Below are 57,671 nucleotides of genomic sequence, written 5' to 3'. Positions count from 1 at the left end.
AAAAGAAGTTTCTAATTTGCCATCAGTGGTTTTTGTAATGCAACCGCAATCCCAAATGGAGGAAATGGGATATAATGATTTAGTTTATGGATGGGATGCAAATCATATGGTACCAACATTTATGCATCCAAATGAAGTTTTAGATGGTGCAGTAGTATCAGGAAGCTTCATGCCATGCTCTTCTAAATGGTCTACTTATGATTTTCAGAATAATCTGACTATAAAGAAGCTTTATAAAGAACATGGAAAATCAATTAATTTTTTAGGGATTATAATGTCAAATTTAAATGTTGCTTTAGAGCAAAAAAAGCGTGCAGCAATATTTGTAGCACAAATGGCTAAATCACTTGGAGCTGATGGGGCAATAGTTGCAGAAGAAGGGTATGGAAATCCAGATGCCGATTTTATAGAATGTATTGTAGCGTTAGAAGATGCTGGAGTTAAAACAGTAGGAATAACTAATGAATGTACAGGTAGAGATGGTCAATCCCAACCATTAGTTACTTTAGATGAAAAAGCTAATGCTATTGTATCCTGTGGAAATGTTTCTGAACTTATAGAACTTCCACCTATGGAAACAGTTATAGGAGAACTTGAATCTTTAGCAAGAGATGGTCTTTCTGGTGGATGGGCAAATGATGAAATTTTAGGACCGTCTGTTAGAGCGGATGGGTCAATAATTATGGAAAATAATGCTATGTTTTGTGGGGACCAAGTATCAGGATGGTCAGTTAAAACAATGAAAGAGTTTTAAGGAGGTGTAAAGTTGTTATGAAGAAGGCAATATTATATTTAAATCAATTCTTTGGACAAATAGGTGGAGAAGATAAAGCGGATTTTCCTCCAGAAATAAGGGAAGGATTAGTTGGACCGGCTACAGAGTTAGATAAAAAGCTTATGAATGCTGAAATTACTCACACAATAATATGTGGAGATAATTTTATGGGATCGAAAAAAGAGGAAGCCTTAGAAAAAATATTAGGATTTTTAGAAAATATAGAATTTGACATATTCTTTGCAGGTCCTGCATTCCAAGCAGGCAGATATGGTGTAGCTTGTGGGGTTATATGTGAAGCCGTAAAAGAAAAGTTTAATGTACCAGTCATAACATCTATGCATGAAGAAAATCCTGGAGTAGATATGTTTAAAAAACATGTTTATATATTTAAAGGTGGAAACAATGCAGGAAGAATGAGAAAAGACATAAAACCAATGGCTAAATTTGGTGATAAGATTCTAGCAGGAGAAAAATTATTGTCAGCAGATGAAGAAGGTTATTTTACAAGAGGTATAAGACATCAAGTTTGGCTTGATTCTTTAGAGCCAGCAGCAAATAGAGTTGTAGATATGATGATTAAAAAGTTAAATAATGAGGAATTTGAAACAGAGTTACCAATCCCTAAACTAGATAGAGTAAAAATTGCAGATGCTATAAAGGACTTAAGTAAAGCTAATATAGCGTGTGTAACATCTGGAGGAATAGTTCCAGTAGATAATCCAGATAGAATACAGTCTGCTTCTGCTACAAGATGGGGAAGATATGATGTATCAGAAATAGATACATTAGAAGGCGGTGTTTATAAGACTATACATGCAGGTTTTGACCCAGCAGCAGCTGATAAAGATCCAAACGTTATAGTACCATTAGATGCTTTAAAAGCTTATGAAAGGGAGGGGAAAATAGGCAAACTTCATAAGTATTTCTATTCAACAGTTGGAACAGGTACAACTGAAGCAGAAGCAGCTAGAATGGCACGAGAAATGGTAGAATGCTTAAAAGAAGATCATGTTGATGGTGTTATATTAACTTCTACATGAGGAACTTGTACTCGTTGCGGAGCAACTATGGTAAAAGAGATAGAAAGGGCAGGAATTACTGTTGTTCAAATGTGTAATTTAATACCCGTTGCAAAAACTGTTGGGGCAAATAGAATGGTACCAACAATTTCTATACCATATCCCCTTGGAGATCCAAAAGATACAAAAGAACAGCAATGGAAATTAAGATATCACAGAGTAGGTGTAGCTATAGATTCCTTAGGAAAGGATATTGAAGATCAAACTGTATTTGACGTTAAAATTTAGGGCTTATCATTTATTATAAAATATAGTGTTAGATCATAGTATATTTTTAATGAGTTTTAAAAAATATGAAGATCTAATACTATATTATAAATAAGGGGCTGTTTTTATGGTGAAAAAAAAGATATATAACAATGAAGTGTTTGTAGTATCTCTATTGGTAGTATTCTTAATAGTTATATGGGGATTGATTTCTCCAACAAATTTTACAAATGTCAGTAATGTAGTATATACTTTTTTATCAGATAAGTTTGGTTGGTTGTATTTAATTTCTATGTTCTTCTTTGTAGTATTTGCTTTAATTTTAGCATTCAGTAAATATGGAAAAATAAAATTAGGTTCAGATGATTCTAAGCCAGAATATAAAACGACTTCATGGTTTGGAATGCTATTTGGATCAGGAATGGGAATAGGATTAGTGTTCTGGGGTGTTGCAGAACCACTATCACATTTCGCAAATCCACCTGGATTAGAGCCAGGAACTACAGAAGCAGCCAACTTTGCAATCAAAACTTCATTTGTTCATTGGGGATTTCATCCTTGGGCAAGTTATAGCATAATTGGATTGGCTCTTGCATATTTCCAATTTAGAAAAAATAAAGCAGGGCTTATAAGTAGTATATTTATACCTCTTATAGGTGAAGAACGAGCTAAAGGTGCTATTGGCAAATTAATAGATGGATTTGCAGTATTTGCCACAGTAGCAGGAGTTGCCACTTCTTTAGGTCTTGGTACTCTTCAAATAAATAGCGGAATGAATTTTTTATTTAATATACCTAAGACTACATTAGTTCAATTAATCATAATAGTAGTTATTACAATAATATTTATTTGGACTGCAGTGAGTGGTATCGAAAAAGGAATAAAATTACTGTCTGATATTAATTTAGGTTTGGCATTCTTGCTTCTTATTTTAATCATACTTATAGGACCTACTTTAAAAATATTTAACTCATTAACTAATGGATTAGGTTTTTATATAGGAGATTTTATTAAGGATAGTTTAAAAATAGAAGCTTTTGGTGATAATGCTTGGATTAATAGTTGGAGAGTATTTTATTGGGCATGGTGGATTGCATGGGCTCCATTTGTTGGCACATTCATAGCTAGAATCTCAAAAGGAAGAACTATTAAAGAATTTGTACTTGGAGTTATGATAGCTCCATCAATTGCTTCATTTATATGGTTTGCATCCTTTGGAACATTAGGAATTAATCTAAAGAATACTTTGACACTAACGGCGCTTAAAGAAATGGCCAAAGTTTCTGATACAGCTCTATTTTTAGTAGTTAAACATTATCCGTTAGCTAGCATTATTTCAATAATAACTATAATTCTTTTATGTACATTTTTTATTACATCAGCAAACTCAGCTACGTTTGTACTTGCTATGTTTACTTCGGAGGGAGATTTAAATCCATCAAATCTAAAGAAGATTTTATGGGGAGTAATACAAGCATTGTTAGCTACAGTTCTTTTAATAAGTGGAGGATTAAAGAGCTTACAGACTATATCTGTGGCAGCGGCATTTCCGTTCATATTTATAATGATTTTTGCATGTGTGTCTTTAATGAAAGCATTAAAAGAGGAAAAAAGTTAGAATATACTTTAGGTATAAATAAACAACAGGAGGAATATTAATGAGTTTATTAGAAGGAAAAAAATTAATAATAATTGGAGATAGGGATGGAATACCAGGCCCAGCTATAGAAAAATGCATAGAAGGAACAGAAGCAGAAGTGGTTTTCTCATCCACAGAATGTTTCGTTTGAACTGCCGCCGGAGCAATGGATTTGGAAAATCAAAAAAGAGTAAAAACATTAACAGAAAAATATGGTGCTGAAAATATATTAGTACTTTTAGGTGCAGCAGAAGGAGAAGCAGCAGGTCTTGCTGCAGAGACTGTTACTAATGGAGATCCAACTTTTGCAGGTCCATTGTCCAATGTCCAGTTAGGACTAAGAGTTTATCATGCTGTAGAGCCAGAATTTAAAGAAGAAGTAGATGAAGAAGTTTATGAAGAAGAAATAGGTATGATGGAAATGGTTTTGGATATAGATGATATTATAGAAGAAATGACAGATATAAGAGAAGAATTTTGTAAATTCACTGATTAGAATATGAGTATACAGGCTGTCGTATTAAAGAATTTAAGCACAATATATTGTTTTACAGTTTAAAGTTAACACAATATATTGTAGAATTTATTCTTAGTGCGACAGCCCCTTATTTTAAATATTTCATTTGAAATTTTTTATCTTAATATACAAATCTCAATTAATTATAATGTTTGTTTTAACTAAACATTAAATCTAAAGTTAACAATATCTCCATCTTGCATTACATATTCTTTACCTTCTAGTCTAAAGAAGCCTTTTTCTTTAGCATGGACTTCAGAACCGCATTCTATAAGTTTATCGTAGGAAATAACTTCTGCTCTTATAAAGCCTTTTTCAATGTCACTATGAATTTTTCCAGCAGCTTTAGGAGCTTTTGTACCTTTAACTATAGTCCAAGCTCTAACTTCAACTTGACCTGCAGTTAAAAAACTTATAAGACCTAATAATTTATAGCTAGATTGAACTAATTTATCAAGACCAGATTCTTTTAATCCATATTCAGAAAGCATTTCATCTTTTTCATCATCTTCCAATGTAGATAACTCTTCTTCAAGTCTTGCACATAAAGTTATTACTTGAGAGCTTTCACTTTCTGCAAACTCTTTAACTTTTTGCACAAATTCATTTTCAGGATTTCCAGACATTAAATCATCTTCAGATACATTAGCTGCATATAAAACTGGTTTTGATGTTAAAAGAAAATAATTTTTAACTAATTGCCCTTCTTCTTCTGTAAGTTCCAAGGTTCTAACAGGTTTACCATCTTCTAAATGGGATACTATTTTTTGCATAAGAGCTTCTTCTGCTTTTGCTTCTTTGTTTCCACTTTTAGCTAATTTACTGTTTTTTTCTATTCTTCTTTGCATTAATTCTATATCAGAGAAAATAAGTTCTAAGCTAATAGTTTCTATATCACGAATAGGATCTACAGAACCATCTACATGGACTATATTAGAATCTTCAAAACATCTTACCACGTGAACAATAGCTTCAACTTCTCTTATATGAGATAAGAATTTATTTCCTAATCCTTCTCCTTTACTTGCACCTTTTACTAATCCAGCAATATCATAAAATTCAATAGCTGTAGGAACCTTTTTTTTAGAATTATACATTTTTTCTAAAACATCTAATCTCTTATCTGGGACACTAACTACTCCAACATTTGGTTCAATTGTGCAAAATGGATAGTTAGCAGATTCAGCTCCTGCTTTTGTTATTGCATTAAATAATGTGCTTTTACCTACATTAGGTAACCCAACTATTCCTAATTTCATATATGTACAGTCCTTTCTTTGTGTATTGACTTTATGTAATTCAAAAAATATAAAAAATTTATAAAAATTAGTTTTATAATTTCCTATTAAATTATACTAAAGGCTAAAGTTTATTTCAACAATAGGGTGATTATATTTAGATATAATGGAAAAAACATTTTATCAAAATATGTCTAAAAATTAATAAAATATTAAATAAGATTTTGTTTTTTTATGACTATAATGCATATAAATAAGTAGGAATACCTTAAAAAAACAAATAAAATTTCAAAAAAATTATTATTCTTCTTTTAAAGCCTTATTCTAGTAATCTTATTAATATTTAAATTAATTTAAAAAATACAGTAAAAATATTTAAATTAATAGAAGGAATTCTAATTAAAATATAGAATATAAAACTTAATAGTGGTTTGAAGTGGGGCAAAGTGGAGCATAAATTAACAATTGGGGTGGAGATATGTTTATAGGGGAGTATAATCATAGCCTAGATACAAAAAATAGAATTATAATTCCAGCCAAGTTTAGAGAAGAATTAGGAAAGAACTTTGTATTGACTAAAGGATTAGATGGATGTCTTTACGTATATCCCAAAAGTCAATGGGAAATTCTTCAGAAAAAATTAGAAACTCTACCTTTAACCAATAAAAACGCTAGAGCTTTTGTAAGATTTTTTTTCTCAGGAGCTCATGAATTAGAATTAGATAAACAAGGAAGAACATTAATACCTCAAAATCTTTTAGAATATGGACAAATCCAAAAAGAAATAGTAAGTATAGGAGTTTCCAATAGAATAGAGATTTGGAGTAAGGGAAAATGGGAAGAATATAATAACTCTAATATAGATTATGATAGTATAGCAGAGCAGATGAGCCAGCTTGGAATATAGAAATAATTATATTTTAGAATATTTAGATTTGGTTTTAATTATAAAATAAGTGTAAATGCATTAAATTAGGAGGATATATATGGAGTTTAAACATGTATCGGTATTATTAGAAGAAACTATAGATTCACTTAATGTAAAAGAAAATGGTATATATGTAGACTGTACCTTAGGTGGCGGGGGTCATTCTAAAGAAATATTAAAAAGATTATCCAATAAAGGTAGATTAATAGGTATAGATCAAGATACTAGTGCTCTTAAGGCCGCTAAAGAAGCATTAAAAGATTATGAAAATGTAACTTATGTACATAATAATTTTTATAATATAGACAGCATTTTAGAAGAATTAAATATAGATAAGGTTGATGGAATAATGATGGATTTAGGTGTATCCTCTTATCAATTAGATGAGGCTTCAAGAGGATTTAGCTATATGAAAGATGCACCTTTAGACATGAGAATGAATAGAGATGAAGATTTTTCAGCTTATGATGTAATAAATGGATATGAAGAAGAAGAGCTCTATAAGATATTAAAAAAATATGGGGAAGAAAAATTTTCTAAAAAAATTGCAAGATTTATAGTGGAAAAAAGAGAAAAAAAGCCTATAGAAACTACAGGAGAATTAGTGGAAATAATAAGGAAGGCCATTCCAGCCAAGTTCCAAAAAGAGGGACATCCAGCTAAAAGAACATTTCAAGCTATAAGAATAGAAGTAAATAAGGAACTTCAAATATTAAATCAGGCTATAGAGGATTCTGTGAATAGATTAAATCAAGATGGAAGATTGAGTATAATAACTTTTCATTCCTTAGAAGATAGGACAGTGAAAGTAAAATTTAAGGAATTAGAAAAACCTTGTACGTGCCCACCAAGTTTTCCTATTTGTATTTGTGGGAAAGAACCAAAGGTAAAAATAATAACAAAAAAACCAATAGATCCTTCAAATGAAGAAAAAGAAATGAACTCAAGAAGTAAAAGTGCAAAACTAAGAGTGTGTGAAAGAATATAAGCATAAAAGCTTAATATAGACTTGATTCTTTTCATAATTTTATATCTAATACTTTAGAAATATAGTTATAAAACAGAAGGAGGCTGAATAAATTGGTAATGTTAGAAGGAAAAAATACATTTAATGGGAATACAGTTTTAAAGCCACAGTATGATCCACAGATAGAAAAAGACAAGAGAAAAAAAGAGCAATACAAAAGAAATAAGAAAGTTAAACAAAAGCTTTTAAAAAAGAAATTTAAAACATTAAGAAGTATTATTATAGCTTTTATAATAGGAGTTGCATTAGTTACTAGATATGGAATGTTATATAGTATGCAAAAAGATTTGAGTAATGTAAAGAATCAGATATCAGAAGTGGAAAAAGATAATGAAAATTTAAAGGTTGAATTAGTTCATTATAATAATTTGAAGAATATAGAAAAAACTGCAGGGGAAAAATTAAAGATGATATCACCTAGTAAGGATTCAGTAATATATGCAGATTTAAGTTATAATAATTTTAAAAAAGAAAATTCTAAAGTACATGTTTCAGAAAAAGATAATGTGTTTTTAGAGCTTTTATCTAATTTAAAGAAATTGCTGTTTTAAACGGAGGTAACATAATTGTCAAAGAGTAAGTACAGAGACAAGGTGATAATTAGAAAGAGAATGGTAGTTATATTTGCTCTTCTAATTTTAGGTTTTATAGCTTTAGTAATAAAGATGGGAACTATAATGATAGGTCAGTCTCCAAAATTAAAAGAATTAGCAGTGAAACAGTGGACAAGTGAAGTGAAAATAGATGCTAAAAGAGGTAGAATATTAGATAGGAATGGTAATGAGCTAGCCGTAAGTGCTAATGTTTATAGAGTTGATTTAGATATGAATGCCTTAAGGCCTACCATAAAAGAAAAAGGACTATCTAATAGTGAGGTGGCATCAAAGCTTGCTAAAGCATTAGATATGGAACAAAAAGAAGTAGAAAAAATATTAACAAAGAAACTTCCTAATGGGTTACCTTTAGGGTCCGCTACTTTAAAAAGAAGAATAGAAAAGGATAAGGCTGACAAGGTAAGAGATTTAGATTTGAGGGGCGTTTTGGTATCAGCAGATACAAAAAGGTATTATCCCAATAATAACTTTTTATCTCATGTGTTAGGACACACAAATTCAGATGGAAAAGGGCTTACAGGAGTAGAATTATACTATAACAATTTATTATCTGGTAAACCAGGGGTGAGAATTGCCGAAACGGATAATAAAAGCAAGGAATTACCTTATACTATTTCAGAATATACTAAACCAGAGAATGGAAAAGATTTAATATTAACTATAGATGAAATGATACAGCATTTCAGTGAAAAAGCAGCAGAACAAGCTTTGAAAGACAATAAAGCAAAGGCTGTAAGTGTAGTAGTTATGGATCCTAAAACAGGAGAAGTATTAGCTATGGCTAATAAACCAGATTATAATCCTAATGATCCTTGGCAAGACGGTAAGAGTTATGAAGAACTTCAAAAGAATTGGAGAAACCGTGCGGTAAATGATACCTTCGAACCAGGATCTGTATTTAAAGTTTTTACTGCAGCAACCGCTCTAGAAGAAAATTTGATAACATCTGATGATAAGTTTACTTGTAATGGAAGCATAACTATAGGCAAAAGAACTATACGCTGCTGGAAAACTACAGGGCATGGCACTCAAAATTTTATAGAAATACTTAAAAATTCTTGTAACGTGGGTTTTGCACAATTAGGTCACAAGATAGGAAAAGAAAAATTAAATTCATATATTGAAAAATTTGGCTTTGGCAAGAAGACTGGAATAGATCTTCCAGGGGAAGCTCCAGGAATAACAAAGAAAACGCAAGATATATCAGATATAGATTTAGCTACTATATCATTTGGTCAAGCTAACACTCTATCTATAGTTCAGTATCTACAGGCATTTAATGCAGTAGCTAATGGAGGAACTCTTGTAAAACCCCATGTGATGAAAGAGATGGGAAGTTTTGATGAAGAAAAAAATAAAGAAATAATAGAGAAGAAAAATGATGTGAAAGGTAAACAAATTTTAAATAAGGATAAAGTAGCTACATTAAGAAGTTATTTAGAAAAAGTAGTATCAGAAGGTGGAGGCAAAAAGGCGTATATAGCAGGTTATCATATAGGTGGTAAGACTGGTACAGCGCAAAAAGCTGGTAAAGGTGGATATATGCCAGGCAAGTATGTAGCTTCTTTTGCAGGAATGGCACCAGCGGACAATCCAAGAATAACTGTGTTTCTTTCTATAGATGAACCAGATCCTTCTAATTATTATGCAGGTCAAATAGCAGCACCGGCAGCTCAAGGGCTATTTAAAGATATATTTAATTATCTGGCATTGAAAAGTGATGCAGATGGTGAAGATATAGCTAAAAGCCTTTTGAAAGATATAACTATTCCTGAAGTTAGAGGTAAGACAAAAGAAGAAGGACAAAAAATGTTAAAGGATTTAAAGTTAGACTGTGAAATACAATCTAAAGGAGACTATATAGTAGATATGAATCCTAAACCAGGTTATACTGTGAAAGAAGGTAGTAAAATCGTTCTTTACACAGGTAATAGTGAAAATTATAATAAAGTAGTAATTGTGCCAAACTTAAAAGGAAATACTGTAGAACAGGCTATGGCTTTATTAAATAGTATAGGATTAAGAGGAGATATAGAAGGTGATGGAATTATTTCTCATCAAAGTATAGAAGCAAATAAAGAAGTTAAAAAGGGAACTATGGTTAACTTAAAAGCAGAACCAATAGGAGATTAATACAACAAAAATTGGCATGCAGTAGTACAGAGTTCTGTGCGCTGCATGCTAATGTTTTGTTAGCTACATATATAATTTACTTAATACACTTTAAAAAGTTTTCATAAGAAACTATAATAGTATAAGAATATGTTATAGCTTCAGGGGGAATTTTTTTGTTTACAAAAATCAATGTGATTTATTGTTATTATATTAAGTAAATATGACTAAGGTAAGGAAGTGTTATAATGGATTTAAATTTAGTATTAAAGTCATTGGAATATTCTTTTATAAAAGAATATGAAAAAGAAGTGAAAAAAATAGAATATGATTCAAGAAAAATTGAATATGGAGATTTATTTGTTTGTATAGAAGGATATGCAACAGATGGTCATAAATATGCAAAAAAAGCATATGATAACGGAGCTAAAGTAATTATTTGTCAAAATAATCTGGATGATTTATCATATTATAAGGATTGTACTATAGTAAAGGTTCCAGATAGTAGAAAGGCTTTAGCTATAATGGCTTCTAATTATTATGGGAACCCATCCAAGAACATAAAGATAATAGGGATTACAGGGACAAACGGAAAGACTACATCAACTTTTATGATGAAGGCTATATTAGAAAAAGCAGGGTATAAGGTAGGTCTTTTAGGTACGATAGCTAATTATATAGGAAATAAAAAAATAGAGTCACATAGAACTACTCCAGAATCCTTAGAATTACAAAAATTATTTAAAGATATGGTAGATGAAAATGTGGATTATTGTGTTATGGAGGTATCTTCACATTCACTGTATTTAGATAGAGTTTATGGAGTAGAATTTGAAGAAGGTATATTTACAAACTTGACACAGGATCATTTAGATTTTCATAAAACTTTTCAAAACTACTTCAATTCTAAAATGATCTTGTTTAAGAATTCTAAAAGATCAGTAATTAATATAGATGATAGTTATGGAGAAAAAGTTTTAGAAGAAACTATAGGAAATAAAATAACCTATGGAGTAGAAAAAAATTGTGATTTAAAAGCTAAAAATTTACATATGCATTCTAGAGGTGTTAAATTTGATACTACGTTTAAAGATGAAAAGGAAACAATAATTTTAAATATACCAGGAAAATATAATGTGTACAATGCATTAGGCAGTATTGGTGCTTGTCTTTTAGAAGGAATTTTCTTGAAAGTTATAAAGGAAGCATTAGAAGATATGCCATCTGTACCTGGTAGATGTGAAATTGTAACTAAAAATCATAATTTGGGCTATGATGTTATAGTGGATTATGCTCATACTCCAGATGGATTAGAAAACATATTAAAAACTGCTAGAGAATTTACAAAGGGAAGATTAATAAGTGTATATGGATGTGGTGGAGATAGAGATAGAACAAAACGACCTATTATGGGAAAAGTAGGTTCAGACTTAAGTGATATAGCTATAGTAACTTCAGATAATCCAAGAACAGAGGAGCCAGCACTTATAATAAAAGATGTATTAGAAGGTATAGAAAAAGATAACTATATAGTAGTTGAAGAAAGACGAGAGGCCATAAAAAAGGCCATGGAAATAGCAAAAGAAAATGATGTTATAGTGGTTGCAGGAAAAGGTCATGAAGATTATCAAATATTGAAGGATAAAACTATACATTTTGATGAGAGAGAAGTAATAGAAGAAATAATAAAACAAAAATATAACTAGTTATTTTTTGTTTTAACAAATAAAGTTATGAATATTTGAATATAAAATAATATATTGTAGAAATTACATTAATAAATTACTCTAGAAAATAGGAGTGTTAGTATGGAAAATATTAAGCTGGAAGAAGTACTAAAAGCAGTTAATGGTGATTTAGTGATAACTGGAGAAAAAGATGAATATAATTCAGTAAGTACAGATACAAGAAAAATAAAAAAAGGTGATATATTTATAGCTCTAAAGGGAGAAAATTTTAACGGTAATAAGTTTGTACAATCAGCTATAGAAAAGGGAGCATCCTTATGTATAGTAAGTGAGATAGACTTTTCAGAAGATAAAATAGGTAAATCTTCTTATATAATAAAGGTGAATAATACTAACAAGGCTCTTTTAGATTTGGCTGAATATTATAAGAGCAAATTAGATATAAAAGTGGTTGCTATTACTGGATCTACAGGAAAGACATCTACAAAGGATTTGGTAGCAGCCGTACTTTCACAAAAATATAAAGTTTTTAAAACAGAAGGAAATTTCAATAATGAAATAGGTCTTCCTCTTATGATCTTTAGCTTAGATAAAAGTTATGATGTAGCTGTACTAGAAATGGGAATGAATCATTTTAATGAAATACACAATATGGCACAAGCAGCTAGACCAGATATAGCTATAATAACTAATATAGGAATATCCCATATAGAAAATTTAGGATGTAGAAAAAATATATTAAAAGCAAAACTAGAAATAACAGATTTTTTTAATGAGGATAATATATTGATAATAAATGGTGACAATGACCTTTTATCAAACTTTGAAAGTGATAAATATAAAGTGCTGAAAATAGGTACAGAGAAGAAGTCTGATTTTAAAGGAATTAATTTAAATTTACAAGAAGAATGTGTACAATTTGATATATCAGAAAAGGAAGAACTTAAATTTAATGGATTTAAAGTAAATGTACCAGGAAAACATAATGTTCTTAATTCACTTACAGCTATAGCTTGTGGAAGAGCTTTAAATATGGATTATAATGACATACAACAAGGTATAACAAATTTAAAAGCCACTTCTATGCGGTTAGATATTATTAAGGGAAATGGATTTACTATAATAAATGATTGCTATAATTCAAGCCCGGATTCTGTTAAAGCGGCTATAGATGTAATGAAAAATATAAAAGGAAAAAGAACTATAGCTTTATTAGGTTCTATGAAAGAACTTGGAGATGAGAGTTATAAAGCTCATAGAGAAGTTGCAGAGTATGCAAAGGAAAAAGAAGTGGATTTATTGTTTTCTATAGGGGAATTTAATGATGCCTTCAAAGATGGGTTCAAAGAAACTAATAAAGATAATTATAAAAGCTTTTTAAATAATAAAGAAGCAGCAAAATACATAAAAAATATAATAAGAGATGGTGATATAATATTAGTTAAAGCATCAAGATCTATGAAATTAGAAGAAGTAGTAGAAGAACTAAGGATAAGACAAGAAAAATAGGAGGTGACTTGCTCAAATAATTTAGAGCAATTATTTATGAATAGAATAGTATATGCAGTGCTTTTGGCCTTTTTGATATCTATATTAGGAGGACCAATATTAATACCTTTATTACACAAATTTAAATTCGGACAAAATATAAGAGAAGAGGGTCCAAAAAGTCATAGAAAAAAAGCAGGTACCCCTACTATGGGAGGAGTAATATTTATATTATCATCTATAATAACAATGGCTTTGACTGTAAAAAGGCCTGGGGATGAAGCTATGATATCTCTATATGCTTTTATAGCCTTTGGAATAATAGGAGCCTTAGATGATGGATTGAAAATTATTCATAAGGATAATTTAGGTTTAAGAGCTTACCAAAAAATGTTATTAATTTTAATTGTATCTGGTATATTTGGCTATTATTCTGCCAATAATCCTAATATAGGTACTTCAATAATATTGCCTTTTACTAGAACAAGTATAAATTTAGGAGTATTTTATATACCATGCATAGTAATATATTTTGCAGCCACCACTAATGCTGTTAATCTAACTGATGGATTAGATGGATTAGCCACTTCTGTTACATTACTTGTTATGACATTTTTTGCTTTGATAAGTTTTGGAATGGGACATTATACATTAGCTATATTTTGTGCAGTAGTAGCAGGAGCTCTTTTAGGATTTTTAAGATACAATGCATTCCCAGCTCAAGTATTTATGGGAGATACAGGATCATTGGCATTAGGAGGAGCAGTGGCTGCAGTAGCTATGATACTAAAATTAGAAATTTTAGTAGTAATAGTGGGGGGGATATATGTATTAGAAACTTTATCAGTTATAATACAGGTTATTTCCTTTAAACTTACAGGAAAAAGGGTATTTAAAATGAGCCCTATACATCATCATTTTGAATTAAGTGGATGGCATGAAACTAAAGTAGTATCTGTTTTTTCAATAGTTACAGTAATATTATGTTTAGTGGCCTTTTTGGCAGTATAATCAGTGCAGGTTAATATAGTAGCTATAGATATGAATTTATTTTACTTTTGAACCTATAAGCAATCTAATAGGAGGAATTATTGGAATATGAAAAAAACTAAAACTAAATTAGGCACTATAGATTTTACTCTTTTTGTTACTATAACTTTATTGGTATCTATAGGAGTAATAATGGTTTTTAGTGCTAGTTCTTATAGTGCCTTTTTTAATCCACATATAAAAGATAGTACTTATTTTTTAAAGAAACAAGGAGCAGCAGCAATTGTAGGAATAGTATGTATGCTTTTTACAATTAAAATGGATTACCATAAAATAAAAAAACATACAAAAAAATTGATGCTTATAACTATAGTGTTATTACTGATGGTTTTCATATTTGATCCAGTAAAGGGAGCCAGAAGATGGATAAGATTAGGTCCACTTTCTATTCAACCGTCAGAAATAGCAAAATATATGATAGTTATATATATGGCAAAAAGCTTAGAGTCTAAAGGAGAAAAAATTAAAACTTTTGCTTATGGTATAGTTCCATATTTATTAGTATCAGGATTTTATGCTGGATTAGTATTTTTAGAAAAAAATCTTAGTATAGCATCAGTTATAATGATAGTTACTTTAATAATTTTATATGTGTCAGGAGCTAGAACTAAACATATATCTTTTGTAATGTTTGTAGTTGCATTAGCTGGAGTAGCCGGTATTTATTTTGAACCTTTTAGAGTGGCTAGGTTTTTAAGTTTTCTAAATCCTTGGAAGGATCCACAAAATACAGGATATCAGCTTATTCAGTCCTTATTAGCATTAGGATCTGGAGGCATATGGGGAGTAGGTATAGGGAGATCAAGGCAGAAGTGCTATTATATACCTGAACCTCATAATGATTTCATATTTTCAATAATAGGTGAAGAATTAGGCTTAATAGGATGCATCTTTATAGTTATTTTGTTTTCAATATTTATATGGAGAGGAATAGTTATAGCTACTAAAGCTAAAGATACATATGGAACTATTTTAGCTACGGGTATTACTTCTATAGTAGCAGTTCAAGCTATAATAAATATGGCCGTTGTTACAGGTTCTATGCCTGTTACAGGAGTTCCTCTTCCTTTTATAAGTTATGGAGGATCTTCCATAGCCATAAATTTAATAGCCATGGGAATATTGCTCAATATATCCAGGCAAAATGAGAATACTGTATAAAAAATAGCAACTTTTAGTTGCTATTTTTTTATGTATATATTAATTAACATTAAATTAATATTAATTTTAAAATACTATAATATAGTTAACTGGCTTTATATTGAGAAGTGTACTATAATTTTATTATAAGAAATTACAAGAATTTCTATAAAATAATAATTGTTAGATAAAGGTTTATTAAAAAATATAATATATAATATGGACAAGCAATTTATTAATTTTAAAATATTGTAAATAATTTTTAATGAAATATATTAATTAAAATGTTAAAATAAATTTAGACTTAAATTATAACAAATTGAATATTTAGGTAGGTATAATAATGAATAAAAATTTACTGAGCACAGATGAATATATAAAAATAAAGAAAAAGAGAAAAAGAATAAAAAAAATAGTAATATTGTTTATATTTTTAATATCTATATTAATAACTTTATGTCTTAAAATACCTTATTTTAATATTAAATCAATTGATGTAGAAGGTAATGTTAATATATCTAAGGATGTAATAAAAGATATTTCTGCCGTTAAAATTGGAAATAATATATTTTATGCCAATAAAAAGGATGTAGTAGAAAGTATTTCATTAAATCCATACATAGATGATGTAAAAGTAAAGAAAGAGTTACCAAATAAATTGAAAATATATGTTAAAGAAAGAGAGGCTTTGTTCTTTAATAAAGTTGATAAAGATTTCTTAGTTATATCTAAAAATGGGTGTTTATTAGAAAAAAGAAAAGAAATTAATAATATGAATCTTGTTAATTTACAAGGATTTCAATTTAACAAATCTAAAATAGGAAGTCCTTTAAAAGCTAATGATGATAGAGCAGTAAAAATTTTAAATAATTTTGGAGTGTTGCTTAAAGATAATACATCTGACATATTCTTTAATAATTTAGATTTAACAAATCTATTAGATATTAAAATATATTCTAGAGGAATATGTGTAAAGATAGGTACATCTGATGAATTAGAGAAAAAATTAAATAAAGCTATAAATATTTTAAAAAGAGATGAACTCAAAAAAGCTAAAAAAGGATATCTAGATGTTAGTTATGAAGGTAATCCTGTATTTTATATAGAAAAATAGGAGGTAAGAAATGAAAAAAACTTCACAAATTAGTGTGGCATTGGTTTGTGCTATACTTGGATTTATGTTAGCTCATCAGTTTAAATCTATAGTAAAACAAGAAAAGACTTTAAACATGCCAAGTAAAAGTAGCGAAGATGTTACTGTAGCAATAGATCAATATAAAAAAGAAAAAACAGAACTAGAGAAAAAAATAGATGAATTACAAGGTAAATTAAAGGATTATGAAAATAAAGCTTCTTCTAAAAGTGATGCTACTAAAAATTTGCTTGATGAATTAAAAACTACAAGACTTTTAACAGGAAATACAGATGTAGAAGGACCTGGAATAGTAATATATTTAAATCCTATAACAGATATATTTGGCTCTGGTCCAAAGGACAAAATAACAGATAAACATTTAGTTTATTTGGTAAATGAATTAAGATTTGCAGGAGCTGAATCTATAGCAATAAATGGTATAAGAGTAGTTAATAGAACAGGTATAAGAATTGCTGGAAGCTATATAATGATTAACGATGAGAGAGTATCACCAAATAAGAGAATAACCATAGAAGCTATAGGAAATAAAGATTTATTATACGCTACATTAGATTTCCCAGAAGTATTTGTGGATTTTAAGGCTATATGTGATGTAAAGTATGAAAAAAAGGATAATATAAAAATGTCAAAATATAATAAAGTTTATAAAAATGAGTATGCAAAACCTGTAGAAGAAAAATAATTTCTACTAAAAGTAATTAGGAGGGCCTTTAATATGATAGGTTTTTTTGGTCTTATAATAGGTATTATAATAGGAGCTGTTTTTCAAGTTAATATACCAGATAAATTTTCACCATATATATCAGTGGCTATATTGGCTTGTTTAGATTCCGTTTTTGGAGCTTTAAGAGCTTCGCTTGCTAAAAATTTCCATGCAGATATATTTATATCGGGATTTTTTGGAAATGCAGTACTGGCAGCAGGATTGGCTTATTTAGGAGATAAAATGGGAGTACCTATATATTTAGCTGCTGTAGTAGTTTTTGGAGGTAGGATATTTGATAATTTCGGAGTTATAAGGAGAATACTTATAGAAAAAGCTAAATCTCATACTGAGGTGAAATAGATGAGAAATAATGAAGCTACTATATTCATATTTATAGCTTCTATAGCTATAGGGATATTGATATCCATGAATATAAGTTTTAAAAAGGTAAATGCTAGAACTTTTTTAAATGGCAAACAGTACCAAGAAGCAATTAATGAAAAAAATAAATTATATTCAGAAAACAGCAACTTAAAGGAAAAATATAATGATTATTACGAAAAGTTAAAAAAATATGAAAGTAAATTATCAGATCAAAAAGAAATAAGAGAGGAAGTTGGAAAAGAAATTTTTGAAAATAGATTACAGTTAGGAAATATAGCTGTACAAGGACCTGGATTAAGAATAGTGTTAAAAGATGCAGATAAGAAGTTATTTGAAGGAGGAACTTACGAAGAAAATCAGTTAAAGTTAATACATAATACAGATCTTATACAGGTTATAAATGACTTGAAAAATTCTGGCGTAGAAGCTATATCCTTAAATGGACAGAGAATAACTAATACTTCTGATGTATATTGTGACGGTACTCTTATAGGTATAAATGGTGGAATAAAACTGTTAGCTCCTTTTTATATTGATGTAATAGGAGATAAAACATCTATTAGAGAATATATGCTTAGAAGTGATGGATATCTTCAAATATTAATGGTTAGAAAAATATATGTAGATATACAAGAAAAAGATAAAATAATAGTACCAGCCTATAGTGGTGATAAAAAACCTAAAAATATTAAATCTACAGAAAAATAATTAGTTTAAAAGTGTTTAATTCTGAAGGACTTTTAAATTTTATGCAGAATATTATAAAGTAAATAATAATTAGGCTGTAAGGGGGCATGGCTTTGGAAATACGAGACAATATTAATAGCATAAAGAAAAACTTGCCCAAAGATGTAACTCTTATAGGGGTATCCAAAACTAAACCAGTAGAATATGTAGAAGAAGCATATGAAGCTGGATTGAGAGATTTTGGAGAAAATAAGGTACAAGAACTTGTAGATAAAATAGAGTATTTTAAAGAAAAAAAAGACATAAGGTGGCATTTAATAGGTCATCTTCAAAGAAATAAAGTGAAGTATGTAGTAGGAAAAGTTTATTTGATACATTCTTTAGATAGCATTAGGCTTTTAGAAGAGATAGAAAATAAATATAAAAAAGCTGATAAAATAGCTAATGCATTAATTCAAATAAATATAGCAAAAGAAGAAAGTAAATATGGAATATATGAAGAAGAACTAGAAAATATTATATATGCTATAGAAAAATGTAAAAATGTAAAAATTAAAGGAATTATGAGTATAATACCTAAAGGTTCTAATGAAGAATGTGCTAAATACTTTGGACAAGTAAAAAATATATTTTCATTACTACAGAATAAGAACTTTAACAATATAGAAATGAAGTACTTATCTATGGGAATGACGGGAGACTATCCTATTGCTATAAAGGAAGGCTCTAACATGATAAGAGTGGGACAAGGAATTTTTGGAAAGAGAAATTATGATATAAAGTAATTATTAAGGAGGTAAATGTTTATGGCAGGTAAAATTTTTGACAAAATGGCTGGACTTCTAGGCCTAGAAGATGATTTAGAAGAGGATTTAGAGGAAATGGAAGAGGGAGAACAAAAAGTAGAGGAAGAAGTAACTCCACTTATATCTTCAAACACTAAAAGAAATAATAAGGTGGTAAGTATACATACAGCCGTTTCAGCTAAGGTTAAAATAATAAAGCCAACTAGTTATGAAGAAGCTGTAGATATATGTGATGAACTAAAAAATAGAAAAATAATAATAGTAAATACTACCGATTTAGAAACTAAAATAGCCCAAAGATTATTAGATTTTATGGGTGGTGCAAGTTATGCATTAGGTGGCAGTTTAGAAGAAGTTGAAAAATCTGTTTATATATTAGCACCCTCAACAGTAGAAGTTACTAATGAACTAAAAAGTCAATTAATATCTAGTAAGGGAATATTTAATTGGAATAAATAAGTTTGGAGGCAAATATGGTATCTAACACTATAATAACAGCTATATCACTTTTATTTAGGCTTTTAGAAGGGGCAATCTTGATTGATGTAGTGTTATCTTGGGTAGCTCCAGGAAAACAGGATCCTTTTACTAATTTCATACACAGCCTTACAAATCCACTTATGAAGCCCGCAAGGAATTTTCAAAATAAAATAGCACCAAATTTGATGATAGATTTTTCGCCTATATTTGCTTTGGTTTTATTAGATATTATAAGAAATTTAGTTTTTTATATTTTAAGATTTTTATAAATGAATAAAGAAAAGTTTTTAAACAAAGTAAATATAGAAGATAAGAGTATGTTGCTGGATATATATAATAAAGCCATATTAGCAGAAAAAACAGGAAAACAATTATTTTCATCTTATTTTTGTACTAACAATATATGCAAAGTTTCTCACGAATTAGCGGACTTTTTAAATTTGAAAATAGATACTTTTGGAGTTTTTAAGGATGCAGAAAGAAAAGTTATAGGATTTAATGTTTACGATGTTCAAGATTTTCCATTGATTCTGGCTAAAATAAGTTATAATTCTAAATTTATTAACTTAAAGCACAAAGATTTTTTAGGTTCTTTAACATCTTTAGGTATAAAGAGAGAAAAAATGGGAGATTTAATTTTAAAACAAGATAATTGTTATGTACCTATATATGAAGATTTATATGAATATGTAAACATGAATTTGAATCATATAGCTAAGGCACCCTGTAGAATAGAAAATGTAGATTTAAAAACTCAGGTGATTCCTGAGTTTAATTTTGAAGAAAAGTGTATTATTGTTTCTTCTAATAGACTTGATTCTATAGTGGCATGTTTATGTAATATATCTAGAAATAGAGCTTTGAATCTAATAGAATCTTCAAAGGTGTTTGTGGATTATGATGAAGTAAATTCTAAAAATAAGGAGATACATAAGGATTCTATAATTACTATAAGAGGATATGGTAAATTTAAAATGGATTCTTTGGTAGGAGAAACAGCTAAGGGACGAATTAAAATATTATTTAAAAAATTTATTTGATTTGAGGTGTGTTCTATGAAGATAACATCAATGGATATTACTAATAAAATATTTAAAAAATCCATGAGAGGATATAATTGTGAAGAGGTAGATGAATTTTTAGATAAAATATCAGAGAATTATGAAGAACTGTATAAAGAAAATTCATCTTTAAGTGAAAGGGTAATTACATTAGAAGATAGATTAAATCATTATGATAAAATGGAAGAAACTATACAAAATACTCTTTTATTAGCCCAAAATGCAGCAGAGCAAGCAAAGGAGACAGCTCAAAAGGAAGCAGATTTAATAATAAAAAATGCTAATGATTCTGCTAAAAGAGTTATAGAAAAATCTCAAGAAGACGTTATGAAAATAAATGATGAATTCCAGTATACAAAACAAGAATTTAATAAATTTAGAAATAGATATAAAACGTTCATGAAAACCCAGATGGACATGTTTTATGAAATGGAAAAAGAATTTATGAAAAACTATAATCTTGGTACTGGTGTAGAAGAAAGATTTGTATCAGAAAAAGAGATAGAAATTGAAGATGGTGCAGCTTTAGTGGATAATTCAGAAACTAAAGAACATAATTTTAAAGTTTCAGATATTACCATAGATAATTCTTTTTTAAACAAAAACAATAATGAAATAAAAAGTTTTTATATAAAAGAAGATTAATAGAGGAGTTTTTGCATATAGCAAAAACTCCTTTAAATATATATAATAAATTTGAAAATATATAATCTTAATAAATAAAAAATTTAAATTGTAGTCTCAATATACTAATAAAATATTAGGTGTATGGTATAATAAATTTATCTGAATGTCAAAATTACTAATAATAACTATAATTAAACCTTAAAATTACTTTACATATGAAAGTAGGGGAATTATATGAAAGAAATAATATTAGAAAGTGTAGAGCTAAAACATAGGGTATACATAAATAATAACTTAAATAGATTTCATAATATACTTTTAGAAAACAAAATAAAAGATACAGATAATATATTTATAATAACTGATAAAAATGTATATAGTTTATATAAAGACAGAATAGAACAATTTATAAATAAAAATAGATATTTTGTATTTGAAATGGATCAAGGAGAAGAAAATAAAAATATTAATACAATAAACAAAATATATGATTTTTTAATAGAAAATCATGCTAATAGGCATAGTGTATTAATAGCTTTTGGTGGAGGCATAGTAGGTGATATTACTGGATTTGTAGCATCTACTTATATGAGAGGTGTAAGATTTATAAACATACCTACTACGTTATTGTCTCAAGTGGATAGTTCAATAGGAGGCAAAGTAGGTTATAACCACAGAGAGACAAAAAATTTAATAGGAAATTTTTATAATCCTTTATTCGTTTACGTAAGTACTAGTTTTTTAAAAACTTTAAGTAAAAAAGAATTTCTAAATGGATTAGGCGAAATAATAAAGTATTCTTTAATAAAAGATAATGATTTAGATTATTTCATAGAAAAAAATATTAAGTTTATATTGGAGAGAGAACAAGATAAACTTATTTATATAGTAAAAGAATGTTTATCCATAAAGGCAAATATTGTAGAAGAAGACTTTAGAGATTTGGGAATAAGGAATTCTTTAAATTTTGGTCACACTGTAGGTCATGCTATAGAAGTTGATTCTAATTATAGTATATCACATGGAGAAGCTGTAGCTTTGGGAGTATTAGTAGCTTTAAAGTTATCAGAAAAAAAGTTAAATTTAGATAAAAACGTATATAAGAATATAGTGCAGTTATATAAAAAGTTAAATTTGCCACTTTTCTATAGAGTTGACAACTATAAGATATTTTTGTATGCTATAAGACATGATAAAAAAAATAGGGACAAAATTAGATTTACTTTATTAGAGAAAAAAGGTAAAGTAAAAGTAAAAATGGAAGTAGAAGAAAGTGAAATTGTTAAAGCTATGAAAGAAAGCATAGATAGGGAGGAAGAATAAATGACAATAGGTATTATAGGTGCAATGGATGAGGAACTAGAATTATTATTAAGGGAATTAAAACCAGAAATAAAGCAAGTTAAAGCCAATATGACCTTTAACTCAGGAAAGCTTTGGGGTAATAGTGTAGTTGCCGTAAGATGCGGTATAGGAAAAGTAAATGCAGCTATCTGTGCTCAAATATTAATAGATGATTTTAAAGTGGATAAAATAATAAATGTAGGTATAGCTGGAGGAACAGCAGAACATGTATTACCAGGAGATGTAGTAGTAGCAGATAGTTTAATTCAACATGACATGGATACATCTGCTTTTGGAGACCCAATAGGACAAATTCCAAGATTAGATACTTTTGATTTTAAATGTGATGTTGAATTAATAGAAAAAGCGAAAAAAGCTTTTGAAGATGAAAAAGATCATAAATGTTTGGTGGGAAGAATAGTTACAGGAGATCAATTCATAAATGATAAAGAAAAAGTTCAATGGATGTGCAAAGAATTTAATGCATTGGCTTGTGAAATGGAAGGTGGAAGCATAGCTCAAGTTTCATATTTAAACAGTATTCCTTTTGTAGTTATAAGATCCATATCAGACAACGCCAGTATAGGAGCACATATGGAATATGAGGACTTTATGAGTATAGCTATTAAAAATTCTACTCATATATTAAAAAGAATGCTTTTAAGTATATAAGCATTACAGTTTTCAGTGTATTTAAAATAATTTTATTATTATTTTAAATACATAAAGATTTTATTCTAAAGAGAAAAGAAGTTTTCGTAGGTGATATTTTAATGGAAAAATTGTTAATAGATAAAAAAAACGGTGAGAATATTAAAGTTAAAGTAAAAGATATAATTATAGGTGGAGAAGAAAAAGTAATTATATCAGGTCCTTGTGCGGTGGAAGATGAAAAAACAGTTATGTCTATAGCACAGAATCTTAAAAAATTAGGAGTTCACATGTTAAGAGGAGGAGCTTTTAAGCCAAGAACTTCTCCGTATTCTTTTCAGGGTTTAAAATTTCAAGGACTTAAAATTTTAAAAAACTGTGGAGATAAATTTGATATGCCTATAGTAAGTGAAATAATGGATGCAAGAGATATAGAAGAAGCATGCCATTATATTGATATGATACAAATAGGTTCAAGAAATATGTATAACTATACTCTTTTAAAAGAAGTAGGAAGAACAAATAAGCCCGTTCTTTTAAAAAGAGGAATGAGTGCTACACTTAAAGAATGGATTTACGCAGCAGAATATATTATGAGTGAAGGTAACATGAATATAGTATTATGTGAAAGAGGAATAAGAACCTTTGAGAGCTATACAAGAAATACATTAGATCTTAATACCGTAGCAGTAATAAAGGATAAATATAGAGTTCCTATAATAGTAGATCCTAGTCATGCTACAGGATTTAGAGAATATGTAAAGCCAATGTCTTTAGCTTCTATAGCAGCAGGAGCAGATGGCCTTATAATAGAAAGTCATGTGAATCCAGATGATGCAGTATCTGATGCCAGACAGACTATAAACATTAAAGATATGAAGGAACTAATACAGGGAGTAGAGAAAATAAATAATATTTTATAATCATAGTTATTATATAAAGAATAATTTAAATTAGGTTAATTTGAATCTTTTTACATAGAATAAATAAAAAAAATATAGTTAAAATATCATTAAGAAAGTAAAAGTTCTATGGAGAAAGGAGTTTATAACCTATGGATGAAAATTCTTTAAAATATTTTAAAAATAAACTTATAAGAGAAAAAGAAGGAGTAAACTCTCTACTACAGGAAATGAAAAATAATGAAAGTATAGATTCTAATTCTGCTATAAATATGGAGTTATCCAATTATGACAATCATCCTGCAGACACAGGTTCAGAACTTTTTGAAAAAGAAAAAGGATTAGCACTTAAAGAGAATCAAATATCTATAATAAAAAAAATAAATGATGGATTGAAAAATATAGAAGATGGAAGTTATGGAATTTGTAAAGGCTGTGGTAAAAACATACCAAAAGAGAGATTAGAACTTGTTCCTTATGCAGAGCTTTGTATTAAATGCCAAGATAAAATTAGTGAAAAAAATATTAATGAAATCCAAAGGCCTGTTGAAGAAGAAGTATTAGGATATCCTTTTGGATATGGTTATAATGATAAGACAACAAAAGTAGAATTCGATGCAGAAGATTGTTATCAAAGTGTAGAATTTTTTAATAAAATAAAAAATATGCATGAATACTATAATGTACAAGAAGAAGAGGATTTAGAAGAAGAAGGTTATGTAGAACCGGTAGAGAAAATAAGTAATGAATATTATAAAAGCACATTAGAATAACTACAATTTATAATGTGCTTTATTATAAGGCTCAGATGGAGTTTTTCATGACAATGAATGTCCTTTCCATCTGAGTTTTAACAATATTTTATATAACAACAATTTTATATGAGAGTTAATAGCACAAGTATAGCTTGTATACAATATTAATTTAAGTGTTAAACAAATTTATAAACTATATTATTAAACAAATTATAGTTGTATATAATTTAGGGGGAATATTGTGGAAATAATTATATTAATATTAGGTATAGTATTAGATAGAATAAGTAAATTATGGGCTCTGAATACATTAGCCTCTGGTAAATATATAGTTATAATAAAAGATTTATTTACCTTTTCTTATTTAGAAAATAGAGGAGCAGCTTTTGGAATATTCCAAAATAAATTAATTTTCTTAGCTATAATCACTGTAGTTGTTATTATAGGTGTGGCATATTTTATTACAAAGTATAAACCTGGTTCTAGGCTATTAAAAATATCTTTAGCACTAATAATAAGTGGCGCTATAGGAAACTTAATAGATAGAATTTATTATAAATTTGTAGTAGATTTTATAATGTTACATTATAAAGATAAATATTATTTCCCTACATTTAATATAGCGGACACATTAGTGGTTATAGGGACTATACTATTAGTAATATACATATTAAAGGAAGAGTAATTTATGGAAAAGATATTTTTAACAGTAGAAAAGGAATTTGATAATGTAAGATTAGATTTATATTTATCTCAGATTTTTGAAGATAAATCTAGATCTTATTTTCAGGAAATAATAAATAATGGTAATGTATTAATAAACAATAAAGAAAAAAAAAGAAATTACAAATTAAAACTTGGAGATAATATTGAAGTGAATATACCAGAACCTAAGTTGCTTGAGATAGAACCAGAAGATATTGAAGTAGATATATTATATGAAGATAAAGACATAATAGTTGTAAATAAACCTCAGGAAATGGTAGTTCATCCTGCACCAGGGCTATATTCGGGAACTTTAGTTAATGCTCTTTTAAAGCACTGCACAGATTTATCAGGTATAAATGGAGTAGCAAGACCTGGAATTGTACATAGAATAGATAAGGACACTTCAGGCGTATTAGTAGTGGCGAAAAATGACAAATCTCACAATAATTTAGCAGCTCAATTTAAAGAACATTCTATTTCTAGAGTATATATGGCATTGGTAGAGGGCACAATAAAGAATGAACAGGGTATTATAGAGGCGCCTATAGGTAGACACCCTGTAGATAGAATAAAGATGGCAGTAGTGAAAAATGGAAGGCATGCCGTAACACATTATAAAGTTATAGAAAGATTTAAAAGTCACACTTTGGTAGAATGCAGGCTTGAAACAGGAAGAACACATCAGATAAGAGTCCATATGACTCATATAAAGCATCCTTTAGTTGGAGACCCAGTTTATGGATATAAGAAGCAAAGATTTAATTTAAAAGGGCAGATGTTACATGCTAGATTATTAGGATTTGTTCATCCTAGTACAGGAAAATATGTAGAATTTCAAAGTGAAGTACCAGAGTATTTTAAAAAAATAGTCAAAATTTTGAGAAATGAATTGATTTAATTATAAAATAGTGATAATATATGTCTATAAATGTTACAAAAGATAAAAGAAAATATGTACAGAAGAAAAATTTTAACAAGAACAAAAGAAAAAAAATTAAGAACAGAAGATAAAATAAATTTGTAACAAAGGAATATATAATACACAAAAGAAGTAATTTTTGATCACAAGAACAAAAGAAGAAATTATAAAAATATGTTTATTAGTGAAAACAAAATAAAAATTAAATCTATTGAAAATTTATGATAGATGTTGTATAATGATAGAAAATGTTTTACCTTTAAAATGATCCTGTGAGGTCATAAGGCTATGAATAAATTTATATAGAATTATTATGCCTTTACTTGCAGAGTAAGGGCATTTTTTTATTCAAGTATGACATTTTGTATAATAAATTTAAAGCTTATTAATTAATTTAATTAATATTGAGAGGGATAAAAAACTAACTTAATTAACTCTTATTTTTTTAAAAGAAGGAGGCATAAAATTGAATCTTAAGGCTGAAATATTAGATGAAAAAGGTATTAAAAGAAGTCTTACTAGAATAGCTCATGAAATAATAGAAAAAAACAAAGGTGTAGAAGATATTATTCTTGTAGGAATAAAAAGAAGAGGTTATCCATTAGCAAAAAGAATAGCTAATGCTATAGAAAGTATTGAAGATGTGAAAGTACCAGTAGGTTCTGTAGATATAACTTTATATAGAGATGATTTAAGTAAAGAAAGTGAACAGCCAGTAATAAAAAGCTTAGATTTAGAACATAACATTAATGATAAAAAAATAATTTTAGTAGATGATGTAGTATTTACAGGAAGAACCGTAAGAGCAGCTATGGACGCTACTATACATCATGGAAGACCATCTTCTATACAACTGGCAGTTTTGGTTGATAGAGGACATAGGGAATTACCTATAAGACCAGATTTTGTAGGTAAAAACATTCCAACTTCAAAAGCTGAAGTAGTATCGGTAAATCTAAAAGAATTTGATGGACATGATTCCATTAAAATATTTGAAAGATAACGTCTTTTAAAATAGTCCAGAGAGACTAAAAGGGGGAAACAATATGAAAAAATATATAGACGTAAATGAAAAATTACCTATCTTAAAAACTATACCTTTAAGTTTTCAACATTTGTTTGCAATGGTTGGAGCCACTATATTAGTACCTATGCTTACAGGCATGAGTCCTTCCATTGCATTGTTTGGAAGTGGTATAGGAACTCTTCTTTATGTTCTTTGTACCAAAGCAAAATTACCAGCATATATAGGATCATCTTTTGCATTTATAGGACCTATGACAGTGGCATCAGCGGCTTATGGACCTAATGCTATGCTATCTGGAATAATAGCTGCAGGATTAATTTATATATTAGTAGCGGGCATAATAAGTTTTACAGGTACAGATTGGTTAAATAAAGTGTTGCCTCCTATAGTTGTTGGTTCTGTTGTAATAGTAATAGGATTAGGGTTGGCAGCAGTAGCAGTAAACTGGGCAGGCCTTAACTCCAGCTTTACAGTAGAGTCAATGCAAAATGTACCAAGGTGGGCATGGATTACAGTTTCAATGATAACTTTGGGAATAGGAATACTAGGGACAATGTATTTTAAAGGATTTTTAGGAGTAATACCAATTCTTATAGCCATGATATGCGGCTATATTTCAGCATTAGCTTTAGGGGTTATATCTCAAGAAACTTTAGCTAAAATAGCAAGTGCACCTTTATTTCAACTTCCACCATTTATGAAACCACAATTCAATATAAATGCTATGGTATTAATGGCACCAGTAGCTTTTGTAACACTAGCAGAACATATAGGACATGTTTATGTAACTAATAACGTAGTGGGGAAAGATTTTACAAAGGATCCTGGACTTCATAGATCTATACTAGGAGATGGTATAGCTACTTTATTAGCAGGATTTATAGGTGGCCCTCCAAATACAACCTATGGAGAAAATATAGGCGTTATGGCTATAACAAAAGTATACAGTGTGTGGGTAATAGTAGGGGCTGCTATAATAGCCATTATACTTTCATTTATAGGCCCTGTAGCTACATTAATAGCTACAATACCAATGCCAGTTATGGGTGGGGTTAGCATATTATTATTTGGAATAATAGCTTCTTCAGGATTTAGAGTATTTGTAGAAGATAAAATAGATTTCAGTAAAAAGAGAAACTTGATAATATCTTCTGTAATAATAGTATTAGGAATAGGAGGAGCTGCAGTAAAATTTAAATTGGCAGGCTCTGATGTAGAAGTAGCAGGAGTTGCACTAGCAACACTAGTTGGAATAATATTAAATTTAATACTTCCAAAAGAAAGTAGGACAGAAGAAGCCGATAATGAAGAGAATTTAAATGAAGAATCTGTTAAACCTATAGAAAAAAATGTAGTTTAGAAAACATTAAATATATTATATGTATAATGAAAAATACTAATGTAATTTTGCATTAGTATTTTTATTTTTTGAATATTTAGTAATTATATTTGTGTTGAATACGCAATGTAAGTTTTAAATTAAGTTGAATTCTGTAAGAGATATTGTTATAATTGTAATATATTTCAATAAAATGTAATATACAGGATAAGTATAAGCGAAACAGATTTGCTATATTTAAAAATTGAATAATAAGGAGATGAAAATATGATTAGGTTTGTAGATTTTTTGCCAATGTTGATATCTTGTTTATTTAGCTATATTATATTTAATAAGATAGCTAAAAAATACAATTTCATAAAAAAATTAGATTCTAGTCTTAGTATATTTAACTCATATTGGAAACCTGTATTTTATATAGCTTGTATGCTTATATTATCATTTATAATATGTGTGGTTGGAGTATTTTCAGATATTATTATTTATATATTAACTGGAATTATATCAGGAATTATGCTGAATTTTATTAATTTTACACATAAAGATGAGACTAATGTATATAAAATACACATATAAGGTTTTAATATTTTTATAATAATAATAAGTTTTACAAACTATAAAATTAATCTATAATAAGGCAAGATGATTTTAGTTATTAATAACATCTTGCCTTATTCTACTTATTAAAATTCAATATTTAATTTTAGATAGATTTATGAGCTATTTATTAATCTTGATTTAGTGAAATATTGGATTATATACGTTATTTTAATAAATTTTTTATGTTATACTTCAGTAAAGCTTTTAAAAAAATTACAATTTCATTGTTTAACGTGTGTTTTTTAAAAAAATTTGGTATAATTTAATAATAGTTATTAAATCATATTGGTTAAAACAAGTTGAGAAAAGGTGGTATTATGAGAATTTATTCTTGGAATGTTAATGGGTTAAGAGCAGTAGCAAAAAAGAACTTCTTTCAGTGGATAGAAGAAGAAGATCCTGATATATTATGTATTCAAGAAACAAAATTGCAGGAGAATCAATTAGAAGATAATATAAAAAACATAGAAGGATATCACTCTTATTTTAGTTTTGCAGAAAAAAAAGGGTATAGTGGAGTAGCTACATATACAAGGGAAGAACCTATTTCTATAAAACGCGGTATAGGAGTGGAAAAATTTGATTCAGAAGGCAGAATACTTATAACAGAATTTAAAAAATTTACTCTTCTAAATATATACTTCCCTAATGGCCAAAGGGATGAAGAAAGACTTCAATATAAATTAGATTTTTATGAAGCTTTATTTGATTATTGTGATCAATTGGTTAAAGAAGATAAAAAATTGGTTATATGTGGAGATTATAATACTGCTCATAATGAAATAGATCTTAAAAATCCTAAAGCCAATGAAAAAACTTCAGGATTTTTAAAAATAGAGAGAGAATGGATAGATAAAATAATAGAAAGAGGATATACAGATACCTTTAGAAACATAAATCCAGACAAGATTAAATATTCTTGGTGGAGTTACAGATTTAAAGCAAGAGAGAGAAATGCAGGATGGAGAATTGATTACCATTTTGTTTCAAATAATTTATTGGATAAAGTAGAAAATACAGAAATATTAAATGAAGTTTATGGTTCAGATCATTGTCCTGTAATGTTAGAGATAAAATAAATATTTAATATATTAAATATAAATTATGTTAAAGTAGGAGATGAAAAAATGGAATATACACTAATTGCTACAGCAACCTTCGGACTAGAAAAAGTAGTAGCGGATGAATTAAAAGAATTAGGATATGATGATTTAAAAATAGAAAATGGTAAAGTTGCTTTTATAGGTGATGAAAGAGATATAGTTACATGCAATATGTGGCTTAGGACTGCAGATAGAGTTTTAATAAAAATGGCAGAATTTAAGGCAGAAAGTTTTGAGGAACTTTTCCAAGGGACTAAGAGAATACCTTGGGGAGAATATATTTCAGAAGATGGCTTTATGCATGTAACAGGAAAATCTATTAAATCTACACTACATAGTGTTCCAGATTGTCAGTCTATAGTAAAAAAAGCTGTAATAGAAGCCATGAAAAGAGAATATGTTAAGGATTGGTTTAGTGAAGATGGACCAGAATATAAAATAGAGGTAGCTATTTTAAAAGATATAGTAACATTAACCTTGGATACTTCAGGGGCAGGACTTCATAAAAGAGGATATAGAGAAAATGCAGGAGAAGCACCTCTTAAGGAAACGCTAGCAGCAGCTTTGGTACTTTTAAGTAAGTGGGAACCTTCAAGAATACTTTCAGATCCTATGTGTGGTTCTGGTACCATTGCTATAGAAGCGGCCTTAATAGGTAAAAATATAGCACCAGGTTTAAATAGGAGATTTGCAGCAGAAGATTGGGATATAATACCTGTAAATATGTGGGAAGAAGTAAGACGACATGCTAAAAACTGTATAAACAATAATGACTTTAGAATATTAGCTTCAGATATAAATGGGAGAATATTAAAAACCGCTAGAGATAACGCACAAAAAGCAGGAGTTTCTGATTATATAGCTTTTCAAAAGATGCCTATGGAAGAATTTAAATCAAAAAAGAAATATGGAGTTATGATAACTAATCCACCTTATGGTGAAAGATTAAATACTCTAAAAGAAGTAGAAAAGCTTTATAAAAATCTAGGGGAAGTATACTCAGAATTGGAAGACTGGTCTTGCTTTGTATTAACTTCTTATGAAGGTTTTGAAAAGATATTTGGTGAGAAATCTAATAGGAATAGGAAATTATATAATGGAAGATTGAAATGTTATTATTATCAATATATAGGATTAGAACCTACTAAAAAGTATTATGAAAAATAATCTTTATAAAACATTTGAATAATGATTTATTATATAAAATTACTTAATTTCAATAGCTAAATATAAGGTGCTACTTAAGATCGAACTTATAATTTTTTAGTAATGACATCAAAAAATTCTTAGTCTATAGTATAAGTTTTTTAAAATAATTTCTTAAAATTTCCATTTAACAAAGATGACTTAGAAAATTAACTATCTTATAATGCAATTACTTACTAGGATCAAAGTACTATGCTTAATGATTTTAAAGATATTAACATAGATAGTCATGAAATAAAAATATTATTGTTATAGATAAAGGTGGTGAAGTTTTATGGGATTATATTGTCCCATAAATAAAATATGGATAGATTAATGAAAGTAGAAAATGTTGAAGATATATTACCTATTTATAAAAATACAGCTATTGAAAAACTTTTTAGATATCATAATTTAGATTGTAAACATGATGAATATAATAGTGCAGAATTATTAGTAGGAATGTGCATGGATAACAGAAAACAGCTTAAAATACCAAATAATTTTGCTTATATACTTAGAACTGGTGGAGGAAATTTAAGATATAGTGAATTTAAGATATCATATACTGTGGCAGTTGGAGGAGTTAAGACTTTAGCATTAATAGGTCATAATAATTGTGGAATGGTAAATTTGATCAGTAAAAAAGAAAAATTTATTAAGGGATTAGTTAATAATGCTGGATGGGATAAGGCACAAGCAGAGGAGCATTTTATGAGTTTTGCTCCTATGTTTGAAATAGAAAATGAAATTAGTTTTTTATTAGGTGAAACAAAAAGACTAAGAACAAAATATCCTAAAATATTAATAGCACCATTATTTTATAATGTGGATGATAATTTATTATATTTAGTTAAAGAGGATTAGTTTTATGGGGGAAGGGAAGTATATAAAATGAAAAAAATAATAAAAATATTGCTTATTATCTGTATATGTATAGGTATAGCTGGGTTTATGTTTTTTAAGATGGCTACATACCAAGGAGATAAATTAAGCGATAATTCCATCAAAAATGAAAATGTGATAGATAAGTTAAAAAATATAGAGCTTAATAAAGGAACCTTAACTGTAAGTGAAGATGATGTAAATGACATGTTAAAGGTTTATTTCCAAAATGAAAAAAATGTAGGAAATATATTAGTAAAATCCGTTAAAGTTGATACTAAAGACAATAAATTAAATTTATCTATACCAGTTAGATATAATGGATTAGATCTACTTATGTCTTCTTATGGTAATGTAAGTACTAGAGATGACAAAATAATTTATAAAATAGATAATATAAAAATGGGTAAAATATCAGTACCTAAGCATATTTTACTTGATCAAATAAATAAATCAAGCATTCCTAATATACAAAGTAATGGAGAAGAAATTATTATAGATAAAGGAATTACTAAAGTTAAAGTAAAAGATATAAAAATTGAAGGTGGTAAGTTCAAAATCAGTTTTTAAAAATATAATTTTCTGATATGTTATATGTAATTCAGTTACTATATGATTTAATTTTAAATTTATATTAAATCACATAGTAACTGAATTTTTTTATTTGAATTTAATCTAAAAGTATAATAAGTATTTAATAAACATAGTATAACATGAAGCAATAAATATTAAGGTGATTTTATTTGAAAGCAGATGCTGTTTTTCAAGGTGGTGGAGTTAAGGCTACAGCTTTTACAGGAGCTATTTGTAGGTTAGAAGAAGAGGGTGTTAATTGGCAAAGGGTAGCGGGGACATCTGCAGGTGCTATAATCGCATCTTTATTAGCTGTTGGATACACAGGAAAAGAGATAAGAAACATAATGTATGAATTAGATTATGAAAATGTAGGCAATACTACTGCTATTAAAAAATTCCCTTTTGGTCAAAAAACTTTAGGTCTCTTATTTGAAAAAGGAATTTTTAGTACAACATATATAGAAAAGTATCTTCAACAAGTATTTAAAGATAAAGGGAAAACTAAGTTTAAGCATATAAGTTTAAATGGAAGATCTCCTTTAAAGATAATAGTATCGGATGTTACTAATAAAAGATTAGTTATATTGCCAGATGATTTAAAGAAATATGGTCTAAATCCTATGGAATTAGAAATATCTAAAGCAGTAACAATGAGTATAAGTATACCTTTTTTCTTTAAACCAGTAAAATTGAAGTACCTGGGGAAAGAAGCCTATATAGTAGATGGAGGAATAACTAGCAATTATCCTATATGGATATTTGATGTAAAAAATATCCCCAGATGGCCCACTTTTGGTTTTAAATTAGGTAATGGTGAAGAGTATAACAGAACTATAGAAAATAGAGATTTCATATCTTATATAATGGATGTGATAGAAACAACTATATATTCCTATGATGAGAGTTATTTAAATGATAAAGATAAAATTAGAACTATATCTATACCTGCCCTAGGCGTAAAAACTACAGAATTTAATATATCCTTAGAAACCAAGAAGAAATTGTATAATGAAGGCTATGAAAAAGCAGATAAGTTTTTAAAGCGATGGGATTTTAGAACATACATAAGATCCTATAGAATATAAAAATTTTAATTCAAATAAATATTTATTTGAAATTTACTTATACTAAATATGTAATGTAAATAAACTTGGGAGGGATTATTATGAAACCAAAAGAAAAAAGAGAATGGACAAAAGAAAATTATTTAGCTAATGGAAATAAAACTCAAAATCAATGGGCTAAAAATAAGCTTAATACTACTGTGGAAGAGCCAGGTATGAATGAAAGTGGTATAGAAGCTAAGAAAAAGGGATATTAATTTTATAATAAAATATATTGTATTATAACCTTGTATAAAGATAAGTACTTCTTTCTGATTATAATTATAATTCAGAGAGAAGTTTTTTATTTAATAAAAGCAATATATGAAAATTTTATACAAAAACTTTTGGTTATTCAAATTTTATATAATTATAGAAAAATCATTAGTGTAATGCTAGAATACGGAATTGAAAGCAATAATAAAAATTTATATATTAATTACAAGATTAATGTATTTTACTAGAAAGGACTGGTTTATTTGATTAAAGAAGAAATGACACCTAAAGAAAGAATTGAGGCTTTTTCTAAAGGTGACGAAATTGATAGAGTAATATGTATACCTGATATGGGAGTTACTATGGCACCCTTTATTGGTGTAACAGCCAAAGACTATTATCATTCAGCACAACTTATGGCAGATTTAGAAATAGCTTTATTTAGAAGACTTAGACATGATGGTGTAGGAATATCTACTAGTCTTAGAGGAGTGGCAGAGGCTATGGGATCTAAAGTTGGCTATCCTGATTATGGTATTTCTTATTTAATAAAACCTGCTATTAGTTCTATAGATGATATAGAATCACTTAAAATAGTTGATCCTTTAAAAGATGGTAATCTTCCAACTTTGATTGATGCAATAAGACTTACTAGAGATGCTCTTATAGATGAAGTGGATGTTAGTGCAGCTATGTCAGGGCCATTTAGTGTTGCAGCTTCTGCTGTGGGCACAGAAAATTTATTAAAATGGATGATAAAGTATCCTAAAAAAGTCCATATCTTAATGGATATAATAGCAGAATCTAACAATAGGTATATAGAAGAAGTAGCTAAGCTAGGAGTATCTATCGGATTTGCAGATCCAGTTTCATCTACCAGTCTTATAAGTCCAAAACAATTTAGAGAATTTTCTCTTCCTGCTCTTCAAAAAAATGTGGATAAGATAAAAGAGAAGACAGGAGGAGCTCCAGCTATACATATCTGTGGAAAGAGTAAAGAGATTTGGGAAGATGTTGTAAATACAGGAATTTCTAATTTTAGTATAGATAATGTAGAAGATCTAGAGGAAGCTAAAAAAATAATGGGAGATAGAGTAGTTATTACAGGGAATGTTCCTCCTGTTGATGTAGTATATAATGGCAATAAAGAAGCTATATTTCAATCAGTTAAACAATGTATTAAAAAAGGACATGACTCTAAGAAAGGCTATGTTTTGAGTACAGGATGTCAAATTCCTATGCATACACCAATAGAAAATATTGAGATGTTTATGGAGGCAGGTAGAACCTATGGAAAATATCCTATAGATTTATAGACTTTAAAATTTTAAAATTTTAAATTAAGATGAGGAGAATTTTAAATGGGAAATACAAATGAAAATAAAGGAAATGGAAAGGCTATTATACCTTTTGCTATTTTTGTGTTAGTGTATTTATGCTCAGGAATTATATTATCTATTATGGGAGTAGAAATGGCATTTTATCAATTTCCAGCTCCAATTGCAGTAGTAATAGGAATAATATTTGCATTTATTTTAATACAAGGAAGTTTAGATGAAAAAATGGACAGCTTTGTTAAAGGTTGTGGGGACGAGAATATAATAATAATGTGTATTATATACCTTTTAGCTGGTGGATTTTCATCAGTTTCTAAAGCAATGGGTGGAGCTGATGCTACAGTAAATTTAGGATTAACTTTAATACCACCTCAATTTATTGTAGTAGGTATATTTTTAATAGCTGCATTTATTTCTATTGCAACAGGAACATCAGTAGGAACTGTTGTTGCAGTAGGTCCTATAGCTGCTCAGTTAGTAGCAAAAGCAGGATTAAATATGCCCTTGGCACTAGGAGCATTAGTTGGTGGAGCTTTATATGGAGATAATTTATCAATTATATCCGATACAACTATAGCTGCTACAAGGACTCAAGGTGTACATATGAAAGATAAATTTAGAGTTAACTTTGGCTTTGCTACGGTAGCAGCTTTAGTTACAATAGCTTTTTTATTTATATTTGGAAAGCCAGTAACTACACCAAAAATGGCAAGTCATTCATTTAATTTAATAAAAATAATTCCTTATATGTTTGTTTTAATAGCAGCCTTAGCTGGGAAAAATGTATTTGCAGTATTAATGGGTGGAATAATACTCTCTGGAGCTATTGGCATTGGTTATGGAGACTTCACAATTTTAGGATTTGCAAAGGAAGTTTATGGAGGATTTACAGGAATGTTTGATATTTTTTCATTATCACTGTTAACTGGAGGACTTGCTAATATGGTATCCAAAGGTGGTGGTCTTGACTGGCTTCTATACAAGATAAATAAAATGATAAAAGGTAAAAAATCTGCTGAATTAGGAATAAGTTCACTTGTAGCATTAACAGATGTAGCTACAGCAAATAATACGGTTTCTATAATTGTTTGTGGTGAATTGTCAAAAGAAATATCAAAGAAATATAAAATAGATCCAAGAAAAACGGCTTCTCTTCTAAGTACATTTTCAATGGCAATGCAAGGAATAATACCATATGGAGCTCAATTGTTGATAGCAGGTAGTTTTACTAAAGGCTCAGTTAGTCCAGTCCAAATTGTACCTTATATGTGGTATCCATTTATATTAGCTATATTTGCTATAATTTTCATATTAACTCCTTTTGCAAATGGTTATCTAAAGAAACATCCTTGGGATTTTGAAAATAGTAAACCTGCCGTAAAGGGAAGTTTTGAAAGTAGTAAACCTGTAGAAAAGGTATAAATTGACTTAAAGGACAAACTCATGAATAAATTTTTATGTGTTTGTCCTCATACCCTTATTTTTCATATGAATATTTTATAATTATAGTTTTTATTTTAGCAAAGAAAATACAACTAATTTGATATAGAAAGAGGTAATTTTATGGCTAGGATTACTTTTATAAAGAAACAGTTAGAAATAGAAGTTGAAAACAGTACAAAGCTTATAGAATGTATAAGAAAAGCAGGTCTTTATATTGAAGCACCTTGTAATGGAAAAGGTAAATGTGGTAAATGTAAAGTTATAGCGAGAGGTAAGCTTTCGCTTAAAACAAAAGAGGAAGAAAAATTCACAGAAGAAGATAATATTAGGCTGGCGTGTATTTGTGAAGTAAAGGGTGATGCCCAAATAGAATTAATAGAAAAAGATAGAAATAAAAAATTAAAAACTATTAATAGAGGTTTTTCTATAGAAACAAAATTAAATAGTAAAATAAAAAAAGTGAACCTAAAGAATATAGATGAAAAAATTAATTTACCCTATAAAAATACTTTAAGTGTGTTTGTAGACAAATTAAGTGTTCTAAAAAAAATAGGAGAAATAGAAAAACATAAGAAAAAAGAGTTTTCAGGAATAATTCGAGATGATGAATTGATAGATATAATTAATAAAATAGAACCAGCTTTAGCTATAGCATTAGATATAGGTACTACGGGAATATCAGCGTATCTGTTGGATTTAGTAAATGGGGAGATTTTAAACAAAATATCAGACTTAAATCCACAGACTGAATATGGAGGAGATGTGTTATCTAGAATAACATATTGTATGGAAAATGAAGATGGTGTAGATGTATTGTCTAAATGCATAAGAAATAAAGTGAATTCTATTATTAATGAATTAATAGGTGAAAATTATAAAAGGACAAATATATATGAAGTAGATATAGCTGCTAATACTACCATGCTTCATCTATTTACAGGTGTTGATCCTAATACTATAGCTAAAGCACCCTATAGGGCCATATTTTTAGATCAATTGGAAGTAAAGGCAAAAGATATTGACATAGATATAAATATAGAGGGTAATGTAGTATTACTTCCTTCATTATCTTCATATGTGGGAGCAGATATTGTAGCAGGTATTGTTGCTACAGACTTTCAAAATAAGAAACATCCATCTATATTTATAGACATAGGAACTAATGGAGAATTAGCGGCTATTTATAAAGGAAAAATGTCAGCTTCTTCTACTGCAGCAGGTCCAGCTTTTGAAGGAATGAATATTTCCTGTGGGTCTAGAGCTGAGAAAGGAGCTATAGATAGTTTTGATATAAATGAAGATGATGAATTTAAATATTCAGTTATTGGAAATGAAGAAGCTAAGAGTATTTGTGGAAGCGGCCTTATGGATGTTATGGCAGCTCTAATAAAGAGTAATGTGGTTATGTCTAGTGGAAGATTTAATAAAAATATGGTAAGTAAATTAAAAGAAAGATTAAAGGATAAAAAATTCTATATAACAGATAAGGTGTATATATCTCAAAATGATATAAGACAAATACAGTTAGCAAAAGGAGCAATATCTTCTGGAATTAACATGCTTTTAAAGGAAGTAAATACAGATATAGAGGATATAGAAGAAGCCGTAATTGCAGGAGCCTTTGGATATCATATAAATTCAGATAGTATAAAAACATTAGGAATAATACCAAATGGATTTAAAGGAAAAATAAAATTTGTTGGAAATTCTTCTATAGAAGGAGCTAGATTATCTTTGTTAAATAAGGATATTTCAAAATCTATGATAGATATAAGGGATAAAATAAAAGTTATAGAGCTTTCCACAAGAGAAGATTTTCAAGAGTATTTTGTAAACGCATTAAGTTTTTAATTAAATAATTATGAATTTAATAAAGAAAAATATGTATAAGTATAATATATATCTAAGAAAATATAATTGATAATTATTTACAATAATATTTAAATATAATATAAATAATTGTAATTTTCAGTTTTGATGGAGTGATTAAAATGATAAAAGTAAATTTAATTTCAGGATTTTTAGGGGCAGGAAAGACTACTTTAATAAAGAAAATTTTAAACAATAAAAAAGATGAAAAATTGGTTGTAATAGAAAATGAATTTGGAGAAGTGGCTATAGATGGAGATTTAATAAAAAATGAAGGATTTAATGTATTTGAATTGGCAAGTGGATGCATATGTTGCATGATGAAGCAAGATTTTGAGGATTCTATAAAGAAGATTATAGAAGAATACAAACCAGATAGAATAATTATAGAACCTACAGGTATAAGCTCTTTAAGTCAAGTATTAGATATATTAAAAAAAGAAGTCTTTAAAAATCAAATTCATATTAGCTCCATAATAACTGTGGTAGATGGTACAAGCTATTTAGAAGAAAAGGATGCATTTGGAGAATTTTATATGGATCAGATAAAAAATGCAGAAATATTACTAGTAAGCAAAAGTCAAATGGTAGATAAAACTACACTAGATAAAATAAAAAAGGATCTAGTAAAGTTTAATGATGATGCAAATATAATAATGTTGCCTTGGATGAAATTTAATGAAGAGTATATAACAAAATTTTTACATAAAGATTTGTCAAAAGATATAACAATAGATCCTATAGATATTACAGTGTCTACAGAGGATGGATTTGAAAGCTTAGGTATAAAAACTAATAAAGTCTTTAAAATACAAGAAATAAATGAAATATTAAACAAACTATTTACAAACAACTATGGAAATATAATAAGAATAAAAGGTTTTTTAAATGGGAAAGAAGAATTAATTAAAATTAATTGCACTAAAAAGGTTCATAATATAGAAAAAATTAACAATAAAGAAGAAATAAAAATTTGTATAATAGGTCAGAGGTTGGCTAGAGAAAAAATTAAATTTTTATTTAGAGAAAAATATAAAATAAAAGAACAATAAAATATTTTTTAAGGAGTAATGACAATGGAGTATGATGTGAACTTTAAATGTGTATTAGATACAGGAGAGGAACTACCTAAGGAAGCTGTAAAAAAATCAGGAATAACGTTTCCTAATGTACATAAAAATGCTAAAGATATGGCATTGTTATCTAAAAATATAAGGGAATTTAATAGTGATTTATTTTCAGTAGTACCTTTTTGTATGACTGTAGAAGCGGAGGCATTAGGTGGGGAAATAAATTTAGGAAATGAAAAAGTAGGACCTAGAGTATCCAATTATGCATTTAAAAACATGGAAGATATTAAAGTCTTAGGAGAAATAGATTTTGAATCAAACAGAATAGCACAGGTTTTAAAATCAGTTGAGATATTGAAAGAACATGGGGAAAAAGTAATAATGGATGTACAAGGTCCTTTTACTATAATAAGTTCTTTAATAGATCCAAGAGTTTTTTATAAGGCAATAAGAAAAAATAGAGATGAAGTAGAAAGACTTATGGAAATAGTTCAAAATAATTCAGTAGAATTTATAAAAGAGGGATTAAAAAGAGGTGTAGACATAATATCCTTTGGAGATTCTGCTGGAACTTTAGATATATTAGGACCAAAAATGTACAAAGAATTAGGTGGAAAGTATACCTATAATGCTTTAAAACAGACTAAGGATTACTTAAATGAGTCCATAATTCACCTTTGTGGTATAACTTCATCTTCATTAGATAGATCTGGTTTTATAAAATCAAATCCTATAAAAGTACAAAAAGGAATCACCTATGGACAAGCATTAAACTATGTTATAGAAAAAAATGCAAATATAAAAATATTAGGTCATAATTGCTTAAGACAAACTACTAAACCAATGAAAAAACCTGTGGTTTGGGAAATACAATTATAATAATTTGAACATATTTAAGGAGGAATAATAATGAGTAATGTATCAGAAGAATTAATAAAGAAACTATCAGAATCAGTAGTAGAAATGGAAGAAGAAGAAACAGTGGAATTAGCTAAGGAATGTGTAGAGAAAAATATTAGTGCCTATGATGCAATAGATAAAGGACTTGCAGATGGAATGAATAGAGCAGGGGAGCTATATGAAGAAGGAGAATATTATATTCCAGAATTGTTGATGTGCTCTGATGCTATGTACTCAGGATTAGATGTGTTAAAACCTCATTTAGAAAAAAATAATTTAGAGAAAAGACATAAAGTAATTATAGGGGTAATACAAGGAGATACTCATGATATAGGGAAAAATTTGGTTAAGATAATGATGGAAACAGAAGGATTTGAAGTAATAGATTTAGGTAGAGATGTACCACCAAAAGATTTTGTTGACAAAACTAAAGAAGTAGAAGCAGATATAATTTGTATGTCTACTCTTATGACTACAACTATGGATGGTATGGAAGAAGTGATAAAATTACTTAAAGAAGAAGGTATAAGAGAAAAAGTAAAAGTAATGATAGGTGGAGGTCCTATATCTCAAAATTTTGCAGACAAAATAGGAGCAGATGCATATACAACTGATGCTTCAAAGGCAGCAAAATATGCAAAGAGAATAATATTAGAAAAGATTTCTTGTTAATAATGATTATATTTATAATAATAAATAAGATTTTTATAATATATGGTTAAAATTTAAAAAATATATGAGGTGCAGCAAATGTTAACACCAAAGGAAAGATTAAAATTAGTTTTAAAAAACAAACCTGTAGATAGGCCTCCATGTATATGCCCTGGTGGAATGATGAATATGATAATAGAAGATTTGATGGATATAAGCGGATTTAAATGGCCAGAAGCTCACGTAAACCCAGAAATTATGGCCAATTTAGCTATATCTATGTATGAACAGGGAGGATTTGAAAACTTTGGAGTACCATTCTGTATGACTATAGAAGCGGAAGCCATGGGAGCTAACGTAGATTTGGGGGATAAAACTACAGAACCAAGAGTTGTAAAATATCCAATAGAATCAGTAGAGCAGTGGAGACAATTAAAAAGAATAAACTTAAATGAAGGAAGAGAAAAAGTAGTCTTAGATGCTATAAGAATTATAAAAGATAAAAATTTACCGGTACCAATAATGGCAAATTTAACAGGACCTATAAGTGTGGCGTCGTCTTTAATGGAGCCTATGTATTTTTATAAAGAATTAGTCAGAAAAAAACAAGAAGCTCATAAATTTATAGAGTTTGTAACGGAAAACTTAATACAATTTGGAAAAGCTCAATTATTAGCAGGTGCTAATGTTATAACTATATCAGACCCAAGCGGAACAGGTGAAATACTTGGGCCAAAATTATTTAAAGAATTTGTTATACCTTATTTAAATAAAATAGTAGATGAGTTAAGGGATTATACAAATGGTACAATAATACACATTTGTGGAGGATTAAAAAGTATATATAAAGAGTTAAATGATTTGCATAGTGATGTTATAAGTTTTGATTCTATAAGCAGCGTAACTCAAGTTATTAAAAATGTAGAAAATAAAGCTATAATGGGGAATGTAAGTACAATATCTATACAAAATGGTACCTCTAAAGAAGTAGAAAGATTAGCCAATTCTTGTATGGATTTAGGAGTTAATATACTATCACCAGCTTGTGGAATAGGAACCAAAAGTCCTATAGATAATGTAAGGGCAATGGTAAATGCAGCTAAAAAAAGAAATATAAAATAAGGAAAATTACTATTTTTAAATACAAGTAATAGCCCTTAAACTTCACTAAATTTAAAGGCTATTGTTTGTATTTTTATTTTAATCTTTCATCATTATTATAGGAACCTATGAAGATTTCTCCATTAGCTTCAACATACATGCCTTTTCCATGTCTTAAATCATTTACCCATTCACCAATATATTTACTTCCATAATTAGAAACATAAGTTCCATGTCCATGACGCATATCAGAAATCCAATCTCCAGTATAAACATCACCATCGAACCAAGTATAAATACCATGACCTGATTTTAAATCATGTTTCCAATATCCAACATAGCTTTCACCATCTAACCAAGTGTATATGCCATATCCATGTTTTTCATCATTTATCCAACTACCAGTATATTTCTCACCAGAAGCCCAAATTAAAATTCCCTCACCATGCATCATATTTTCTTTCCAGTAACCTATATATTTAGTTCCGTTAGTATAGGTATATGTACCAAAACCATGCATTTTACCATCTTTTCTTTCTCCTTCATAAATACCAGTATGGCTGTGATTATGATTATGCTCATTATAAATTCTATCCTTTGATAATGTGGATTTAACGCATATAATATTTAATTTATGATGTTTAGAATTCTCTATTTTTAATTTCCCCATATGTTATACCTTGCCTTTCTAAGTATTATAAATATTAGTGAATATTTTTTAAAATAAAAACTATAGATGATTTTATTTTTCATTTAATAACCACTACCAAGTATAAAATATTATATCATAAAACATAAAAGATAAGGAAACTAATTTATTAATACATATTATTAATTTTTTATATAAAAATAATATTTATAAAGTTCACCATTAAATCAAACTGTGTTAATATATTAGTATATAATTCGAATAAAATAGGGGGAACTCTTATGAAAAGTTTGTTTGATAACACATATATTAAAGCAATGGAACTGAAAAATAGATTTATTCGGTCAGCAACATGGGAAGGTATGGCTACGGAAACTGGACACATTACAGATAAATTACTTGACTTGTATGAGGAATTAGCAAAGGGTGGAGTTGGATTAATAATAACCAGCTATACAACTATATTTGATTACGATAAGCCAAGTCGTAAGATACTTGGAATTTATAATGACAGCTTTATAAAAGAATACAAATCTTTAACAGATAAGATTCATAAACATGGGGCTAAGGTATTAATGCAAATAGTATTAGGACAACACTATATAAATAATGAAACTGGTAGTGAATTTTATGGATTAAGTGAAAACATGCCTAAAGGAGACATAAAAGCTATAGTAAATGCTTTTGTTGATGCAGCTAAAAGAGCTAAAGAGGCAGGCTTTGATGGAGTGCAAATTCATGGAGCACATGGTTATTTTTTAAGTAGAACTTTGAGTCCTCTTTTTAATAAAAGAAAAGATGAATATGGTGGATCAGAAGAAAAAAGAACTACATTGATGTTGGAAGTTTATGATGAAATAAGAAAAGCAGTAGGAAAAGATTTTCATATTTCAATAAAAATTAATTGCTCTGATTTTGAAGAAGGAGGAGCAACATTTAATGAATGTCAAATAGCTTGTAGAAGACTTTCATTAAATGGCATAGATTCTATAGAAATTAGTGGTGGAGGTAAAACTTGGACTGAAGGTAATAAAAAAGAATCTATATATAAGGATTATGCAGCAAAGATAGCAGAAGAAATCCATACTCCTGTAATTTTAGTTGGTGTAAATAGAAGTTATGATAATATGAATAAAATATTAAACAATAGTAAAATAGAATATTTTTCAATGTCTAGACCTTTTATAAGAGAACCAGATTTAATAAATAAATTTGAAAATGGTGAAAATGAAAAAGCTAAATGTATATCCTGTGGAAAATGTTATGGAGAAAATGGAATCAGATGCATATTTAATGCATGAAATAAGTGGAAAGATGGAGAATTTGAGAAAAATTCTCCATCTTTTATTTATGTAAACATCATTTTAAATCTTGTAAGGTGAATATTTTGGTAAAACCATATTCTTATTATTAGAATGATAACAAAATCCTATAAAATATTAATATTTTATTAAAAATATGTTGACTTGATGATAAAATTCATGTAAAATCTAATTCATAATTAATAAATTGATTTTGGATATAATATTATTGCTTTAGCAATTATAAATAATTATTCAATTTAAATTGTATAACCATGATGGTTTCTAAAAAATAAATTTCAACAAAATTTTAGGAGGTAGAACATATGACAAAATGTACAGATGGATTAATAATACCAGAAAAATATGATCCAATATTAAAAATAAGAGAAACTGAGGTAGCTATAAAAAAGGTTAAAGACTTTTTTGAAAAAACTTTATCAAAAGAATTAAATCTTACAAGAGTTTCAGCGCCTCTATTAGTAAAAAAGGATACAGGTATTAATGATAACTTAAACGGAATAGAAAGACCTGTAGCTTTTGATATAAAAGATCTAAAAGATGAGGTAATTGAAATAGTACATTCTTTAGCTAAATGGAAGAGAATGGCGTTACACAGATATGGGTTCAAGGCTGGAGAAGGTCTTTATACTGATATGAATGCTATAAGAAGAGATGAAGATCTAGATAACCTTCATTCTGTATATGTAGATCAATGGGATTGGGAAAAAGTTATTAAAAAAGAGGATAGAAGCAAAGAAACTTTAAAATCTGTAGTTAAGCAATTATACGGTGTATTTAAAGAAACAGAAAAATATATATGTAGTGAATATGAAGGATTTAATGCTATATTACCACAAGAAATATCTTTTATAACTTCTCAAGAACTTGAAGATATGTATCCAGGATTAGATACAAAGGAAAGAGAAGACGTTATAGCTAAAGAAAGAGGAGCAGTTTTCTTAATGGAAATAGGAGGAGTTTTAGCTTCAGGAGAAAAACATGATGGAAGAGCTCCAGACTATGATGATTGGACATTGAATGGAGATATTATCTTCTGGAATCCAGTATTAGAAAGAGCATTTGAATTATCATCTATGGGTATAAGAGTAGATGAAGATGCTTTAGAAAAACAACTAAAAATAGCAGACTGTGAAGATAGAAAGAAATTAGAATTTCATAAATTACTTTTAGAAGGTAAGTTACCATATACTATTGGTGGTGGAATCGGACAATCAAGAATATGTATGTATTTCTTGAGAAAAGCACATATAGGAGAAGTTCAAGCATCTATATGGCCAGATGAAATGGTAGAATCTTGTGAAGAAGCAAGAATCCACTTATTATAATTTAGAGATAAAGTTAATTCACTATTATTAAAATATTCTAAGGCATAAATAAAGTTTTATAATTAGACTTTATTTATGCCTTAGAAATTTTTTGTGATATTAAAAAATATTTGGATTAATTTTATTAGGACTTTCTTTATAATGATTTAGCTTATTAATAGCAGGTCCTTCAATAATATCTCCTTCATAGCTAAACCTAGAGCCATGACAAGGACAATCCCAAGACTTTTCTGCATCATTCCATTTAAGCTCACATCCTAAATGAGTACAGGTATTATCTACTAAATGTATAGTTCCCATATTATCTTTATATGCTCCATACTTTCTACCTTGAATTGTAACAACTTTTCCCTCATCATTATTTAAATGAACATTATTTGGAGCACTTCCTAACTTTCCTTTGATTAATTCTTTAGCCACATCTATATTTTCTTTAAATAAGTTTTTGACAGAGACTGAAGACATAGCTCTGGATGGATTATATAAATTTTCCCATGGATTTTCTTTTTTTATAATAAGATCTTTTAGCAATATAGCAGCAGCGGTGCCATTAGTCATTCCCCATTCTCCAAACCCTGTAGCTACATAAATATTTTCAGTGGTAGAAGTTAAATTCCCTATGTATGGAATTCCATCTAGAGTAATGTAATCTTGCGTGGACCAATAGTATAATATATTTTCTGTATTCACAGCTTCTTTGGCAAAGGATTTTAAGTTTTTGTAATGAGTTAGAGTATTCTCTCCATGACCTGTTTTGTGACCTTCACCCCCCACAAGAATGATTTTGCTGTTTTTACAATTTACACATCTAAGAGATCGACCAGGTTCCTCGGCATTTATAAACATACCCTCTGGGAAATCTTCTTTTGATTCTAAAGCTAAAACATAGGATCTTTTAGGAGACAATCTAGCAAAATATAATCCCAAATTATCATAACATGGAAAATGGGAAGCTATAATAATTTTTGATGATGATATTGTTTGATCATTGTCAGTGGTACATATACATTCATCTTCTTCAGTTATATCTACTATTTTGGTATTTTCAAATATATTGCTTCCTTCTCCAGAAATTTTACTGGCTAAGTGTAATAAATATTTTCTTGGATGAAATTGAGCTTGATTTTCAAAACATAAGGCTGCTTTTACAGACAATGGAAGAGGAATACTGTCTAAAAACTTAGCTTTTAATCCAAGGCTTGCAGCAGAATCAGCTTCTTTTTTTATTGAAGGTACAAATTTTTCATCTTTAGTATAAATATAGGCAGGAAGTCTATGAAAATCACAGTCTATAGAATATTCATGGATGGTATTTTCTATAAAGTCTATGGCTGATTCATTAGCATTGGCATATAATTTAGCATTTTCTTTTCCAATTTCATTGATTAACTTATGGTATATCAAATGATGCTGAGAAGTAATTTTAGCTGTAGTATGGCCAGAAGTACCTTGTGCTATTCTATCAGCGTCTATAAGTGCAACCTTGAAACCTTGATTTTTTAGAAGAAGAGAGGTGGTGATTCCTACTATACCAGCGCCTATAACTGTTATGTCTACATTTATGTTTTCATGTAAAATAGGATAGTTTGTTTTAGAAGAGGAATCTAGCCAATAAGATTTAAATGCACCTTTTAAGTTTTCTTTGCAATTACAGGTAGTACATGATTTATTCATAAATATCTATCCTTTCTTAAATTAATAATATATAGATTTAAATATATATTTTAGGTTTTGTAGTTAATAAAGAAATATTCAATTATTTAAAGCTATTAATAATAATTTTTAAATTAAGAAACAAGAAAAATACCTATGATTTTTTAATTAAATTCACTTATTGTGCTAGTTAAATTCAGCTTACAGAATCATATTTTGAATATTAAACTAACGCTAAATCAACTGACAGTAATATTAACTTATTGAAAATTTCCTAATGGTGTCTAAAAAGAAGCAACTATCGCCTTGTTTTTACAGAATAATTGTATAAAAATATGATATAATCATTAAATGAATAATTAAAATGAATAAATTATAGTGATGGTGAGAAAATGAGCAAATTATTATTAGCAGAAAAGCCCTCTGTAGCTAGGAATATAGGAGAGGCACTAGGGTGTAAAACTAGAAAAAATGGATATTTAGAAGGTAATGGATATATAGTTACTTGGGCCTTTGGTCATTTATTAACTTTATTTGATTGCAAGGATTATGACCCTAAATTAGCTCTTTGGAGTTTTGAGAATTTCCCATATATACCTAAAGAATTCAAATATAAAATAAAAAATGATGGTAAGAACAAAAATGTAGTAGATTTAGGAGCAAAAAAACAACTTGAAATAATAAAGGAACTTGTAAATAGAGAAGATGTGGAAGATATAGTAGCTGCTACAGACTATGATAGAGAAGGAGAGCTTATAGCACTTTTAATATTTAATTATTTGAGTGTAAATAAACCTATATATAGAATACTAATAAATGAATGGACACCAACAGAAATAAAAAAAGGTCTTAAAAGTCTTAAAAAGAATGAAGAAATGATAAATTTACAGGATGCAGGAGTAAGTAGACAGTTAGCAGATTGGGTTATAGGAATAAATTTTACATCTATGGCCACTATGAAATATACAAGAGGAAAAGGAAATCTTCTTAATATAGGTAGAGTATTAATGCCAACTTTAAAGATTATATACGATAGAGAAATTGAAATTAAAAAATTTAAAGTAGAAGAGTTTTATGAATTAGAGGCTACTTTTGAAAATGAAAAAGGGAAGTATAAGGGTAAATTTTTTTATGGCAAAAAAGAAAAATTCCCTAATAAAAAAATAATGGAAAAGCTTAAAACTGAAATAAAAGATAAGCATGGATTAGTAACACAAAAAACTGTGGAAATAAAAAAAGAAAATCCACCAAGCTTATTTAATTTAAGTAATCTTCAAGGATACATAACAAGCAAATATAAAGGATTTACCGCAGATAAAGTTTTAAAGGTAGCTCAGAGTCTTTATGAAAAGAAGAACATAACTTATCCTAGAACAGAAAGTACAGCATTAGAAGAAAGTATTAAGGATAAGGCCAAAAATGTTCTGGAGGTTTTAAGAAAGGATCTTCCTTTTAAAGATGAGATAGTTTTTAACACCTCTAAAAAGGTATTTAATAATGCTAAGGTAGAAAGCCATAGTGCTATTATGCCAACTTACATAATACCTAAGAATTTATCTCCAGATGAGAGATTAGTGTATGATGCAGTTAAAAATAGATTTATCTCTCAATTTATGAAGGAAGCTCAATATGAAAATACGGAAATAATAACTACTGTACCAGGAGAAAATTATGAACGATTATTTAAAACAAAGGGTAAAATACTTAAATCTAAGGGCTGGTTAAAATTATACAAGGAAAATAAGAAGGATGAGCTTTTACCTCCTATAGAAAAAGATGATGACGTAGAAATGAAAAGTGTAAAAATAATATCAAAAAAGACCAAGCCTCCTGCTCATCATACAGAAAAAACCTTACTTAAAGCTATGGAAACATGCGGGAAAAACACAAAGCAAAATGAAGATAATGAGGAAGATTCCAATATATTATACGGGTATTCTATAGGAACAGCAGCTACTAGAGCAGAAACTATAAATAAATTGAAATATGCAGGTTATATAACTCCTAAAGGTAAATCATTATTAATAACAGATAAAGGGAGTAAACTAATAGAAACTTTTCCTATAAGAGAACTTTTAGATACAGATTATACGGGAAAGTTAGAAAAAAAATTATATGATATGGAAAAAGGGAATTTTAGAAAAGAAGATTTTTTAAAGGAAATATTCAATTTTACTGTTATGGGAGTAAACAAGATAAAAAACATAAGATCTACTGTTATATGTGATACTAGGGCTAAAAAAGATAAATAATATATGAAAAGTGAAATTTAAAATTATTTAAGTTTATACTAAAAAAAAGATAAAAGTAAATAATAATATCAATAATTATGTTTTAATTATCAGAATATTAGATGTGATAGAGAGTATTAAAAATTATAAATTTTAAGTATTTTCTATGGAGCAGGAGGAGTTTTAATGCTAGAAAATAAGTTTTTAGATAAAATAAAAGAGCAAGAAATAAATATTAAAAAATATAGTAATACTTACAGTATAGTAGGAACTTTAAGGTTGGTAGCAATGCTAACTTTTATATATTTTACTTACAAAGCTATAAAAATAAATTTTCACGGAAAATATGTAGGACTTTCTATATTAATAGCTGCAATATTTATAATATTACTAATATATCATAGTAATATTAAGAATAAGCTTAATTTTTTTAAAGATATGATAAATATAAATCAAAGATATATAGATAGAATTCATGGAGAATGGATAAAGTTTGAAGACAGAGGTGATGAATTTTCTACGGAAGACCACCCATATTCAGGAGATTTAGATATATTGGGAAAAGAATCACTTTTCCAGCTTATAAATACAACAAATACTGATGAAGGTAGAAATAACTTGGTAAAACTATTGCTAAATCCAAGTAAAGATAGAAATGAAATAGTTTTAAACCAAAAAGCAGTAGAGGAATTAGGCGGAAAATTAGATTTTTGTGAAAACTTAGAATATGTAACAGGAAGATATAAGGAGAAATTGACAAGTATAGAGAAACTTATGAAATATATAAAAGAAAATGGTATATTTATAAAAAATAAAATTATAAAGAATATATTATACATTATGCCTATAATTACAGTACCAATATCCTTAGGAATAATATTGTTAAAGTTTAAGAAACTATATATTTTAGTAGGGGCTATATGTATTATCCAATGTTTAATATGGATGATAAAAGCTATAAAAATTAATTCTATTTTGCAATCTATAGATAAGCTTAAATATAATTTTCAAACTTATAATAAGGTATTAAAGTTAATAGAAAATGAAGAAGTGAATTCTGAAAAGTTAAAAAGTATAAAGAATCTACTTTTTAAGGAAAAGGAAAGTTCCATTAAAGCTATAAAAGAATTAGACATAATTTCAGAAAAGGTCAATCTAAGATACAATGGTGTTTTATATATAGTTTTAAATGTACTTTTCCTTTGGGATTATCAATGTGTTTTTTCTTTAGAAGCTTGGAAATTAAAATATGGGCATAAGATAGAATGGTGGTTAAATGCTATAGGAGAAATAGAAAGTCTCTCAAGTTTAGCTGTTTTAACTCATATAAACAATGAAGTTTATTTCCCTAATATATTAAATTCTAATGAAAAAGTAGAATTAACTATAGAATGCAAAAGCATAGGCCATCCTTTAATTAATATAAAGGATAGGGTTTCTAATGATTTCACTATGAAAAATAATATTTTGCTTATAACTGGATCAAACATGTCAGGTAAAACCACTTTTTTAAGAACTTTAGGAATTAATTTAGTTTTAGCTTACAGTGGAGCTCCAGTTTGTGTGGAAGAAATGAGTTGCTCTATTATGGATATATATACATCTATGAGAATAACAGATGATTTAAAAAGTGGAATATCTACATTTTATAGAGAGCTTATAAAAATAAAAAATATAATAAAACATTCAAAGAATAAAATGCCTATGATTTTTTTAATAGATGAAATATTTAGAGGTACAAATTCTAAGGATAGATATATAGGAGCTAGAAATGTATTGCTTAATCTAAATAAACCTTGGATAATAGGAGCATTAACAACACATGATTTAGAACTTTGCGATTTAGATAAAAATGAAAGAATAAGGAATTACCATTTTTCTGAATACTATAAGAATAATGAAATATATTTTGATTATAAAATAAAAAAAGGACATTCTACTACAACTAATGCTAAATATCTTATGAATATGGTGGGAATAGAGATCCTAGAAAATTAAGTATATTAAAAGTTCCAAAGAACTGTATAAAGCTTAATTTTAGTTTATAAGATATATCTTTTATAAGTTTATACATTTTTAAATCTTCGTGATTATAATAAAAAAATTATTTTATTACAATCTTTAAGAAGGGATAAGATGAATAGTGTAGAATATATTTTAAAAAATAGAATATATATTTTTAAGAGGTAGATAAAAAACTTTAAGGGGGTAGGAAAATGTTATACAGAAAGTTTGGAAAAACTGAGGAAGAAGTATCTATATTAGGATTCGGATGCATGAGACTTCCAGTAATTAATAGCGATACATCTAAAATTAATGAAAAAGAAGCTATAAAACAGATAAGGTATGCAATAGATAAGGGAGTTAATTATATAGATACGGCCTATCCATATCATGAAGGTGCTAGTGAGCTATTAGTCGGTAAAGCCCTTAAAGACGGATATAGACAAAGAGTAAAATTAGCTACTAAACTTCCTTCTTGGCTTATAAAAAGTAGAGAGGACATGGATAAATATTTAGATGAGCAGCTAGAAAAATTACAAACAGATCACGTAGATTTTTATCTTTTACATGCGTTAAATAAGGAATATTGGGAAAACTTAAAAAAACATAATGTATTTGATTTTTTAAAAAAAGCAATGGATAATGGAAAGATAAAATATGTAGGATTCTCTTTTCATGATGAATTATCTTTATTTAAAGAAATAATTGATGCTTATGATTGGACTTTCTGCCAAATTCAATATAATTTTTTAGATGAGAAATATCAAGCAGGAGAAGAAGGTCTTAAATATGCAGCACAAAAAGGCATAGCGCTAGTAATAATGGAACCGTTAAGAGGAGGAAACTTAGCAAAAGTTGTTCCAGAAGATGTTAAAATGCTGTGGAACCAATCACATATTAAAAGAAGCCCTGCTCAGTGGGCATTTAGATTCTTGTGGAATCATCCAGAAGTAACTGTAGTATTGAGCGGAATGGGAGAAATGGATCATATAAAAGAGAATATAAAAGAAGCTAATAACGGTTATGCTAATTCTTTAACTAAAGAAGAACTCGAATTAATTGATAGAGTTAAAAAAATATATATAAGCAAAATAAAGGTTGATTGTACAGATTGCAAATATTGTATGCCATGTCCTTTTGGAATAAATATACCTAAGAATTTCAAATATTTAAATAGAGCTTCAATATATCAGGATTTTAAAAATCAAAAGAAAAAGTATAATAAACATTTAAGACCAAATGAAAGGGCTTCAAACTGTAAGAAATGCGGAAAGTGTGAAGAAGCTTGCCCACAAAATATTAAAATAAGAAATATGTTAGATGAAGTAGTTAAAACATTAGAGCATTAACAAATTGTTAACGCTCTTTTTATCTTAATAAATATATAAAGTTCAATATATTTATTAGAATATTAATTTCTATAATTCAATTTTTATTTCAATTTAAATATTAACTTCTATAATTTCATTTCCACTCCAATTTAAAAATTTACAAAAATCCTTATAATCTATAGTAAGAGTAGATGTGTTAGTGTTAGGATGAAAGTTAATTCTCCCATCCGTTTTCAAATCTTTATCTATAAGTATTTTTACCTCTTTGTTATTATCATTTATAAGTCCAAAAGGTGTAACACTTCCAGGAGTAAGTCCTAGATATTTATAAAGTCTTTCTTTTGAAGCCATAGATAAAGGTGTGCTTTCTATTTGTTTTGCTAAAGATTTTAAATCTGTCATTTTGTTATCGCATAAAATGAGAAGATAATGAATGGAACCTTTTCTATTTCTAAGAAATAAATTTTTGCAATGTTGTCCTTCTATATTTAGTTGCAATTTATTTACTTCTTCTACTGTGTAGACTGCTTCATGGGCATGTTTTATATACTTAATATTTAATTTGTCTAATATATTATATATTTTATCTATACCTTTATTCATTTACGTTACCCTCCAATTAAATATATTTAAACGTATTTATGATTTAGAATTTATTATAATAAAGATTGGAAATGGTTTCAATATATTTTTATATTTTGGGTAAATTTAAATTTGGGCATACTAGTTCAGTAAAAAACTTATTAGTAGTTAATCTTTTAAAAATATTGACCTAGGGGTCAATGCTTGATAATATATAGTTAAATTAAAAAGGGGAGATGTTAAAATGTATCTTTCATTAAAAAATATAGGAAGAAAATTTAATATGGCAGGTAGAGAATTCTGGGTGCTTAAACATATAAATTTGCAAATAGAAAAGGGCAATATTGTTACTATTTTAGGACCATCTGGTTCAGGGAAATCAACATTACTAAACATAATAGGTGGAATAGATAAGGCAGATGAAGGACAGTTTATTTTGAAAGATAATGTTATAAGTGATCTTAATGATGAAGATCTTACTTTATATAGAAGAGAAAAGTTAGGATTTGTATTTCAGTTTTATAATTTAATACCTAATCTTACAGTGTGGGAAAATATAGAGGTAGTCTCTGATATAAGTAATAATCCTATGGACATTAGGACTATATTAGAAAAAGTTCAGTTATATGATAAAAAGGATAAGTTTCCACAGGAACTAAGTGGTGGAGAACAGCAAAGGGTTTCTATAGCTAGAGCAATTATAAAAAATCCTGAGATACTTTTATGTGATGAACCTACAGGAGCCTTAGACTACAGCACTTCAAAGGAAATATTAAAATTGCTAGAAGAAATAAATAAAGAGTTTAAAACTACAATCTTAATAGTAACTCATAATGAAGCTATTGCCTCTATAAGCCATAAGATAGTAAAGCTTAGAGATGGAATTATTTCTGAATTTATAGATAATAAAGAAAAGATTTCAGCAAAAGAGGTGGAATGGTAAATGATTTTATCTAAAAGAATTAAAAGAGTTATAAGATCTAATATTGCTTCTTATATAGGATGCACCTTATTAGTTTTGCTAAGCTGTATGCTTTTTTCTTCTTTCAATGTGGCTTTTAGAAATATAGATAAAAATTTTAACGATTTTATTAAGGATTACAACTTAGATTCTGCCAAAGTAATGGTAGATAAACCTATAGATAATATAGCTTTGTTAGAAAAGAAATTTAATATATCATTGGAAAAAAGATATGAAATGGATTATAACTTAAACAATGATACTACATTAAGAATATTTAGTAAAACTTCTAAAATAAATAAGTCTTATGTTATTGAAGGAAGGAATATAATAAATAAAAATGAGATACTTTTGGATCCATCTTTTTCAAAGGAGAAAAATATAAAATTAGGAGATAAAGTAAAAATACAAGATAAGTATTTTAAAGTAGTTGGGTTTTTTTCAATACCAGATTATATATATCCCCTGAAATCTGAAACGGATGTTTTGTGGAATGCTAAAACTTTTGGTATAGGTTCTATGTTACAGGAGGATATGGATAACTTAAAGGGAAATAAGAATTTTTATCATATAATATTTAACAAAAATAATGAAAAGGAAGTTAGAAAATATATACAAGAGAAATATAAGATATTGTCATATATAGAAAGAGAAAATAATGTAAGATATGTATTAGTGAAGACTAAATTAGATAGTTCTGTAATTATGGCATTAACACTTCCTATGATTATAATTTTGTTAACTTCTGCTCTTTTAGCTATAGTTATATGGAGAATGATAAAAGTAGATTTAAAACAAATAGGAACTCTATATGCATTAGGGTATAAGAAAAGTGAGATGCTGAAGCATTATATGAATTATCCCATTATAATTAGTATTACTGGAGGAATAATAGGTACTATATTAGGAATATTTTTGGCAAAGCCTTTGAGTTCATTTATGAGAGGGTACTTCAATATACCTTTAATAAAACAAAATTATAGTATAAGCTATATTATATTAAGTCCAATAATACCATCCATTTTTTTAATCTTAACTTCATTTATTGTTATGTTAAAAGTTCTAAAAATGTCTCCTGTTAATCTTATGAAAGGTTTGAAGAATAAAGTAAAAATAAATAAATTAGAAAACAAATTAAAGCTATATAAATTTAAATTTGAAAATAAGTTTAAAATAAGAGAAGTCACAAGAAATATGGGAAGGACTTTTATTTTATTAACAGGTATAATAATAGCGTCTATGTTTTTACTTATGGGATTTATGAGTAAAGATTCTATGGATTATTTACTAGAATCTCAAAATAGCACAAATAAATATGAATATAACTATATTTTTAAAAATATTCAAATAGAAAAAAAATATAGTGGTGAAAAATATAATGTATCATCTTTTAAAGTTGAAAATGGAAAAGAGCCTATACCTATATATGGCATGGAGAAGGATGTGCAACTTATAAATTTAAAAAATGAAAAAGGAGAAGAAATAAGATTTAATAATATTATAATTACTAAAGCTCTGGCAGAAGAATTAAAGATTAATAAAGGAGATAAGATAAAGATATATAATATTTATAAAGATAAGGAGTTTTTTATAAATATAGATGAAATAGCTAATAATTATGTTACCAAAAGTATATATATGCCTTTAAATAAATTCAATACCATTATGAATTATCCTAAGGATAGCTATATAGGGTTATATTCAAAAGAAAAATTATCTTTAGATGAAAATTTTATATTTAAGGTAGAGAGTAAAAAAGAAACTACTGAAGCTTTTAAAGCTATGACTGAACCTATGAAATATTCTCTTAGCATTATGGCAATATTTGCTTTTATAATAGCTTTAATTGTAATATATGTTATAACATCTATTATAGTAGAAGAAAACAAACTTAATATATCTATGCTGAAAATATTAGGATACAAAGGAAAAGAAATAAATTCTTTAATATTAAATACAGGTAAATTTCCTGTTATAGTAGGATACTTAATTTCTATACCTATGTTAAAAATATCTATGAGTCAGCTTATGAAAAAGGTTGCAAAAGATATTAATTTTTCTATACCTATGAATATATCTTTAAAATACACTATAATGGGGTTTATTATGATATATTTCACTTATGAAATATCAAAAATATTATCTAAGAAAAAAATTCTAACTGTGTATATGGTAGATGCTATGAAAGCTGAATAGGAGAATATTGCATGAATAAAACGTTTAATAATATTCCAAAAGATAAAAAAGAAGCTATATTAAAAGCTGCTTTAGAAGAGTTCTCTATGAATGGATATGAAAAAGCATCTACAAATAAGATAGTAGAAAAAGCAGGCGTATCAAAAGGGCTTTTATTTCATTATTTCAGTAATAAAAGAAGATTATTTATATATGTATATAATTATTACTTTAATTTTTTAAAAGAAAAATTGTATATAAATATAGATACAGAGGAAAGAGATGTTCTAGAGAGAGTAAAAAAATGGACTATTGTAAAAATCGAACTCATAGAGAAAT

Annotated in this window: 55 protein-coding genes (2 of these 55 only partly in view); 51 read left to right on the top strand and 4 right to left on the bottom strand. The window is 27.9% G+C overall.

Going from position 1 to position 57,671, the window contains the following annotated elements:
- The 4 genes from NGI68_RS01505 to grdA all read left to right on the top strand — a co-directional run.
- Positions 1-754 carry the 3' portion of a glycine/sarcosine/betaine reductase component B subunit gene (locus NGI68_RS01505; RefSeq protein WP_251859716.1) on the top strand. 575 nt of this gene lie to the left of the window's left edge, so the window shows 754 of its 1,329 coding nt (coding positions 576-1,329); the start codon falls outside the window, past its left edge; its stop codon occupies positions 752-754.
- Between the two features lie 17 nt (positions 755-771).
- Positions 772-2,085 (top strand): betaine reductase selenoprotein B, encoded by a 1,314-nt coding sequence (gene grdH, locus NGI68_RS01500; protein ID WP_251859715.1) that lies wholly within the window; start codon positions 772-774, stop codon positions 2,083-2,085.
- Between the two features lie 109 nt (positions 2,086-2,194).
- Entirely contained in the window at positions 2,195-3,682 is a 1,488-nt protein-coding gene (locus NGI68_RS01495; protein ID WP_502799372.1) for a glycine betaine uptake BCCT transporter, read from the top strand.
- A 40-nt stretch (positions 3,683-3,722) separates the two neighbouring features.
- Positions 3,723-4,199, top strand: a complete 477-nt coding sequence (grdA, locus tag NGI68_RS01490; protein WP_251859713.1) for a glycine/sarcosine/betaine reductase complex selenoprotein A — start codon at positions 3,723-3,725, stop codon at positions 4,197-4,199.
- Between the two features lie 182 nt (positions 4,200-4,381).
- Here the strand turns inward: grdA and ychF are convergent, their stop codons facing one another.
- Positions 4,382-5,479: a redox-regulated ATPase YchF gene (gene ychF, locus NGI68_RS01485; RefSeq protein ID WP_251859712.1), complete on the bottom strand. Its 1,098-nt coding sequence runs from the start codon at positions 5,477-5,479 to the stop codon at positions 4,382-4,384.
- A 457-nt stretch (positions 5,480-5,936) separates the two neighbouring features.
- On the opposite strand from ychF, the gene mraZ reads away from it, so the two are divergent.
- From mraZ to NGI68_RS01290, 39 genes are all read left to right on the top strand, one after another.
- Entirely contained in the window at positions 5,937-6,365 is a 429-nt protein-coding gene (mraZ, locus tag NGI68_RS01480) for a division/cell wall cluster transcriptional repressor MraZ (protein WP_251859711.1), read from the top strand.
- 79 nt (positions 6,366-6,444) lie between these two features.
- Complete coding sequence (rsmH, locus tag NGI68_RS01475) at positions 6,445-7,374, top strand: 16S rRNA (cytosine(1402)-N(4))-methyltransferase RsmH (protein WP_251859710.1); 930 nt, start codon at positions 6,445-6,447, stop codon at positions 7,372-7,374.
- 92 nt (positions 7,375-7,466) lie between these two features.
- Positions 7,467-7,964, top strand: coding sequence for a cell division protein FtsL (locus tag NGI68_RS01470; protein WP_353505337.1), 498 nt, complete (start codon positions 7,467-7,469; stop codon positions 7,962-7,964).
- Between the two features lie 15 nt (positions 7,965-7,979).
- Positions 7,980-10,160, top strand: coding sequence for a stage V sporulation protein D (locus tag NGI68_RS01465; RefSeq protein WP_251859709.1), 2,181 nt, complete (start codon positions 7,980-7,982; stop codon positions 10,158-10,160).
- A 227-nt stretch (positions 10,161-10,387) separates the two neighbouring features.
- Positions 10,388-11,845, top strand: coding sequence for a UDP-N-acetylmuramoyl-L-alanyl-D-glutamate--2,6-diaminopimelate ligase (locus NGI68_RS01460; protein ID WP_251859708.1), 1,458 nt, complete (start codon positions 10,388-10,390; stop codon positions 11,843-11,845).
- A gap of 102 nt (positions 11,846-11,947) precedes the next feature.
- Complete coding sequence (locus NGI68_RS01455) at positions 11,948-13,336, top strand: UDP-N-acetylmuramoyl-tripeptide--D-alanyl-D-alanine ligase (protein ID WP_251859707.1); 1,389 nt, start codon at positions 11,948-11,950, stop codon at positions 13,334-13,336.
- A 36-nt stretch (positions 13,337-13,372) separates the two neighbouring features.
- On the top strand, positions 13,373-14,326 hold the full coding sequence (mraY, locus tag NGI68_RS01450) for a phospho-N-acetylmuramoyl-pentapeptide-transferase (RefSeq protein ID WP_251859706.1): 954 nt from the start codon (positions 13,373-13,375) through the stop codon (positions 14,324-14,326).
- 87 nt (positions 14,327-14,413) lie between these two features.
- Positions 14,414-15,526: a stage V sporulation protein E gene (gene spoVE, locus NGI68_RS01445; RefSeq protein WP_251859705.1), complete on the top strand. Its 1,113-nt coding sequence runs from the start codon at positions 14,414-14,416 to the stop codon at positions 15,524-15,526.
- 322 nt (positions 15,527-15,848) lie between these two features.
- Positions 15,849-16,619, top strand: a complete 771-nt coding sequence (locus NGI68_RS01440; RefSeq protein WP_251859704.1) for a cell division protein FtsQ/DivIB — start codon at positions 15,849-15,851, stop codon at positions 16,617-16,619.
- Between the two features lie 10 nt (positions 16,620-16,629).
- Positions 16,630-17,343: a DUF881 domain-containing protein gene (locus NGI68_RS01435; protein WP_251859703.1), complete on the top strand. Its 714-nt coding sequence runs from the start codon at positions 16,630-16,632 to the stop codon at positions 17,341-17,343.
- Positions 17,344-17,376: 33 nt separating this feature from the next.
- On the top strand, positions 17,377-17,727 hold the full coding sequence (locus tag NGI68_RS01430; RefSeq protein WP_251859702.1) for a small basic family protein: 351 nt from the start codon (positions 17,377-17,379) through the stop codon (positions 17,725-17,727).
- Positions 17,728-18,459 carry a DUF881 domain-containing protein gene (locus NGI68_RS01425; RefSeq protein WP_251859701.1) on the top strand — a complete coding sequence of 244 codons (732 nt, stop codon included), beginning with the start codon at positions 17,728-17,730 and terminating at the stop codon, positions 18,457-18,459.
- Positions 18,460-18,551: 92 nt separating this feature from the next.
- A complete protein-coding gene (locus NGI68_RS01420; RefSeq protein ID WP_251859700.1) occupies positions 18,552-19,223 on the top strand; it encodes a YggS family pyridoxal phosphate-dependent enzyme in 672 nt (223 codons plus the stop codon).
- 21 nt (positions 19,224-19,244) lie between these two features.
- Positions 19,245-19,703, top strand: coding sequence for a cell division protein SepF (locus NGI68_RS01415; RefSeq protein ID WP_251859699.1), 459 nt, complete (start codon positions 19,245-19,247; stop codon positions 19,701-19,703).
- 14 nt (positions 19,704-19,717) lie between these two features.
- Positions 19,718-19,993, top strand: a complete 276-nt coding sequence (locus tag NGI68_RS01410) for a YggT family protein (RefSeq protein ID WP_251859698.1) — start codon at positions 19,718-19,720, stop codon at positions 19,991-19,993.
- Positions 19,994-20,764 carry a YlmH family RNA-binding protein gene (locus NGI68_RS01405; RefSeq protein ID WP_251859697.1) on the top strand — a complete coding sequence of 257 codons (771 nt, stop codon included), beginning with the start codon at positions 19,994-19,996 and terminating at the stop codon, positions 20,762-20,764. It begins immediately after the preceding gene.
- 15 nt (positions 20,765-20,779) lie between these two features.
- Positions 20,780-21,430 (top strand): DivIVA domain-containing protein, encoded by a 651-nt coding sequence (locus tag NGI68_RS01400; protein ID WP_251859696.1) that lies wholly within the window; start codon positions 20,780-20,782, stop codon positions 21,428-21,430.
- Positions 21,431-21,646: 216 nt separating this feature from the next.
- Positions 21,647-22,735, top strand: coding sequence for a 3-dehydroquinate synthase (gene aroB, locus NGI68_RS01395; RefSeq protein ID WP_251859695.1), 1,089 nt, complete (start codon positions 21,647-21,649; stop codon positions 22,733-22,735).
- Complete coding sequence (locus NGI68_RS01390) at positions 22,736-23,428, top strand: 5'-methylthioadenosine/adenosylhomocysteine nucleosidase (protein WP_251859694.1); 693 nt, start codon at positions 22,736-22,738, stop codon at positions 23,426-23,428.
- A 101-nt stretch (positions 23,429-23,529) separates the two neighbouring features.
- Entirely contained in the window at positions 23,530-24,330 is an 801-nt protein-coding gene (aroF, locus tag NGI68_RS01385; RefSeq protein WP_251859693.1) for a 3-deoxy-7-phosphoheptulonate synthase, read from the top strand.
- Between the two features lie 131 nt (positions 24,331-24,461).
- A complete protein-coding gene (locus tag NGI68_RS01380) occupies positions 24,462-25,082 on the top strand; it encodes a TraR/DksA C4-type zinc finger protein (protein WP_251859692.1) in 621 nt (206 codons plus the stop codon).
- A 223-nt stretch (positions 25,083-25,305) separates the two neighbouring features.
- Positions 25,306-25,749 carry a signal peptidase II gene (gene lspA, locus NGI68_RS01375; protein WP_251859691.1) on the top strand — a complete coding sequence of 148 codons (444 nt, stop codon included), beginning with the start codon at positions 25,306-25,308 and terminating at the stop codon, positions 25,747-25,749.
- A 3-nt stretch (positions 25,750-25,752) separates the two neighbouring features.
- Complete coding sequence (locus tag NGI68_RS01370) at positions 25,753-26,670, top strand: RluA family pseudouridine synthase (protein ID WP_251859690.1); 918 nt, start codon at positions 25,753-25,755, stop codon at positions 26,668-26,670.
- Positions 26,671-27,157: 487 nt separating this feature from the next.
- Positions 27,158-27,694 (top strand): bifunctional pyr operon transcriptional regulator/uracil phosphoribosyltransferase PyrR, encoded by a 537-nt coding sequence (pyrR, locus tag NGI68_RS01365; RefSeq protein ID WP_251859689.1) that lies wholly within the window; start codon positions 27,158-27,160, stop codon positions 27,692-27,694.
- Between the two features lie 43 nt (positions 27,695-27,737).
- On the top strand, positions 27,738-29,078 hold the full coding sequence (uraA, locus tag NGI68_RS01360) for a uracil permease (protein ID WP_251859688.1): 1,341 nt from the start codon (positions 27,738-27,740) through the stop codon (positions 29,076-29,078).
- A gap of 246 nt (positions 29,079-29,324) precedes the next feature.
- Positions 29,325-29,633, top strand: coding sequence for a hypothetical protein (locus tag NGI68_RS01355; RefSeq protein ID WP_251859687.1), 309 nt, complete (start codon positions 29,325-29,327; stop codon positions 29,631-29,633).
- Positions 29,634-29,974: 341 nt separating this feature from the next.
- Positions 29,975-30,736 (top strand): exodeoxyribonuclease III, encoded by a 762-nt coding sequence (locus NGI68_RS01350; protein ID WP_251859686.1) that lies wholly within the window; start codon positions 29,975-29,977, stop codon positions 30,734-30,736.
- A 48-nt stretch (positions 30,737-30,784) separates the two neighbouring features.
- A complete protein-coding gene (locus NGI68_RS01345) occupies positions 30,785-31,927 on the top strand; it encodes a THUMP domain-containing class I SAM-dependent RNA methyltransferase (RefSeq protein WP_251859685.1) in 1,143 nt (380 codons plus the stop codon).
- A gap of 342 nt (positions 31,928-32,269) precedes the next feature.
- Complete coding sequence (locus tag NGI68_RS01340) at positions 32,270-32,812, top strand: carbonic anhydrase (RefSeq protein ID WP_251859684.1); 543 nt, start codon at positions 32,270-32,272, stop codon at positions 32,810-32,812.
- 27 nt (positions 32,813-32,839) lie between these two features.
- A complete protein-coding gene (locus tag NGI68_RS01335; RefSeq protein WP_251859683.1) occupies positions 32,840-33,400 on the top strand; it encodes a hypothetical protein in 561 nt (186 codons plus the stop codon).
- A 173-nt stretch (positions 33,401-33,573) separates the two neighbouring features.
- Positions 33,574-34,491, top strand: coding sequence for a patatin-like phospholipase family protein (locus tag NGI68_RS01330; protein ID WP_251859682.1), 918 nt, complete (start codon positions 33,574-33,576; stop codon positions 34,489-34,491).
- Between the two features lie 80 nt (positions 34,492-34,571).
- Positions 34,572-34,727, top strand: coding sequence for a hypothetical protein (locus tag NGI68_RS01325; protein WP_251859681.1), 156 nt, complete (start codon positions 34,572-34,574; stop codon positions 34,725-34,727).
- A gap of 261 nt (positions 34,728-34,988) precedes the next feature.
- Positions 34,989-36,041, top strand: a complete 1,053-nt coding sequence (locus NGI68_RS01320) for a uroporphyrinogen decarboxylase family protein (protein WP_251859680.1) — start codon at positions 34,989-34,991, stop codon at positions 36,039-36,041.
- 45 nt (positions 36,042-36,086) lie between these two features.
- Positions 36,087-37,484 carry a Na+/H+ antiporter NhaC family protein gene (locus NGI68_RS01315; protein WP_251859679.1) on the top strand — a complete coding sequence of 466 codons (1,398 nt, stop codon included), beginning with the start codon at positions 36,087-36,089 and terminating at the stop codon, positions 37,482-37,484.
- 141 nt (positions 37,485-37,625) lie between these two features.
- Complete coding sequence (locus tag NGI68_RS01310) at positions 37,626-39,356, top strand: ASKHA domain-containing protein (RefSeq protein WP_251859678.1); 1,731 nt, start codon at positions 37,626-37,628, stop codon at positions 39,354-39,356.
- A gap of 140 nt (positions 39,357-39,496) precedes the next feature.
- Positions 39,497-40,426 carry a GTP-binding protein gene (locus NGI68_RS01305; RefSeq protein ID WP_251859677.1) on the top strand — a complete coding sequence of 310 codons (930 nt, stop codon included), beginning with the start codon at positions 39,497-39,499 and terminating at the stop codon, positions 40,424-40,426.
- A 24-nt stretch (positions 40,427-40,450) separates the two neighbouring features.
- Positions 40,451-41,323, top strand: coding sequence for a uroporphyrinogen decarboxylase family protein (locus NGI68_RS01300; RefSeq protein WP_251859676.1), 873 nt, complete (start codon positions 40,451-40,453; stop codon positions 41,321-41,323).
- A 30-nt stretch (positions 41,324-41,353) separates the two neighbouring features.
- Positions 41,354-42,016 carry a cobalamin B12-binding domain-containing protein gene (locus tag NGI68_RS01295; protein WP_251859675.1) on the top strand — a complete coding sequence of 221 codons (663 nt, stop codon included), beginning with the start codon at positions 41,354-41,356 and terminating at the stop codon, positions 42,014-42,016.
- Between the two features lie 78 nt (positions 42,017-42,094).
- Positions 42,095-43,117 carry a methylcobamide:CoM methyltransferase MtbA gene (locus tag NGI68_RS01290; protein ID WP_251859674.1) on the top strand — a complete coding sequence of 341 codons (1,023 nt, stop codon included), beginning with the start codon at positions 42,095-42,097 and terminating at the stop codon, positions 43,115-43,117.
- 73 nt (positions 43,118-43,190) lie between these two features.
- On the opposite strand, the gene NGI68_RS01285 is transcribed toward NGI68_RS01290, so the two are convergent.
- The gene (locus NGI68_RS01285) at positions 43,191-43,766 is read right to left on the bottom strand and encodes an MORN repeat-containing protein (protein WP_251859673.1); all 576 of its coding nucleotides are present in this window, start codon (positions 43,764-43,766) and stop codon (positions 43,191-43,193) included.
- Positions 43,767-44,026: 260 nt separating this feature from the next.
- On the opposite strand from NGI68_RS01285, the gene NGI68_RS01280 reads away from it, so the two are divergent.
- Positions 44,027-45,046, top strand: coding sequence for an NADH:flavin oxidoreductase (locus NGI68_RS01280; protein ID WP_251859672.1), 1,020 nt, complete (start codon positions 44,027-44,029; stop codon positions 45,044-45,046).
- Between the two features lie 326 nt (positions 45,047-45,372).
- Positions 45,373-46,395, top strand: coding sequence for an aspartate--ammonia ligase (asnA, locus tag NGI68_RS01275; RefSeq protein ID WP_251859671.1), 1,023 nt, complete (start codon positions 45,373-45,375; stop codon positions 46,393-46,395).
- Between the two features lie 99 nt (positions 46,396-46,494).
- Here the strand turns inward: asnA and NGI68_RS01270 are convergent, their stop codons facing one another.
- On the bottom strand, positions 46,495-48,069 hold the full coding sequence (locus NGI68_RS01270; protein WP_251859670.1) for an FAD-dependent oxidoreductase: 1,575 nt from the start codon (positions 48,067-48,069) through the stop codon (positions 46,495-46,497).
- Between the two features lie 371 nt (positions 48,070-48,440).
- On the opposite strand from NGI68_RS01270, the gene NGI68_RS01265 reads away from it, so the two are divergent.
- The 3 genes from NGI68_RS01265 (at position 48,441) to NGI68_RS01255 (ending at position 53,632) form a co-directional block, all read left to right on the top strand.
- Complete coding sequence (locus NGI68_RS01265; protein WP_251859669.1) at positions 48,441-50,300, top strand: type IA DNA topoisomerase; 1,860 nt, start codon at positions 48,441-48,443, stop codon at positions 50,298-50,300.
- A gap of 165 nt (positions 50,301-50,465) precedes the next feature.
- Positions 50,466-52,277, top strand: a complete 1,812-nt coding sequence (locus tag NGI68_RS01260) for a MutS-related protein (protein ID WP_251859668.1) — start codon at positions 50,466-50,468, stop codon at positions 52,275-52,277.
- A 218-nt stretch (positions 52,278-52,495) separates the two neighbouring features.
- Positions 52,496-53,632: an aldo/keto reductase gene (locus NGI68_RS01255; RefSeq protein WP_251859667.1), complete on the top strand. Its 1,137-nt coding sequence runs from the start codon at positions 52,496-52,498 to the stop codon at positions 53,630-53,632.
- A gap of 93 nt (positions 53,633-53,725) precedes the next feature.
- Here NGI68_RS01255 and NGI68_RS01250 read toward each other — a convergent pair whose 3' ends face one another.
- The gene (locus tag NGI68_RS01250; protein WP_251859666.1) at positions 53,726-54,217 is read right to left on the bottom strand and encodes a prolyl-tRNA synthetase associated domain-containing protein; all 492 of its coding nucleotides are present in this window, start codon (positions 54,215-54,217) and stop codon (positions 53,726-53,728) included.
- Positions 54,218-54,440: 223 nt separating this feature from the next.
- Between NGI68_RS01250 and NGI68_RS01245 the strand changes: the two genes are divergently transcribed.
- The 3 genes in view from NGI68_RS01245 to NGI68_RS01235 are tightly spaced (at most 11 nt apart) and all read left to right on the top strand, a layout consistent with a single transcriptional unit that may run on beyond the window.
- Positions 54,441-55,139 carry an ABC transporter ATP-binding protein gene (locus tag NGI68_RS01245; RefSeq protein WP_251859665.1) on the top strand — a complete coding sequence of 233 codons (699 nt, stop codon included), beginning with the start codon at positions 54,441-54,443 and terminating at the stop codon, positions 55,137-55,139.
- Positions 55,140-57,353, top strand: a complete 2,214-nt coding sequence (locus NGI68_RS01240) for an ABC transporter permease (protein ID WP_251859664.1) — start codon at positions 55,140-55,142, stop codon at positions 57,351-57,353.
- 11 nt (positions 57,354-57,364) lie between these two features.
- Positions 57,365-57,671, top strand: partial view of a TetR/AcrR family transcriptional regulator gene (locus NGI68_RS01235; protein WP_251859663.1) — the beginning only. It continues 317 nt past the right edge of the window; 307 of the gene's 624 nt are visible here — the first part of the coding sequence; its start codon is at positions 57,365-57,367; its stop codon lies off the right edge, out of view.

Source organism: Clostridium sp. Marseille-Q2269, assembly GCF_943736985.1.
Taxonomy (GTDB): domain Bacteria; phylum Bacillota; class Clostridia; order Clostridiales; family Clostridiaceae; genus Clostridium_F.
The sequence above is the reverse complement of the archived record's forward strand: the minus strand, read 5'-3'. Positions and strand labels throughout refer to the sequence as shown.

What these genes read in the sequence shown, in the direction of transcription:
- NGI68_RS01425 (WP_251859701.1), top strand. Translation starts at nt 17,728, where the DNA reads ATGAGAAATAATGAAGCTACTATATTCATATTTATAGCTTCTATAGCT.
- NGI68_RS01240 (WP_251859664.1), top strand. Translation starts at nt 55,140, where the DNA reads ATGATTTTATCTAAAAGAATTAAAAGAGTTATAAGATCTAATATTGCT.
- NGI68_RS01250 (WP_251859666.1), bottom strand. Translation starts at nt 54,217, where the DNA reads ATGAATAAAGGTATAGATAAAATATATAATATATTAGACAAATTAAAT.
- NGI68_RS01335 (WP_251859683.1), top strand. Translation starts at nt 32,840, where the DNA reads ATGAAAAAAATAATAAAAATATTGCTTATTATCTGTATATGTATAGGT.
- NGI68_RS01355 (WP_251859687.1), top strand. Translation starts at nt 29,325, where the DNA reads ATGATTAGGTTTGTAGATTTTTTGCCAATGTTGATATCTTGTTTATTT.
- mraY (WP_251859706.1), top strand. Translation starts at nt 13,373, where the DNA reads ATGAATAGAATAGTATATGCAGTGCTTTTGGCCTTTTTGATATCTATA.
- NGI68_RS01245 (WP_251859665.1), top strand. Translation starts at nt 54,441, where the DNA reads ATGTATCTTTCATTAAAAAATATAGGAAGAAAATTTAATATGGCAGGT.
- NGI68_RS01460 (WP_251859708.1), top strand. Translation starts at nt 10,388, where the DNA reads ATGGATTTAAATTTAGTATTAAAGTCATTGGAATATTCTTTTATAAAA.
- NGI68_RS01390 (WP_251859694.1), top strand. Translation starts at nt 22,736, where the DNA reads ATGACAATAGGTATTATAGGTGCAATGGATGAGGAACTAGAATTATTA.
- NGI68_RS01380 (WP_251859692.1), top strand. Translation starts at nt 24,462, where the DNA reads ATGGATGAAAATTCTTTAAAATATTTTAAAAATAAACTTATAAGAGAA.
- NGI68_RS01285 (WP_251859673.1), bottom strand. Translation starts at nt 43,766, where the DNA reads ATGGGGAAATTAAAAATAGAGAATTCTAAACATCATAAATTAAATATT.
- NGI68_RS01325 (WP_251859681.1), top strand. Translation starts at nt 34,572, where the DNA reads ATGAAACCAAAAGAAAAAAGAGAATGGACAAAAGAAAATTATTTAGCT.
- NGI68_RS01350 (WP_251859686.1), top strand. Translation starts at nt 29,975, where the DNA reads ATGAGAATTTATTCTTGGAATGTTAATGGGTTAAGAGCAGTAGCAAAA.
- NGI68_RS01415 (WP_251859699.1), top strand. Translation starts at nt 19,245, where the DNA reads ATGGCAGGTAAAATTTTTGACAAAATGGCTGGACTTCTAGGCCTAGAA.
- aroF (WP_251859693.1), top strand. Translation starts at nt 23,530, where the DNA reads ATGGAAAAATTGTTAATAGATAAAAAAAACGGTGAGAATATTAAAGTT.
- NGI68_RS01265 (WP_251859669.1), top strand. Translation starts at nt 48,441, where the DNA reads ATGAGCAAATTATTATTAGCAGAAAAGCCCTCTGTAGCTAGGAATATA.
- ychF (WP_251859712.1), bottom strand. Translation starts at nt 5,479, where the DNA reads ATGAAATTAGGAATAGTTGGGTTACCTAATGTAGGTAAAAGCACATTA.
- uraA (WP_251859688.1), top strand. Translation starts at nt 27,738, where the DNA reads ATGAAAAAATATATAGACGTAAATGAAAAATTACCTATCTTAAAAACT.
- NGI68_RS01345 (WP_251859685.1), top strand. Translation starts at nt 30,785, where the DNA reads ATGGAATATACACTAATTGCTACAGCAACCTTCGGACTAGAAAAAGTA.
- NGI68_RS01430 (WP_251859702.1), top strand. Translation starts at nt 17,377, where the DNA reads ATGATAGGTTTTTTTGGTCTTATAATAGGTATTATAATAGGAGCTGTT.
- NGI68_RS01295 (WP_251859675.1), top strand. Translation starts at nt 41,354, where the DNA reads ATGAGTAATGTATCAGAAGAATTAATAAAGAAACTATCAGAATCAGTA.
- NGI68_RS01260 (WP_251859668.1), top strand. Translation starts at nt 50,466, where the DNA reads ATGCTAGAAAATAAGTTTTTAGATAAAATAAAAGAGCAAGAAATAAAT.
- NGI68_RS01310 (WP_251859678.1), top strand. Translation starts at nt 37,626, where the DNA reads ATGGCTAGGATTACTTTTATAAAGAAACAGTTAGAAATAGAAGTTGAA.
- NGI68_RS01315 (WP_251859679.1), top strand. Translation starts at nt 36,087, where the DNA reads ATGGGAAATACAAATGAAAATAAAGGAAATGGAAAGGCTATTATACCT.
- NGI68_RS01400 (WP_251859696.1), top strand. Translation starts at nt 20,780, where the DNA reads ATGAAGATAACATCAATGGATATTACTAATAAAATATTTAAAAAATCC.
- NGI68_RS01410 (WP_251859698.1), top strand. Translation starts at nt 19,718, where the DNA reads ATGGTATCTAACACTATAATAACAGCTATATCACTTTTATTTAGGCTT.
- mraZ (WP_251859711.1), top strand. Translation starts at nt 5,937, where the DNA reads ATGTTTATAGGGGAGTATAATCATAGCCTAGATACAAAAAATAGAATT.
- rsmH (WP_251859710.1), top strand. Translation starts at nt 6,445, where the DNA reads ATGGAGTTTAAACATGTATCGGTATTATTAGAAGAAACTATAGATTCA.
- NGI68_RS01300 (WP_251859676.1), top strand. Translation starts at nt 40,451, where the DNA reads ATGGAGTATGATGTGAACTTTAAATGTGTATTAGATACAGGAGAGGAA.
- NGI68_RS01405 (WP_251859697.1), top strand. Translation starts at nt 19,994, where the DNA reads ATGAATAAAGAAAAGTTTTTAAACAAAGTAAATATAGAAGATAAGAGT.
- NGI68_RS01290 (WP_251859674.1), top strand. Translation starts at nt 42,095, where the DNA reads ATGTTAACACCAAAGGAAAGATTAAAATTAGTTTTAAAAAACAAACCT.
- NGI68_RS01280 (WP_251859672.1), top strand. Translation starts at nt 44,027, where the DNA reads ATGAAAAGTTTGTTTGATAACACATATATTAAAGCAATGGAACTGAAA.
- NGI68_RS01455 (WP_251859707.1), top strand. Translation starts at nt 11,948, where the DNA reads ATGGAAAATATTAAGCTGGAAGAAGTACTAAAAGCAGTTAATGGTGAT.
- NGI68_RS01255 (WP_251859667.1), top strand. Translation starts at nt 52,496, where the DNA reads ATGTTATACAGAAAGTTTGGAAAAACTGAGGAAGAAGTATCTATATTA.
- NGI68_RS01305 (WP_251859677.1), top strand. Translation starts at nt 39,497, where the DNA reads ATGATAAAAGTAAATTTAATTTCAGGATTTTTAGGGGCAGGAAAGACT.
- asnA (WP_251859671.1), top strand. Translation starts at nt 45,373, where the DNA reads ATGACAAAATGTACAGATGGATTAATAATACCAGAAAAATATGATCCA.
- aroB (WP_251859695.1), top strand. Translation starts at nt 21,647, where the DNA reads ATGAAAGAAATAATATTAGAAAGTGTAGAGCTAAAACATAGGGTATAC.
- spoVE (WP_251859705.1), top strand. Translation starts at nt 14,414, where the DNA reads ATGAAAAAAACTAAAACTAAATTAGGCACTATAGATTTTACTCTTTTT.
- NGI68_RS01435 (WP_251859703.1), top strand. Translation starts at nt 16,630, where the DNA reads ATGAAAAAAACTTCACAAATTAGTGTGGCATTGGTTTGTGCTATACTT.
- NGI68_RS01340 (WP_251859684.1), top strand. Translation starts at nt 32,270, where the DNA reads ATGGATAGATTAATGAAAGTAGAAAATGTTGAAGATATATTACCTATT.
- NGI68_RS01370 (WP_251859690.1), top strand. Translation starts at nt 25,753, where the DNA reads ATGGAAAAGATATTTTTAACAGTAGAAAAGGAATTTGATAATGTAAGA.
- NGI68_RS01440 (WP_251859704.1), top strand. Translation starts at nt 15,849, where the DNA reads ATGAATAAAAATTTACTGAGCACAGATGAATATATAAAAATAAAGAAA.
- NGI68_RS01270 (WP_251859670.1), bottom strand. Translation starts at nt 48,069, where the DNA reads ATGAATAAATCATGTACTACCTGTAATTGCAAAGAAAACTTAAAAGGT.